The organism is Pseudomonas sp. IT-P258 (assembly GCF_949767825.1).
GTDB lineage: Bacteria > Pseudomonadota > Gammaproteobacteria > Pseudomonadales > Pseudomonadaceae > Aquipseudomonas > Aquipseudomonas monachiensis.
Window position 1 is genome coordinate 284,787 of sequence record NZ_CATKPU010000076.1, and the last position, 54,897, is coordinate 339,683.

Sequence of the window (54,897 nt, forward strand, 5' to 3'; positions counted from 1 at the left end):
GATCTGAATCCTCCACAACCTCTGCTGGACAAGGCGCGCGAGCTCAATTGCCCGTTTTTCCTGCGGGGGCGCGATTTTGACCTCGGTGTGACCGATCACAACTGGCAGTGGCGCGGTGTCGATGGGCAAGGGCGCGCGGTTGAACTGCGCGACCTGCCACTGCTCGATCTGCCGATGGAAAACGCTGCGCTGGCGTTGCAGGCGTACCTGCTGCTCGGCTTGCCTTGGGTGGATGCGCAGATTATCGAGGCGCTGCGGGCAACGAAGGTGGTCGGTCGTCTGGATCGCCGTGAGTTCGAGTGGCAAGGCAAGCGCTTGAATCTATTGCTGGATGTGGGGCATAACCCCCATGCGGCGGAGTATCTGGCTCGTCGCCTGGCCAGTCGCCCGCCGGTCGGCAAGCGTCTGGCGGTATTCGGGCTGCTGGCGGACAAAGACCTGGGTGGTGTTGTCGGCGAATTGAGTGCTAGTGTCCAGCACTGGGCCGTTGCACCGCTGGATTCGCCTCGGGCGCGTCCGGTTGCGGATCTGCACGCCGCGCTGCAAGGTCTTGGTGCCTCGGTCACGTCATACGGCAGCGTCGCGGCCGCCCTGGAAGGGCAGTGCGCGCAGGCCACGAACGACGACGAAATCCTGTTGTTCGGATCATTTTATTGTGTCGCCGAGGCCCTTGAATGGCTGGCCCGGCGCTCCACGGAGGAAGCGGCAAATGGCATTGCTGGATAAGGCATACAAACAGCGCATGGTTGGCGCCCTGGTGTTGGTCGCGCTGGCGGTGATTTTTCTGCCGATGCTGTTTTCCCGCCAGGACGAACAACGCCAGGTGACGGTCGAAGCGCCTGCGGCTCCGCAGGCGCCGGCGATGCCCCAGGTGCAGGTCGAGCCCGTGGTGGTGCCTGAGCCGCAATCTTTACCTCAGGAGCCCGTGCCGAGCGATGACGAAATCGCCCAGCAGGAATCGGCGGTGCCAGCTGTTCCGGTCGCTCCAGCGCCTGCAGCGCCAGCAGCCAAGCCGGTTGTGCCCGCGCCGGTCCCGGCATTGGCGGCCAAGCCTGCAACAGCGCCGGCCCAGCCGATCACCGCGGCACCGGGCAAGCCGGACACCACGCAAAGCCGTATCGATGCCAATGGCTTGCCCGTCAGTTGGTCGGTGCAACTGGCCAGCCTGTCGAACCGTGAAAGCGCAGAGAAACTTCAGAAAACCCTGCGCAGCCAGGGCTACAACGCCTACATCCGTACCGCCGACGGAAAAAACCGGGTGTTTGTCGGGCCGTTGATCGAACGCGCTGAAGCCGATCGGCTGCGTGACTTGCTGAACCGCCAGCAGAACCTCAAGGGGTTTGTGGTGCGCTTTCAGCCGGAACGTGGCTAAAACTATCGCCTCGATATGAAATGCACTGACAATCGCAGCTTACCGATAAGCATGGGCTCTGCTAAAATGCGCCGCCTTATCCGTCTGTAGGCTGCACTGTGCCATTTACCTGGGTTGACTGGGCGATCGTAGCAATCGTCGCCATCTCCGCATTGATCAGTCTGAGCCGCGGCTTCGTCAAAGAAGCTCTGTCGCTGCTGACCTGGATCATCGCAGGAGTCGTAGCCTGGATGTTCGGTGGCTCACTGTCCGAGTACCTCGGCGGGTACATTCAAACGCCATCGGCACGTATAATCACGGGCTGTGCCATCATGTTTGTCGCCACTTTAATCGTAGGCGCAATGATCAATTATCTTATCGGCGAACTGGTTCGCGTCACCGGGCTCTCCGGGACCGACCGATTCCTCGGCATGGCCTTCGGCGCCGCGCGTGGCGGGTTGCTGGTGGTCATCGCCGTCGGGCTGTTGAGCCTGGGGCCGGTACAGCAGGACGGGTGGTGGAAAGAGTCACAACTCGTGCCAAAATTTCTATTGGTTGCAGACTGGTCCAAAAACCTGATCCTCGGGTGGAGCAGTCAGTGGCTTGCCAGCGGAATCAGCGTACCCGCTGATATTCCGTTCAAGGAGCAACTCTTGCCGACGGCCAAAACGCCTCAGTGAGTAGTGCTCAGTTCAGATCCATTAAGTAGGGGTTGCGTCGCATGTGTGGCATCGTCGGTATCGTCGGTAAGTCGAACGTCAATCAGGCGCTGTATGACGCGCTAACCGTCCTCCAGCACCGCGGCCAGGACGCTGCCGGTATCGTGACCAGCCATGATGGCCGGTTATTCCTGCGCAAGGACAACGGCCTGGTGCGTGACGTGTTCCAGCAACGTCACATGCAGCGCCTGGTCGGTCACATGGGCATTGGCCATGTGCGTTATCCAACCGCGGGCAGCTCGACTTCGGCTGAAGCTCAACCGTTTTACGTCAACTCGCCTTACGGCATCACCCTGGCGCACAACGGTAACCTGACCAACGTTGAACAACTGGCCAAGGAGATTTACGAATCTGACCTGCGCCACGTCAACACCAGTTCCGATTCGGAAGTGCTGCTCAACGTGTTCGCGCACGAACTGGCCCAGCGCGGCAAGTTGCAGCCGACCGAAGAAGACGTATTCGCCGCCGTCACCGACGTGCACAACCGTTGCGTCGGTGGTTATGCCGTTGTAGCGATGATCACCGGCTACGGCATCGTCGGCTTCCGCGACCCGCACGGCATCCGCCCGATCGTGTTCGGCCAGCGTCACACCGACGAAGGCGTCGAGTACATGATCGCCTCGGAAAGCGTTTCCCTGGACGTGCTGGGCTTCACCCTGATTCGCGACCTGGCACCGGGCGAAGCGGTCTACATCACTGAAGAGGGCAAGCTGTACACCCGTCAGTGCGCGACCAACCCGTCCCTGACGCCGTGCATCTTCGAGCACGTCTACCTGGCACGTCCGGACTCGATCATCGACGGCGTATCGGTCTACAAGGCCCGCCTGCGCATGGGTGAGAAACTGGCCGAGAAGATCCAGCGCGAGCGTCCGGATCACGACATCGACGTGGTCATCCCGATTCCGGACACCAGCCGCACCGCCGCGCTGGAGCTGGCGAACCACCTGGGCGTGAAGTTCCGCGAAGGCTTTGTGAAGAACCGCTACATCGGCCGGACCTTCATCATGCCGGGCCAGGCCGCACGGAAAAAATCCGTACGCCAGAAGCTCAACGCCATCGAGCTGGAATTCCGCGGCAAGAACGTGATGCTGGTGGATGACTCCATCGTTCGCGGCACCACGTGCAAGCAGATCATCCAGATGGCCCGCGAAGCTGGCGCCAAGAACGTCTACTTCTGCTCCGCGGCACCAGCGGTTCGCTACCCGAACGTCTACGGCATCGACATGCCGAGCGCTCACGAGCTGATCGCCCACAACCGTACGACCCAGGACGTGGCTGACCTGATTGGCGCTGATTGGCTGATCTATCAGGACCTGCCTGACTTGATCGAAGCGGTCGGTGGCGGCAAGATCAAGATCGACAAGTTCGATTGCGCGGTGTTCGACGGCCAGTACGTCACCGGCGACGTCGACGAGGCTTACCTGAACAAGATCGAGCAGGCACGCAACGATGCCTCCAAGGTCAAGACGCAGGCAGTCAGTGCGATCATCGATCTGTACAACAACTGAGTTTCTACCGGCCCTGAGGGGCCGGTTTTGTATCTGGCAAAAAATACTTTCATCTATCAAGAGCAGGGCAAGGAGTGACAGCATGAGTCAGGAATGGGATGCCGGTCGGCTGGACAGCGACCTCGAAGGTGTAGCGTTCGATACCCTGGCCGTACGCGCCGGTCAGCACCGCACGCCGGAAGGCGAACACGGTGATCCGATGTTCTTCACTTCCAGCTACGTGTTCCGTACCGCTGCCGACGCCGCTGCGCGTTTCGCTGGCGAAGTGCCGGGCAACGTTTATTCGCGTTATACCAACCCGACCGTACGCGCCTTCGAAGAGCGCATTGCCGCGCTGGAAAGCGCCGAGCAGGCCGTGGCCACCGCCACCGGTATGGCCGCGATCATGGCCGTGGTGATGAGCCTGTGCAGCGCTGGTGATCATGTACTGGTGTCGCGCAGCGTATTCGGCTCGACCATCAGCCTGTTCGAGAAGTACTTCAAGCGTTTCGGTATCGAAGTCGATTACGTGGCCCTGGCGGACTTGTCCGGTTGGGATGCGGCGATCAAGGCCAATACCAAATTACTGTTCGTCGAGTCGCCGTCCAATCCGCTGGCCGAATTGGTCGACATCGCCGAGCTGTCGAAAATCGCCCACGCCAAAGGCGCGATGCTGGTAGTCGACAACTGCTTCTGTACTCCGGCGTTGCAGCAGCCGCTGAAAATGGGCGCGGACATCGTCGTGCACTCGGCCACCAAGTTCATCGATGGCCAAGGCCGTTGCATGGGGGGCGTGGTCGCTGGCCGCGGCGAGCAGATGAAAGAGGTGGTCGGCTTCCTGCGTACCGCCGGGCCGACCCTGAGCCCGTTCAACGCCTGGATCTTCCTCAAGGGCCTGGAAACCCTGAACCTGCGAATGAAGGCGCATTGCGCCAACGCCCAGCAACTGGCCGAATGGCTGGAGCAGCAGGAAGGCATCGAGAAAGTCCATTACGCCGGCCTCAAGAGCCATCCGCAGCACGAACTGGCGCTGCGCCAGCAGAAGGGCTTCGGTGCGGTCGTCAGTTTTGAAGTGAAGGGCGGCAAAGAGGGCGCCTGGCGCTTTATCGATGCCACGCGCCTGATTTCGATCACCGCCAACCTGGGTGACAGCAAAACCACCATCACCCATCCGAGCACCACTTCCCATGGTCGCCTGGCGCCTCAGGAGCGTGAAGCGGCGGGCATTCGTGACAGCCTGATCCGCGTTGCGGTCGGTCTGGAAGACGTGGCGGACCTGCAAGCCGATCTGGCGCGCGGCCTGGCTGCGTTGTGATCCAGTTGTCTACGCCGACCACTGGCTCAAATGGCCGCGTAGCGCTGGTGACCGGTGCTGCGCGGGGCATTGGCCTGGGGATCTCGGCCTGGCTGATCAGCGAAGGCTGGCAAGTCGTGCTGACCGATCTGGACCGGGAGCGCGGTTCGAAAGTGGCGAAAGTGCTGGGCGACAACGCCTGGTTCATTGCCATGGATGTCTCGAATGAAGGGCAGGTCGCGCTGGGCGTGGCCGAGGTGCTCGGCCAGTTCGGGCGACTGGATGCGCTGGTATGCAACGCGGCGGTTGCCGATCCGCACAACATCACCCTGGAAAGCCTCGATCTGTCTCACTGGAATCGGGTGTTGGCGGTGAACCTCAGTGGGCCGATGTTGCTGGCCAAGCACTGTGCGCCGTACCTGCGCGCTCACAACGGCGCCATCGTCAATCTGGCTTCGACCCGCGCCGGGCAGTCGGAACCCGACACAGAGGCCTATGCGGCGAGCAAGGGCGGTCTGTTGGCCCTGACGCATGCGTTGGCCATCAGCCTTGGTCCGGAGATCCGGGTCAATGCGGTCAGCCCTGGCTGGATCGACGCGCGCGATCCTTCGGTACGGCGTGCCGAACCGTTGAGCGAAGCCGATCATGCCCAGCATCCGGCGGGCAGGGTGGGCACGGTTGAGGATGTGGCGGCGATGGTGGCCTGGTTGTTGTCGAGAAACGCCGGGTTTGTCACCGGCCAGGAATTCGTGGTCGATGGCGGCATGACCAAGAAGATGATTTACAGCGAGTGATACTGGCGTTGATGTATCGCCCTCATCGCGAGCAGGCTCCGGGCGGCGTTCCGACGATAGCGGACTGATGGTTGCCGACATTGGCCGGAATGAAATGATTTTGTCTTTTTCAGAAAAACTTCAATCCTGCTATTGACTTAGGTTCGCTACCTGCGTAAATTTCGCGGCCTCGGAGATGCAAACGGGTGATTAGCTCAGCTGGGAGAGCGTCTGCCTTACAAGCAGAATGTCGGCGGTTCGATCCCGTCATCACCCACCACTTCCGAGATACTTGCGAAAGCAAGAGGTAGGCTGAAATGCCTCCACCGACGCGCAGCGGTAGTTCAGTCGGTTAGAATACCGGCCTGTCACGCCGGGGGTCGCGGGTTCGAGTCCCGTCCGCTGCGCCATATTTTCCGAGTCAGGCATGTTCTGATTCGAGATTGAAAAGCTACTGAGTTTTCAATCAGACCGAGTTACTTGGGCGCAAGTCCAAAGCGATACGCAGCGGTAGTTCAGTCGGTTAGAATACCGGCCTGTCACGCCGGGGGTCGCGGGTTCGAGTCCCGTCCGCTGCGCCATATCTGCCCCGAGGCCCACTGAACGCCTTGGAGCTACGAAGAAACCATTGGTTACTTCGAGTCGATAGCAAAGACCCTGGTCGAAAGACCGGGGTTTTTTGTTTCTGCGATTTGGCTTTTTCTCCTTCCTCACGACCCTCACGGTTTCGCATCCGCCGACCACGCGCGGATGGCCAGTGAATTCCGTTGTCTCTTGAAAACTCCCCTCAATAATCCACAGCCTCGATAAACCGGCGCCGCGCGGCCGATATCTCGGCCTGTCATCAAATTATTCAAGTATTTACCGGGTGCGATTTGCACAAAGGACTTGGTTTGAGTTATCAACACTAATTAGAATGAGTCGCATTTATAATATTTCTTCGCGCAGGGTTCCTTTAGATGAGTGATGCAGCGTTGCCGCCGGAGCAAACCTTCCACGACCTGTACCGCGATCACCGGAGCTGGCTCGAAGGATGGTTGAGACGACGCATGGGCAACGGCAGCGACGCTGCGGATCTGAGCCAGGACACCTTCGTTCGTTTGCTCGCCAGCTCTCAGCGCATCGCCGACCTGCAAGAGCCTCGCGCCTACCTGGCGACAGTCGGCAAGCGGCTGCTGGCCAACTTCTACAAGCGCCGCAGCCTGGAGCAAGCCTATCTCGATGCATTGGCGTTGCTGCCCGAGGACTGCGTGCCGTCCCCCGAGCAACGCTGGATCCTGCTGGAAACCCTGCAGGCCCTGGACGAATTGCTCGATGGATTGCCGGGCCCGGTACGCCGAGCGTTTCTCTTGAGTCAGCTGGAAGGCCTGGGCTATCAAGAGATTGCCGAGCGCCTGCAAGTATCGGAACGCACGATCAAGCGCTACATGGCTCAAGCCTACGAACATTGCCTGCTGGTGGACATGTGAACGGTTCGGCACCTTCGGCCCAGGCCCGGCAAGTCGTGCGGGCCGCCGCGCAGTGGCTGGCCCTCATGGAATCCGGCTGCGCCAATGAGCAGGATCGGGCGCAGTTGCAGAGCTGGCGCGATAGCCATTCCAGTCACGAGCAGGCCTGGCAGAAAGCGCAACTCTTGCGCCAACGCTTTGCCGACCTGCCACCGGCCCTTGCCATGGCCAGTCTGGGCCGGCCACAAGCCAGTCGACGTACGGTGCTCAAGCGCGCTGTCGGGGCGGTGGCTTTGCTGCCGACTGCCTGGCTGATCAGTCGACAGTTGCCTCTGGATGCCTGGAGTGCCGACCTGCGGACCGCCACCGGGGAAAGCAAAAAGGTCCGGTTGGCCGACGGCAGCTCTGTGCAACTGAACACTGCCAGTGCCGTCGATATCGACCTCAAGCACAGGCGCCTGACCCTCGTGGAAGGTGAAATGGCACTGAATGTGCCCGGGATCTCGCCGCTGACGATTCTCACGCACTTCGGGCAAGTGGTCGTCAGTCAGGGCGAGGTGTGTGTTCGTCAGGGGCAGACGGGCTGCAAGGTGCAAGTGCTCAAAGGCACGGTGCAGTTGCAGCCTCTGCACGGACCGGTCTTTTCGTTGCGCGGTGGCCAGCAAGTCAGCCTTCAAGCGGCGGGTGTCGGTGCCGTGGAGCCATTTGACGTGCTGGCCCCGGGCTGGCGTGAGGGTGTGCTGATGGCGCAGAACCAGCCCTTGGGGGATTTTCTGCGCGAACTCGGCACCTATCGTCTGGGCGTGTTGCGTTGGGAGCCCGAGCTGGAATCGCTGCGCATCACCGGCAGTTTTCGCCTTGAAGACACCGATCGCATTCTGGCTCTGCTCGCGGCCAGCCTGCCGCTGGAAGTGCATTCGCGTACGCGTTACTGGGTAACGCTGGTGCAGCGCAAAAATAGTGTTTAAAGCGTGTCCCCTTTTTTCGCCTCGCTTGTCATTCAAGGTAAGCGAAACGAAATCAGAGAGATTCACAATGCCCGCAGTGATGTCTTGCAGTATGCGTCCGGCTCCATCCAGGTTGCGCCCGTTGTTGCACTTGAGTCTGTTGTTGAGCCTGAGTGCCTGTCCGTTGTTCATCTCTGCCGGTTGGGCCGAAGACGCGCCGCGCCGCAGCTATCAGGTGCCAGCCGGTAGTCTCGACGCTGCGCTGACCCGTTTCGCCGGGCTGGCCGGGGTCAATCTGTCAGTGGACCCGGCACTGGTGAGCGGGCGAACCAGCCCCGGTCTTTCCGGTGACTTCGCGGTGGAGGAGGGCTTCGCCCAACTGCTGCAGGGTTCCGGTCTGCAACTGCTTCCAGTGGGCGAACAGGCGTACATGCTGACCCCGGTGCCAACAGGAAGCAGCCTGCAATTGGGCGCTACTTCTATTTACGCGACGGCAGACACGGCGCACGGTGATCCATATGCCGGCGGGCAGGTCGCACGCCGTGGGTCGCAAGGCTTGCTGGGCTCGAAAGATTTCATGGAGACGCCGTTCAGCGAGACCACCTACACCAGTGAGTTGGTGAAAAACCTTCAGGCGCGTACCTTGGGCGACCTCGTGGCCAGCGATCCCTCGGTTCGCGCCACCAACCCGGCGGGTGGGCGGTATGAGCAGTTCACCATTCGTGGAATGAGCCTGTTCAACAGTGATGTCTCCTACAACGGTCTCTACGGCATCCTGCCGACTTACTCCATTGACATGGAGATGGCTGACCGCGTCGACATCCTCAAAGGCCCGAGCCAGCTGATCAATGGTATCTCGCCGCGGGGCAGCGTGGGTGGCGGGATCAACGTGGTGCCCAAGCGCGCCACCGACGTGCCCATTACGTCGTTTACCGGCAACTATGCTTCCGGCAGCCAGGTCGGCGGGGCCGTGGACATCGGTCGGCGCTTTGGTGAGGGGGACATGTTCGGTGTTCGTTTCAACGGCGTGAAGCAGTCCGGCGACACCGAATGGGATCACCAGAGCGTTGACCGCGAGATGGCTGTGCTGGGCCTGGATTTTCGCGGTGAACGCCTGCGGCTCTCGACGGACATTGGACATAACGAGCGTGACACCGACGCCCCGCAGGAACGCGTGCAGGTGGGTGCCAACGCGCAGGTTCCGCACGCCAGCGATGTTCGCCACAACTATGCGCAGCCGTGGAGCAAGGCGCGTACCAAGGACACCTTCGGGACGGTGACCGGCGAGTACGATGTCAGCGATTCCGTCATGGTGTACGCCGGTGCGGGCGCGCGTAAAAGTAATCATGACTTCCTTCGGCACGCCGTAGCGGTCACCAACGACGCGGGCAACTTCAGTGTTCTGCCACGTGACTTCACCCGTGACGAAAATGTCCGGACGGCCAACGCCGGGGTGCGCAACTGGTTCCATACCGGTTCGGTGAGCCATGAGGTCAACCTGGCTGCCAGCTATTTCTACATGGACTTCGAAAACGGCGGCGCCCGTTATGCCGCCGCCCCGAGCAACATCTACAACCCGGTGCAAACACCGACGCCCATCACTCCCACGCGACTCGATTCTGAGGTGTATACCGAGAACCGTTCCAGCAGCGTGGCGTTGTCCGACACATTGGGGTTCTTCGATGATCGGGTACTGCTGACCCTCGGTGCCCGCTGGCAGCGAGTGCAGGTTGACGACTGGACGGATAATGTCAAAGGCGACACGGGCTACGATGAAGAAAAGGTTTCGCCCTCGGGCGGCATCCTGTTCAAGGCTACCGATAAGCTCTCGTTGTATGCCAACTACATGGAAGGCCTGAGCCAGGGCAAGATCGCGCCGTCAACCTCGGTGAACGAAGACGAGATCTTCCCGCCGTTCATCAGTCGGCAGGTCGAGGTCGGTGCCAAATATGATGCGGGTGCGTTCGCCATTACCACCGCGGTATTCCGGATCAAGCAGCCAGCTTATGAAACCAACGCCACGACGCGGGTTTTCGGCCCGAACGGCAAACGCGAAAACACCGGTGTGGAAGTCAGTGTGTTCGGTGAGCCGCTCAACGGTTTCCGCCTGCTCGGCGGCGTGATGTACATCGACAGCGAGTTGACCAACACCACCAATGGTACCTTTGACGGCAATCGCGCTCCTGCCACGCCGGAGTACAACGTCAACCTGGGGGCCGAGTGGGACGTGCCAAGTGTACAAGGCCTGACCCTGACCAGCCGCGGCATGTATTCCAGCTCTCAGTATCTGGACCAGTCCAATAACAAGGAAATCGACGCCTGGACGCGTTTCGACGTGGGCGCTCGCTACGCCTTCAAGGTCGAGGAAAAGAACATCACCCTGCGGGCCAATGTCGAGAACGTGGCTGACAAGCGCTACTGGAGTTCCGCCGGGGCCTCGGATGACAGCGAGCCAGGATTGACGCTCGCGACGCCACGAACCTACCTCCTTTCGGCAACCGTCGACTTCTGAATCGATTCAACCGTGCGTTGCGCCACAGGGAAGGGCGCCGCCGAGTTGTGTCATGCATCGATTGCAGAGGACCAGAGCATGCCCAGTCTCACTAACCCACTCAAGAACGAACAGGTCAAAACGCCCTCCAGGCGCACGCTGCTGCGCCTGTCCCTGGGCGTGCTTGCACTGAGGTTTACCCCATCGGCGTGGGCTCTGGCCGACGCCGCGCCGCTGCGGGTGATCACCCTGTTTCAGGGCGCCACCGACAGCGCCGTGGCGTTGGGCATCACACCCTGCGGCATCGTCGATTCCTGGAGTGAAAAGCCCACCTATCGCTATCTGCGCTCGGCGCTGGAGCCGGTGCCCCATGTCGGCCTGGAAACCCAGCCGAGCCTTGAGGACATCGCGCTGCTCAAGCCGGACGTGATCATCGCCTCGCGCTTTCGCCATGAGCGCATCGCACCCTTGCTCAAGCAGATCGCCCCGGTGGTGATGCTGGAGGAGGTGTTCGAATTCAAGAAGACCTTGGCACTGATGGGCCTGGCCTTGCATCGCCAGCAGCGGGCCGACGAAGTGTTGGCCCGCTGGCAGCTGCGCACGGCACAACTGCGCCAGCAACTGCAGCACAAGTTTGCCGGGCGCTGGCCGCCGACGGTGTCGATTCTGGATGTCCGCGAAGACCATATCCGCAGTTATTTGCCGGCCAGTTTTCCAGGTTCGGTAGTCACTGAGCTGGGGTTGGGGTGGAGTCAGGCCAGTCGGGCGGCGAGCGGGGTATCGATCAAACTCACCAGCAAGGAAAGTCTGGCGGTGGTCAATGCCGACATTTTCTTTGTCTTCTTGCGCGCGGAGAAACCGGCAGTGCAGCGAAACTATGACAGCCTGGTGCAGCATCCGCTGTGGCAGCAAATGCGTGCGCCGCAGCAGGGGCAGGTGTGGCGGGTCGACGGCGTGGCCTGGAGCCTGTCGGGCGGAATGCTCGGGGCGAACCTGATGCTCGATGATGTGGCGCGGCTGGTCACGGCGGATGCGGCCTGATGAGCAATGGTTTGAAACTGTGCTGTGCCGGGGTCGTGTTGCTCCTCAGCAGTGTGCTGAGCCTGGCAGTCGGAGCGACCTGGATTCCGCTTTCGCAAATTGCCGCTGCCTTCGTGCATCCCGACCCGCTCAGCGTCAGCCATGTACTGGTGACCACCACACGCCTGTCGCGCACCTTGATGGCGATGGCCGTGGGCGCGAGCCTGGCAGTGGCGGGGGCCTTGATGCAGGCGCTGACGCGCAATCCGCTGGCGTCCCCCGGCTTGTTCGGGATCAATGCCGGCGCGACTTTTTTTATCATCCTGTGTTCCTCGCTGTTTTCCCTGTCATCCCCGGATGCCTGGCTGTGGTGCGCGTTCATCGGCGCGGCCGTGGCCGGCAGCCTGGTGTGGCTGATCGGCAACATGGGGCAGGGCAGTCTCAGTCCGTTGCGCATCGTGCTGGCGGGGGCGGCGATGGCCGCGTTGTTCTCCGCATTCAGCCAGGCGTTGCTGGTGGCCAATCAGGATGGCCTGGACACGGTGCTGTTCTGGCTGGCGGGCTCGTTGACCGAGCGTAGCCTGTCGGTCGCCGCGCCAATGCTGATCTGTGGCGTACTCGGGCTGTTCGGCGCGATGTTGTTGGCGGGGCAGGTTAACGTACTTAACGCAGGCGAGGAGATCGCCACCGGCCTGGGTCAGCGAACCGGATTGATCCGGCTGCTGATTAGCGTGCTGGTGATCTGTCTGGCGGGCAGTGCCGTGGCATTGGCCGGCAGCATCGGGTTTATCGGCTTGCTGGTGCCGCACATGGTGCGCAAGGGCTTGTCCATCGATCACCGCTGGTTGCTGCCGGGGAGTGCGCTACTCGGCGCGATTGTGCTGCTGCTGGCCGATACCTTGTCGCGGGTGTTGATCCTGCCGCAGGAGGTGCCGGTGGGCGTGATGATGGCGTTGTTCGGCGCACCGTTCTTCATTCTGTTGGCCCGGCGCGGAGGTCGTTATGGATAAGGTCCTGACTTGGCGCCGCAGCGGGTTTTCCCGGCGGATCAATGTCGCCACGATGTGGCGATTGATGGCGGCGTTGATGGTCACGACGCTGATCATGCTCGGCTCGCTGTCGCTGGGCAAAGTCATGCTGTCGCCGCTGCAGGTGCTGCGCATTTTGCTGTCGAGCCAGGACCCCAGCCTGACGTTCATCGTCGAGCAACTGCGCTTTCCGCGCATGCTGCTGGCGGCGCTGGTGGGGGCGGCGTTGTCGGTGTCCGGGCTGATTCTGCAAAGCATCATCCGCAACCCGCTGGCGTCACCTGACCTGCTGGGTATCACCAGCGGCGCCAGTGCGGCGGCGGTGCTGTATCTGTCGTTTTTCTCCGTCGCACTGGGTCAACAGTATCTGCCGCTGGCGGCGATGTCCGGCGCGGGGCTGGCGGCATTGGCGATCTATCTGCTGGCCTGGAAGCAGGGAGCTTCACCGCTGCGCCTGGTGTTGATCGGGGTCGGTATCAGCGCGATGTTGACCGCCGCGACCACCTTCATTCTGGTCTTCAGTCCGCTGACTACGACCCTGTCGGCTTATGTCTGGCTGACCGGCAGCGTGTACGGCGCCAGTTGGCCGGAACCGCTGGCGCTGAGTCGCTGGTTGTTGGGTATTTGCCCGCTGCTGGTGCTGCTGGCCCGGCAGGTGATGGTGCAACAACTGGATGACCAACTGGCCCAAGGCATTGGCGTTCGCGTGCAGTGGTTGCGCGCCGGTTTGTTGCTGGTGAGCGTGGCATTGGCCGGTGCGGCGATTGCCTGGGGCGGGGCGATAGCCTTTGTCGGGCTGATTGCGCCGCACATTGCCAAGCGTCTGGTGGCCCCGGGTTTCGCTGGTCAGGCGCTGATGGCGGCGCTGGTCGGGGCGAACCTCGTGGTGCTGGCCGACCTCGCCGGGCGTGTGTTGTTTTTGCCGCTGGATCTGCCGGCCGGGATTTTTGTCGCCGTGCTGGGCACACCCTTTTTTCTCTATTTGTTGATCAAACAGCGTCATTGAGGAATTCAACGTATGACGTCGATTGCAAGTCGCGGCCTGACCCTGAGTTATCAGCGCCAGGTGATTATTGATGCGCTGGACATGCAACTGCCCCAGGGCAAGATTTCGGTACTGATTGGCAGCAACGGCTGCGGCAAAAGCACTTTGCTCAAATCCTTCGCCCGACTGCTCAAGCCGCAGCAGGGCTCGGTGATTCTCAACGGTGTGGATATCCAGCAAAAGTCCACGGCCACCGTGGCCCGGGAGTTGGCCATTTTGCCCCAGACCCCCAGCGCGCCGGAGGGCATCACCGTCAGGCAGTTGGTGGCGCTGGGGCGTTATCCATATCAGAGCTGGATGCAACAGTGGTCGGCGCAAGACGAAGCCATGGTCAACCGCGCGCTGGCGCAAACCAGTCTGCAGGCCCTGGCGGACCGGCCGGTGGACGCGTTGTCCGGTGGCCAGCGCCAGCGTGCGTGGATTGCCATGACCCTGGCCCAGGACACCGGCATCGTGCTGCTTGACGAACCCACTACCTTTCTTGATCTGGCGCACCAGATCGAAGTGCTGGACCTGTTGCGCGACCTCAACCGGCTCGAAAACAAGACCATCATCATGGTGCTGCACGACCTCAATCTGGCCTGTCGTTACGCCGACCATATGGTTGCGGTGCACAACCGGACGGCCTTTGCCCAAGGGCGGCCCGACGAGGTGTTGACCGAGACCCTGGTCAAGACTGTGTTCGACCTCAATTGCCGGATCATTCCCGATCCGTTCTTCGGGACGCCGTTGTGCATTCCGTTTGGCCGGGAATTGCCACAATGAGTCTGGCACGTCATTTCGCGGCGTCGGAGTGGGCGCTGTTGTCCGGCGGCTTGCGGCTCAAGGACAGCGACGAGCGCGACCCGTTGCGTTCGCTGATGGCCCGAGACTTGTTGCAGGAAGACGTGTGCAAGCAACTGCTGGATGCGCTGGGCCCGGTGATCGGCTCGCCAACCCGGGCGATCACGGCCTCGCTGCTGGGCAAGCGCTTGTCGTTTCTGGCGACTGGCGCCTGTTTGTATGCAATGTCGGTGTATGACAAAGGCCTTTTACTGACACCTGACAACACGGTGATCGAATACGGTCACGATGAGGGGCTGTGGACGTCTTCAATGCCGGTGCATCACGGTCAGCCACTGACCTATGGCCTCAATGAGCGCGAGGCCTGGCGGGAAGCCTTGGTGCGGGGACTGTTCGCCGGACTGCTGAAACCGCTGTGGCAAACCTTCAATCGTGTCACCGGTGTTTCCCGGCGCATCCTCTGGGAAAACACCGCCGTGCGAGTTTATTCGCTGTATGAAAAACGCATGGTGAAAACCGAGGACCCGTCAATTCGCGAGCGCTGTGAAGCGGATTTCAATTGGCTGCTGACACAAGCCGAGCCTGCGTTGTTCGGTCTGGATTACAACCCGCTGAGCCATTTCCGCCGACCGCCGACGCTGGTGGACGACGGGCAGCGCAGCATTCGCTTTCGCCGAACCTGTTGCTTTTATTACCTGGCCACCGAACCCGCAGACTACTGTTCGACCTGTCCGTTGCTACGTCCGGGGAAATGCCGATGAGTGACCGGATCGACCCTCGCCAGCAAAGGAATAGCCGCTGTTCAACGATCGACGCGATCAAGATGCTGTCGGAAACTGCATTGCGCGACTATCTTGAAATGGGCTTGGTGATGGCGCTGGATGTCTAGATGAAGCCCTTCGGGTTGTTGTTGCGCAAGGGCGAGCACATCAACCGGGAGTTGGGGTTGTTCATCGATCTGCTGCGTCGAAAAGTCGCGGTTTTTTGATTCCTTGGTCAGTTTTTGGTTTTCCGCGAAGGCATAAGCCTATAAACTTAACCTTTCGGTCAGCTTTGCACTGTAAACAACAGCCCTTTGCATCGTCGAAAAGGGCTTCTGCAAGACTCGAGATTTCCAGAACATAACCAGAAGGGCGGACCCCATAACCGCCCAGAGGATGATCCATGTCCAACCGTGATATATCCCGGCGCTCGTTCCTTCAGGGCGGGCTGGTAGCGGGTGTGAGCGTGACGCTCACACCATTGAGCAGCCAGGCGCTGGCCGCCTTGATGGAGAGCAGCGTGACCGTGCCGTCCGAGCAGTGGCTCGGCAACAATGGCAAGGCGCGCGCCCGTAACGATGCCTTGTCCAAGGTCTGCGGCAGCAAGGTCTTTGCCCGCGACATCCGCGCCAAGGACATGCCGGGCTGGCCGCAGCAGCAAGGCCACGCCATGTTGCTCAAAACCATCAAGGCCGACCACATCTTCGCAGGCATCAACCTGTCGTGGCTCGGTACCGAGTTGCAACCGGACCGCATCGTCACCGCCGAAGACCTGGTCAAGGACGGAATCGTGTTCCCTGAGGAGCACGCCCCGGATCCGCTGTTGCCGGCCGGCAAGGTGCCGATGTTTATCGGGCACCCGGTGGCGATCCTGATCTGGAACGATTTCGAGCGCTTCCGTCAGGCCAAGAACCAACTCAAGTTCAATGACAAGGCAATCCGCTACGGCGAGAAAGCGCCGTTCTACGAAGGCGATCCTTACGGCAGCTTCCGCTACGTGCGCGTCGGCGGTGCGACCTCGGCGGACGAAGACGAGTTCGCCAGCCTCAAGGATTCGATCCTGTTCCCGATGCTGAAAAACCGTCGTCCGGTGTGGAACTCCCAGCCGAACCTGCACGGCAACCTGACCGAGCGCGGGTTGTTCTACGCCGACCGCATGAAGCAGCAGATCGATACGCCGCCGGACAACTGGCTGGTATTCGACGAGCGCTACAAGACCCCGTCGATCGAACCGGCCGCCCTGGAGCCGGACAACGGCAACGGCTGGTACGACCCGGCGACCAAGACCCTGCATTTCGTGGTGGCGACACAGTGCCCGCTGGAAACCGCGACCGAGACCGCGAAGATGATCGCGCCGTCGCGTTTCGGCCTGGCCAACCTGAACATGCACCCGGGTTACACCGTCGGTTATGGCTCCAAAGACCACAACATTTTCGTCTACTACGCAGCGCTGGCGGCGTTGTACGGCGCCGGTGTGCCGGTACGCCTGGCCAACGACCGCTACGAGCAGTTCCAGAGCGGCATCAAGCGTCACCCGTTCGACATCCGCTACCAATTGGCGGTGGACAAGAACGACCACAGCTTCAAGATTTTTCGCTCCGAGATGAGCGTCGACGGTGGCGGGCGGATCAACTACAGCCCGTCGGTGGCGGCGGTGGGCGCCACGGCGGCACAGTCGATCTACTACATGCCGCAGAACGATCTGCAGGTCACGGCCTATCACTCCCGCGCCGTTGAAGCCGGGTCGATGCGTGGCTACGGCACCCTGCAGAGCATGGCGGCGACCGAGATGATGGTCGACGAAATCGCCGGTCGCCTCGGTGTCGATGCCATCGAGTTGCGCCGCAAGAACGCACTGCGCTCGGGTATGAAGAACACCCAGGGCGCGATCCCGGCCGGTGCCTTGCGCCTGCACGAGATTCTCGACAAGGCGGCGGTCCACGACACCTGGAAAAACCGCGACGCGATCAAGAAGCAACGCGAAGCCGCCGATCCGGACAACTGGTACGGGGTGGGTTTCGCCATCTGCCAGAAGGACTTCGGTACCGGTTCCGAAGCGCCGATGGCCAGCATTGAATTCACTGCCGAAGGTCGCATCAGCCTGCGCCACATCGGTATCGAAATCGGTACTGGCATGTCCACCTCCCAGGCCATGGTCGTGGCCGATTTCCTCGGTATTGCGGCGCACGAAGTGAAGACCGGCGAAACCGAATGGAAAGAGTTGCAGCTGGTCAGTGGCGGCAACCCGTACATCATGAGCCAGGCCGAGCAGGACAATTTCCTGCGCAACCCACGTTGGGTCGGCAAGGTGGCTTCGGCTTCGTCGGCGACCAACTCGGCGTACTACTTCAGTCACGCCACCCGTGAAGCGGCGCGCGTGCTGTTCAACCACGGCTTGTGGCCAGCGGCGATGGAGATCTGGCGCCAAGGCCCTTACGGCGGCCAGGCCAACCCTTACGTGGTGCGCCGCGAAGACGCCCATTGGGTCGACGGCAAGCTCACGGCCAACGGCATGGCGCCACTGCCATTCGCCATGCTCGCCAAGCGCGTTCACGAACGTGGCCTGGTGAGCGGCGCCACCGTGCACGGTTTCAACCGCTGGAGCTGGGCCGAGGCCGAGTTCAGCATCGACGGCGTGCGTGAACGCTTGCCGCTCGACGGCCTGGCTGTGAAGTACGGCGACGGTGCACCGAAGGCGAAGAAGGCGCAGATGAACAGCGCCGGTTTCCATCTGCTGGATCGGCAGGGTATCGCCTACCCGGCAACCCAGTTGAACAACGCGGCGGTGACTTACTACAGCCCGGTCGCGACGTTGGTGGAAGTGAAGGTCAACAAGGGTTCGAACGAAGTGTCGGTACTCAACCATCACTCGTGGGTCGAGTGCGGTCGGGTGTTGGTCGAAGAACTGGTCAGGGGCCAGCTCGAAGGCGGGATCGCCATGGGCATCGGCCACGCGCTGATGGAAGAGATGCCGTTGTACGAAGGCGGGCCGGGGGAGGGGGACTGGAACTTCAACCGTTACCGCCTGCCAATGGCGCGTCACGTCGCGGTGTGGAAACAGACGGCGGAAATCCTGCCGCCACTGTCGCCGAGCGACCCGTCCAAGGGCATCGCCGAGGTGGTGATGATCCCGGTGGTCGGCGCCATCGGTAACGCCGTGGCCCATGCCATCGGTAAACGTGTCCGCGACCTGCCTATCACTTCTGCACGCATCAAGGAGGCCCTCAATGGCTAACCGTCCGCTTCAACTGACCCTCAACGGTCAATCCGTCGGCCCGGTGGACATCCCTGATGACCTGCCGATGATCGACTACCTGCACGAATACAAGAACCTCACCGGTTCGCGCCTGGGCTGCGGCCAGGGCATCTGCCACGCCTGTGTGGTGATCGTCGACAACCCGGACGGCACCAGCGAAGAAGTGCGCACCTGCATCACCGGCGCACACTATTTCGAAGGCAAGAAAGTGCGGACCATCGAAGGCCATGCGACCCGCGACGAGCAGGGCAAGGTCACCGAGCTGAACCCGATCCAGCAGCGCTTCGTCGATGAATTCGCCTTCCAGTGCAGCTACTGCGCGCCGGGCTTCGTCAATGCCGCGACCGTGCTGGTGGAAAAGCTGCAGCGTCAGCCGATCGTCAAAAGCCAGCTGGAAAAAGTCATCGAGGACAGCCTCGGTCATCACATCTGCCGTTGCACCGGGTACGTGCGCTACTACAGCGCCACCCGCAACGTGCTGACCGATCTCGGCCTGGTCAAGGAGGGTTAAGCATGAAGCTTCTACTTAGCCGCCTGGCGTTGGCGGTTGGCCTGGCTGCGCCTGTGGTGGCAGCTCACGCCGATGATGCGCAGGTCAAGCAAGGCGAGTACCTCGCCCGCGCCGCCGACTGCATGGCGTGCCACACCGCGCCGGGTGGCGCGCCCTATGCGGGCGGCCTGCCGATCGTGTCGCCGTTCGGCACGATCTACGGCACCAACATCACCCCGAGCAAAGAGCACGGCATCGGCCTGTACAACGATGACGAGTTCTTCGTCGCGTTGACCGAAGGCAAGCGCCGCGACGGGGCGAACCTGTATCCGGCGATGCCCTACACCTCGTATCACCTGATCCCGCGTGCGGATTCCGATGCGATTCATGCCTACCTGAAAACCGTCGAGCCGATCGAGCGTGCCGCGCCAGTCACCAGCCTGAGCTTCCCGTTCAACGTGCGCCCGGGCCTGATGGGATGGAACATGATGTACGGCAAGGACGTGAAGCTGGAGCCTGCCGAAGGCAAGAGCGAAGCCTGGAAGCGCGGCCAGTACATGGTCGACGTGCTGGGTCACTGTGGCGAGTGCCATACCCCACGCGGCCTGCCCGGCGCGATGCAGATGGACAAACGCATGACCGGCGGCATTCTCAATGGTTATCTGGCGCCGAGCCTGCTGGCCACTGACCTGGCGGCCCGTGGCTGGAATCATCAGGACCTGAGCTCGTTCCTCAAGCACGGCATGAGCGCCCAGGGCACGATGTTCAACGAGATGTTCCCGGTGTTCCACAACAGCACCCAGGGTCTCAGCGATCCGGACCTGGCGGCGATGGCGACCTTCCTGCTCGGCGATCAGCCACCGGCGGCGAAGGTGCTCACCGAAGTGCCGTTGGACAAGCTGAGCCCAAGTGCCCAGCGCGGCCGTCAGGAATATTTGAATGTCTGCGCCGGTTGCCATGCACCGGGCGGTGAGGGCAAGCCGCACATCGCCGTGGCCATGCGCGGCAACACCACGCTGCGCCTGGAAGATCCGCGTAATCTGGTACGGGTGATCGACGACGGTATTGGTGAGCAGAAGTTCTCCGGTTTCGAACACATGCAACCGATGCCGGGGTTCGCCGCGAAATTGAGCGACGAACAGCTCACGGACCTGCTGAACTACCTGCGCCAAGGCTGGGGCGGTCAGCCGAATGACCTGGCTGTAAACGACGTGCAGAAGTTGCGGGCCGATGCGCCGCCGCTCGAGCACAAGGCCCACTGATATGCAGCATCTGGATCTGCAAGTGGTGCGCCGGGCGCTGGAGTGGTCGGCGGCCGGTCAGCGCATCTGGCTGTGTACGGTGCTGGCCACTTACGGCTCGGCACCGCGCGCACCGGGTTCGCTGCTGGCGGTGAACACGCAGGGGCACTGGATTGGCTCGCTGTCCGGTGGCTGTGTCGAGGAAGACTTTCTCGAGCGAGTCGCCGAGGGCGCGTTTCTGGAGCCGGTCAGCGTTGTTCGTTATGGCGAAGGCGACGACCCACGCTCGCGCGTCAGCCTGCCCTGTGGCGGGGTGCTGGATGTGCTGGTCGAGAAGCTTGAGGCCGATTGCGAGGTGCAAGCGCATCTGCGGGAGCTGGAGTCGGCGCTGTTGGGTCGGCGTCGGTTGATCCGCGAAGTCGATCTGCAAAGCGGTGCGCGCAGTCTGTTCGATGATCGTGAACAGGGTGTGCGTATCGAGCGTGAAATCGACCGGGTGCGCGTGCGCGTCGGCGCGGCCCAGCGCTTGCTGCTGGCGGGGTATTCCAGTGTCGCCCAGGCCTGTGCGGAGTTTGCCGTGGGGCTTGGGTTCGAGGTGATTCTATGTGACCCGCGGGACGAAGTGCTCGAAGGCGTCGTGCTGGAAAACGTGGAGATTCGTCGCCAACTGCCTTCGATGTTCATTGCCGACGGCGGGTGCCACAGCGACACGGCGGTGGTGGCGTTGACCCACGATCCACGTATCGATGACCTGGCGATGATGGAGGCCGTTCACACCGAGGCGTTTTACATCGGTGTGATGGGCTCCATGCAGACTTCGCAAAAGCGCTTCGAGCGGTTGCGGCGTATTGGTGGACTGGGGGATGTCGAGTTGGGGCGGATTCATGCGCCAATCGGCTTGAACCTGGGCAGCAAGACGCCAGCCGAGATTGCCCTGGCGGTACTGGCGGACATCCTGCGGATTCGCAGCGGTATCCCACGGGACCGGCTTTAAGATCAGAAGATCGCAGCCTGCGGCAGCTCCTACGCAGAACGCATTCCCATGTAGGAGCTGCCGCAGGCTGCGATCTTTCGATGTTGATCTAAACAAAAGGCCCGCATCGCAGCGGGCCTTTTGTTTTAGCAGTCAGTACCCGAATCTATCCCGCAATCCGTAATACCACGCACCCAATGCCGCAAACGGTGTGCGCAGCAACTGGCCGCCCGGGAACGGGTAATGGGGCAGGTCGGCAAACGCATCAAAACGTTCTGCCTGGCCGCGTAATGCTTCGGCCAGCACCTTGCCCGCCAAATGCGTGTAGGTCACGCCATGACCGCTGCAACCCTGGGAATAGTAAATGTTGTCGCCCAGCCGTCCGACCTGAGGCAGGCGCGACAACGTCAGCAGGAAATTGCCCGTCCACGCGTAATCGATCTTCACGTCCTTGAGTTGCGGGAAGGCCTTGAGCATCTTCGGCCGGATGATCGCTTCGATGTTCGCCGGATCCCGCGCGCCGTACACCACGCCACCACCAAAAATCAGACGCTTGTCGCCACTGAGGCGGTAGTAGTCGAGCAAGTAATTGCAATCTTCGACACAGTAATCCTGAGGCAGCAGGCTCTTCGCCAGTTCTTCACCCAGGGGCTCGGTGGTAATCACCTGCGTGCCGCAAGGCATCGACTTGGCGGCCAGTTCCGGCACCAGGTTGCCCAGATAAGCGTTACCGGCGACGATGATGAATTTTGCCCGGACCTTACCCTGCGGCGTGTGCACCACCGGATTCGCGCCGCGCTCGATGCGCACGGCCGGCGACTGCTCATAGATCGTCCCGCCCAGGGACTCGACCGCCGCCGCTTCACCCAGCGCCAGGTTAAGCGGATGGATGTGGCCGCCACTCATGTCGAGCATCCCGCCGACGTACTGATCACAGGCGACCACCTCGCGGATGCGACGTTGATCCATCAACTCGAGCTGGGTGTGCCCGAAACGCTCCCACAGGCGCTTCTGGGATTCGAGATGACCCATTTGCTTGGAGGTCATCGCGGCGAACACGCCACCGTCCTTCAAGTCGCACTGAATGTCGTACCTGGCGACCCGTTCACGAATGATTCGCCCACCCTCGAACGCCATCTGGCCCAGCAACTGGGCCTGCCTGGGACCGACCGTGCGTTCGATGACATCGATATCGCGGCTATAGCTGTTAACGATCTGGCCGCCATTACGCCCGGACGCCCCGAAACCTACCCTGGCGGCTTCGAGCACCGTGACCTTGAAACCGTTCTCCAGCAGAAACAAGGCAGAGGATAGCCCTGTGTAACCGGCGCCAATCACACAGACATCGGTCTCCACGTCATCCTGCAACGCCGGGCGCGGCGGAACCGCATTGGCCGATGCGGCGTAGTAGGACTCGGGGTAGGGAGTGTTAGCCATCCGGCAGCCTCTGTTTAATATATTTTACGAGTGCGTTGATCCTACCCGAGTTGAAAATCCCCCGCCAGCCACCCGGAAAATCTTCTTTGTAGCGGCAAAATTAAATATTTTGCATATTCATAGGGTTAGCGCGAAAAAAGGTGTTGACACCCCTCCGGAATTCCGTAGAATGCCGCCTCACAGCAGGCACGTAGCTCAGTTGGTTAGAGCACCACCTTGACATGGTGGGGGTCGTTGGTTCGAGTCCAATCGCGCCTACCAAACAAAATCCGCTCTGCTGGGCGGTCTGGAAGGGCTCACCGAAAGGTGGGCCCTTTTTTGTTGTCCAAAGAATCGTTACCGATCTTTGGGGAAGCGGACTGTGGAGTTATGTCTAGTTCATGGATTTTCAATCCACAAGTCATTGCGTGTTTTTGCTGAACATTGCATTCGGCTGGCAATCACTTCGCGGTATTTGAAAGATGAGATGCCCGGATCAGAAAAGTAGTGCCGGGCCATCAAGGCGCGACGATTGCTGAGCGGATGCCGGATGATTGCCGGGTAAACCGTTCAGATCGTCGCCAGCCTCAGTAGGTGTCAGAGGGCAAAGGTAGCTGCAAGGCCATGGTGGCCTTCCTGGGCTCCCGCGATCAGGTGCAGTGGGATGTTCTGTTGTACTTCAATGGACGGTACTTCGAAGCTCCCTACGATCTGGAGGTGGCGCTCGCTCAGTTCGGTCGACTTTCCTGCTTGTTCCTTGGCCATTCTCGCGTGGTTCATTGCGATTTCGTTGAGCGTTGACACGTTACATCTCCCGGTGACTGACCAAGCGTATCGCTGGCGTCCTTAAGCATTGATTGAATGGCTGCGGCGTCAGAATCCTGTCATTGCGGCGCTGCTACGGGCGATCTTAGCAAGCCTCAAGCCACGGATAGGGGCGAATTCCTCGTTGTGTTCTGGCAGGCGACGAATGGCAGGTGACTGTGAATGATGGTCCGGATTTTTTGTCATTCAGGCGTAAACTGGCAATGCGACCTTATCAAAAGGAGCCGCCTATGAACGCCGATCAAATGAGCAAGCAGGCACCTGTGGACACGGCTGTCTGGGATCGATATTTCTGCGCTGCATTGATTGCCGAAAGCAATCTGACTGCCCCGATTGTGGGCGAGGCTACTCATGAGGACAGGCAGAACCTGTTGATCGAGAGGGCCAGGGTCCTCGCGGATAAAATGATGCAAAACCGAAGATAATCAGAGCCCAGCCGTCGCGCTGGGCTCTTTGCATGCGGGCTTATGCACCGATGCTGACGCTGTGCGCGTTGCGGTTCAGGCGATCAACTCTACCTTGCCGCTCGCCAGGCGATAGATGCCGCCCACGATCTTCAGCGCGCCTTTGCTCTGCGCATCAGTCAGCAATGGCGAGGCCTGTTTCAGGCTGTTGACCGAATTCTTGACGTTTTGCGCGGTGGCGTTTTCCATCAGGTTCCCGGGCTGCTTGAGTACTGCCTCGACTGCTGACTTGAGTGCGTCAGTCAGTTTCGGGATATGGCCGGGGAAAATCGTCTGGTCCTTGACCGCCTTGATACCGGCCTCGATGGCGCCGCAGCTCTCATGCCCGAGTACGAGAATCAGCGGGGCGCCCAGTACGGCAACGCCGTATTCAAGACTGGCCAGGCCTTCCGGCGTAACGAAGTTGCCCGCGACGCGGATGGAGAAAAGATCGCCGCGCGCAGTGTCGAACGCATATTCCGGGGCGATCCTCGAGTCGGAGCAGCTCAGCACGGCCACGAATGGATTCTGGCCGGACACCAGGGCCTCTCGCTCTGCCTTGAAGTCGTGGGTTGTGGAAGTGCCGCCTACATATCGTGCATTGCCCTCCATCAGTCTTTTCAACGCCATGTCGGGACTGATTACGTTTTGCGGTTTGGGTGGGGCTGTCGCTTTTTCGGCTGCCAGGATGATCTTGCCGGGCAGTGTGCCGGTCAGCAGCAGGGCGCCTGCGCTCAATCCGGCAAATTGAAGAAAACGACGACGGCCTGTTGTGTTTGAAGCAGAGCTTGAATCACATGATTCACACATGATTTTGTTTACTCAGTTCAACGCGGTGGGAGTGAGTTGCTGTTGGGGCGGGTACCGTCGCGGACGCTCAATACCAGCGCAGTGGAGTCTAGTTGGTCTGTCGTATTGTGTTCCGGGCATTGTCCCTGGATGCCGTGCACGCAGCCATTTCATGGGCTACTACTGACAGGCTCATACAACTTCGACCTGGCAGGGGTTTCTCTATGCTGACTCACTGGTTTCTGGCGGCGGTTCATCTTCTGGCATTTGCCTTGGGATTCTGGGCGGTGCTGGTTCGAGGCACGGCTTTTCGGCGCTTGGCCGATGGGGCTGCGGAGGTGCGCAGTGTTCTGATGGCGGACAATATCTGGGGTATTTCAGCTGTCGTTTTATTGATCAGTGGCGGGATGCGAGCGTTTGGCGGGTACGAGAAGGGCACGGACTATTACCTGCATCAGCCGTTGTTTCATCTGAAGATGTCGCTGTTCGTCCTGATCTTGCTACTGGAAATCGCGCCTATGGTGACACTGATCAAGTGGCGGATAACGCTTGCCCGTAAAGTGTCGATCGATACCGGCCGTGCGAAGCTGTTTGCACGGATCAGTCATATAGAGGCGCTGCTGGTGCTGCTGATGGTGGTAGCGGCGACGGGCATGGCGCGAGGCGTGATGCTTGGTTGACCGCGCAGTGAACGCATCCTTCCCTGGGGCAAACCAGAAAAGTCTGACAGCAATAGAGTAAAACTTGCCGCTAGTATCGACCCCTGGGGTTTGAGTGGGGCGAATGAGCAGGGCGATGGGGTGCTGAATCTTTAGCCAGCCGTGATTCCGGACTGAACGGGCTGGCTACTGACTGCAACAGGATTCAGGATTGCGGCTTTTCCGGGGCGGTCAGGCCGGCCTGAATGCGCTGGTAAATTTCTTCACGATGCACTGCAACGTCCTTCGGAGCGTTGATGCCGATCCTGACTTGCTGGCCGCTTACGCCGAGGATGGTGATCGTAATGTCATCACCTATGTTTATGCTTTCACCGACTTTGCGGGTGAGTATCAGCATGGTCTTCTCCTTGATTGCTTTGTGGGGCACCTGATTCGGACAGTGCAGAGGTCGGTGTTATGTATAGATTAGTGCGAAGTCTCGCGGTTTGGGTGCCTCTTTCTGACGCGCAGATGCGGCATTAATTCCCAAGGCGTAACTATACAGAGGCCGCAACCATCATTCTCGTTGTTTTAAGCCCATTTTGCGGCACTCGCGAAGTATTCATGGGTGTTAAAATCACCGCTTTATGCATTTGGAGGGAAGCGTCGTGCGCAAAATGGTTTTGGTCATCGCGATATTGGCATTGGCGGGATGTGGCGAGGGCAGCACTGTGGATGCGCCGAAGCCCAAGCCGGTCATGGCGGCCGTACCCGCGCCGGTATCCGGCCCCCAATGGGATCTTGAGGTGCGAGGTGAAACCCCTCAGGCGGTCAGCGATTTGAGTGGCTGGCTGATCGAGCACAGTTTCATGTCCAGCGTCGTCAAGGAGAATGGCAATACCCGAGTCCTGATGGGGCCGTTCAATTCGAAAGCCGAGGCCGAAACCAAGCAGGATGAAGTCCGCGCGGCGCTCACTCGCGCGAAGAAGCAGAACATCGAATTGCTGGTGCTTGAGCGTCCGGTCGCTCAATAGCGTTCTGTAGCGCAGGCGTTGAAGAAACAAAAAAGGCCTTGGGTGTTTAACCTCGAGGCCTTTGTCGTTTCAGGTGTCCCGTTCCGGATTCAACCGCAGGCCTTCATGTCTACCGGGCCGACGAACTCGTTGCCGCGCCCCATGACGCACCCCACGCTTTGGTTGCGTTGGCGTTCCCAGGCCTGTACCGGATAGGTCTTGTCCCAGGCTTCGTACAGTTGCCGATCCTGTTTCGACAGGCGCACGCCGTACTGCTTGCTCATGTAGAAGTAGGTCCGGGCGATCATGCCGCGAATGGAAGGGCGGGGCATGACTTTCTTGGCCTTGAAGTCGACCTGGGTCAGGCATGAACCATATTGCCCCGACTGCTCGGGCAGCCAGCCAAAGCTGAAGTTGCTGCGATCGCCATTGACCTCGCCAATGCTGGGCACCAGGTTGTGCAAGTCAGCCTCGGCCTTCTGGTAAACCGGGTCGTAGCGGGTGCAGTTCTTGCGACCGCCCGCTTGCCAGCACTGGCGTTGATGACCGATTTGCCAGGCCGGAACAATATGCTCCCACTCGATGCGGGATGCGCGTTTGGCATTTTTACGCGGCACGTAACCGCAGGCGGCAAGGTTCACCCGGTTACCGGTGTACTTGCAGCCACAGTAAAACTCGGTGGACTGGGGCGCGTAGAGCTTCCAGGCGACCTTTTTCGCTTCGGTGAAGGTGCGCGGCGCGTCGGCTTGCGCACCCATGACAACAAACAGAAACAGCAAGGTAAACCAGCGGACACTCATCGACTCAATCTTCCTTCGGCACAACCCAGAAGATCTGCACGCCGCCATCGTCGCGATAGGCGAGGGTGACGTTGTCGTTCTCGTCGATTTCTTCCAGCAAGCGTTCCCATTCATCCACCGGTTCGTCAGGCAGGCGGAAGATCAATGCTGCCCTGGCCTTTTGTGCGGTGGGAGAGTTGATGATTTTCTGAACGCGCAAGCCCATGCGTACATAGGTGTCAGGAGAGGTAGAGGTGGTGTCCACGGAATTATCCTTATTAAGCTGTACGTGCATACAGTATTTAACTGTAGGCCATTTCGCAACTGCTTAAAAACCAAGAAAATCCTCTGACAGCGATTTGTTCCGTTTGGCGTAAGGCGAAGGGAGTTTTTTTGTAAGATCCAGCGGCAGCCACTCGCCAAAACTGGCGAATGGCGCACGGGGTGCCCGACCGGATCCGGTCGGGCGAGGGCAAATCAGTATTCCCAGAACATCCGTTGCAGTTCTTTGCTGTCGTTGGTCTTGGTCAGTGCGACCATCGCCAGGATCCGGGCCTTCTGCGGGTTCAGGTCGTGGGCAACGACCCAGTCGTATTTATCGTCAGGCTGTTCGGCGTTGCGCAATACAAAGCCACCGGCGTTGACATGGGAGGAGCGAATGATCTGCACGCCGTCCTTGCGCAGGGCTTGCAAGGTAGGGACTACCCGCGAGGATACCGAGCCATTGCCGGTGCCAGCGTGGATGATGGCTTTGGCGCCCGATTGAGCCAGGGCCTTGTAGGCGGTATCGCTGACGTTGCCGTAGGAATAGGCGATCTCGACGTCAGGCAGGCTCTTGATGTTCTTGATGTCGAACTCGGAATCCATGGTGTGGCGCTTGGCTGGCAAGCGGAACCAGTAGGATTTGCCTTCGACCACCATGCCCAGCGGACCCCAGGCGCTTTTAAACGCTTCGGTCTTGATGTTGATCATTTTGCTGACGTCGCGACCCGACTGGATTTCATCGTTCATGGTCACTAGCACGCCTTTGCCCCGCGCGTCTTTGCTGCTGGCCACGGCCACCGCGTTGTACAGGTTCAGCATGCCATCGGCGGACATCGCGGTACCTGGGCGCATGGAGCCCACGACGATGATCGGCTTCTCGGTTTTTTCCACCAGGTTCAGGAAGTACGCCGTTTCTTCAAGGGTGTCGGTGCCGTGTGTAATCACGATGCCATCGACGTCTTTGCTGTCGGCCAGTTCGGCTACGCGGCGACCCAGTTGCAGCAGGTTTTCGTTGGTGATGCTTTCGGAGGCGATTTGCATGACCTGTTCGCCGCGAACGTTAGCCAGTTGGCTCAGTTCCGGGACGCCGGCGATCAGCTGTTCAATGCCGACTTTCGCCGCTTGATAGGTCGCGCTGTTGGCGGCGCTGGCGCCCGCACCGGCAATGGTGCCGCCCGTGGCCAGGATTACCACGTTGGCCAGTTTCTGTTGGGTTTCGGCTTCTTTGGCCTGAAGGGCAGTGGGCAGAAGCAGCAGGAGGGCCAAGGCGCCCGGAACAAAGGTCTTAAGTGCAGATGTCATTATTTTTCTCTTCTAGTTGTGAGACGGTGCAGATGCAAGTTCATCTAGATACGCCCCAGACGAACCTGAACGCTGGGGGTGTGAGGGAAAAGCAGGATCTGTACCAGTAATACTCAGAATCGAAAAAACACGCTTAAGTTAATGATTTGTAATGGTATTGCTGTTTGTGTCAGGTGTGATTTTGAGTCTGGATGTTCGGATTGCCGAACATATGCAGATTTTGCGTTCGGCTCTCCGAAACGGATTGCAGTTCTGTTTAAGATTTCAACGCGTCAAATCATCAGTGACCATTAAAGAAACAGCCGCGTCGGTCGATGCTCCTTCAAGGGATCTTTTTCTTCAGGAGTTCACATGTCGTTATCTGTTGGCATTCCCAATGCCGCCGGCATCACCATCGGTGGCAAATCGGCCACTACCCTTCGTGCCTTGAGCGACGCGACAGCTGATGCGGCTGCTCAAGCGCCGGGTGCAAAAAAAAGCGACGGCAATCAGGTCAAGACGGGCCCGGTTGGTCCGGGGGAGAGTGCTGGCGCACAGGCCGAATCGCAAACCAGCGATAACACCAGCGTGGCGGTGAAGGTCTTGCTCAAACGCCTCAAGGAATTGCAGCAGCAATTGCGTGAGCAACAACAGCAGCTGGCGCAAGCCCAGGCGGCGTCCTATCCGAGTCCGGAAGCCAAGACCACCGCGGTAGCGGCCATTCAGGGGCAGGTTGCCGACACCAACGGCGCCATCCTGCAAGTGAGTGCGAGCCTGATCAAGGAGCTGGCCAAGGGTTCCGGCACGGGATCGGTGGTCAACACCACGGCATGAGTTGAATGCCGTTTTTTCGCCACGCATCTCTGAAAGCATTTTTCAGGTCGTTGACAAAATCCGGCAGGGTTCGCATAGTTTGGTTCACGCAAACGTTTGCGCGGCTCCGGCGATGGCTTTATCGCTGTGGGCCGTGAAGCTTACGCCAGCGCAAGCGTTGCTCACAATAATCATAAGATCGGAGTGAACCCATGAAGCTGCCATTCGCTGGACGTCTTCTCGCTGTCGCTATGCTGGCTGCCGCATCCGCTGCATTGCCTGTCTCTTCGGCTTTTGCTGAAACCGCTGAAAAGCCGAAAGTCGCACTGGTCATGAAATCCCTGGCCAACGAATTCTTCCTGACAATGGAAGATGGCGCCAAGGCGTACCAGAAAGATCACTCCGGCGAATTCGAGCTCATCTCCAACGGCATCAAGGATGAAACCGACACCGCAGGCCAGACGCGTATCGTCGAGCAGATGATCCTGGCCAGGGTCAATGCACTGGTGATTGCACCGGCAGACTCCAAGGCCATGGTCCCGGTGATCAAGAAAGCCATCGATGCCGGTATCACGGTGATCAACATCGACAACCAACTGGACCCCGCCGTCGTCAAAAGCAAAAACATCAATGTTCCGTTCGTAGGCCCGGACAACCGCAAGGGCGCACGGCTGGTGGGGGATTACCTGGCCAAACAGCTCAAGGCCGGTGACGAAGTCGGCATCATCGAAGGTGTGTCCACGACCACCAATGCCCAGCAGCGGACCGCGGGTTTCAAAGATGCGATGGAGGCGGCGCAGATCAAGGTCGTGTCCCTGCAATCCGGTGACTGGGAGATCGACAAGGGCAACAAGGTCGCCGCGTCGATTCTCAGCGAATACCCGCAAACCAAGGCCCTGTTGGCCGGCAACGACAGCATGGCGGTCGGCGCGGTATCCGCCGTGCGCGCCGCGGGCAAGGCCGGCAAGGTGCAAGTGGTCGGCTACGACAACATCAATGCCATCCAGCCAATGCTCAAGGACGGTCGCGTGCTGGCCACCGCGGACCAGTTCGCGGCCAGACAGGCGGTGTTCGGCATCGAGACTGCATTGAAGATTCTCAAGGGCGAGAAGGTCGAAGGCGGCGCCAATGGCGTGATCGAAACGCCGGTAGAGCTGGTCACCAAGTAACCTTCTGGCAACGCAACGGCGCTCGTCCAGCCGGACGGGCGCATGGAGAGTTTTTATGTCAGTTTGCGCTCCGGACGCTGTCCTCTCGGTCAGCGGTATCGGCAAGACCTACGCCCAGCCGGTTCTTACCGGCATCGACCTGACGCTCATGCGCGGGGAAGTACTGGCGTTGACCGGCGAGAACGGTGCAGGCAAAAGCACGCTTTCGAAGATTATTGGCGGGCTGGTCACGCCGACCACCGGCCAGATGCGGTTTCAGGGGCAGGACTATCGTCCGGGTAGCCGGGCTCAGGCTGAAGCGCTGGGTATCCGCATGGTCATGCAGGAGCTCAATCTGCTGCCGACCTTGTCGGTGGCGGAAAACCTGTTTCTCGACAACCTGCCCAGCAAAGGCGGCTGGATCAGTCGCAAGCAGTTGCGCAAGGCTGCCATCGAGGCCATGGCTCATGTCGGGCTCGACGCCATTGACCCGGACACCCTGGTCGACGAACTGGGCATCGGCCATCAGCAAATGGTCGAGATCGCCCGCAACCTGATTGGCGATTGTCATGTGCTGATTCTCGATGAGCCGACGGCAATGCTCACTGCCCGCGAAGTCGAAATGCTATTCGAGCAGATCACCCGCCTGCAGGCGCGCGGCGTATCGATCATCTATATCTCCCATCGCCTTGAAGAACTGGCGCGGGTCGCGCAGCGCATTGCCGTGCTGCGCGACGGCAACCTGGTCTGTGTCGAGCCGATGGCCAACTACAACAGCGAGCAACTGGTTACCTTGATGGTTGGTCGCGAGCTCGGCGAACACATCGATATGGGGGCGCGCAAGATCGGCGCTCCGATGTTGACGGTCAAGGGCCTGAGCCGTGCCGACAAGGTTCGCGGCGTGTCGTTCGAAGTCCGTGCCGGAGAGATTTTCGGGATATCCGGTTTGATTGGCGCAGGGCGCACCGAGTTGCTGCGTCTGATCTTTGGTGCTGATATCGCCGACAGCGGCACGGTTGCCCTGGGGGCGCCGGCGCAGGTCATCAATGTGCGTTCGCCAGTGGATGCGGTCGGGCATGGCATCGCGTTGATCACCGAAGATCGCAAGGGCGAAGGCCTTTTGTTGACGCAATCGATCGGCGCCAATATCGCCTTGGGCAACATGCCCGGCATCTCCTGCGCGGGCGTTGTCGACAACGATGGCGAGAACGCCCTGGCCCAGCGTCAGATCGACGCCATGCGCATTCGCAGTTCCGGTCCGGCACAGTTGGTGTCCGAGTTGTCCGGCGGCAATCAGCAGAAGGTCGTCATCGGCCGTTGGCTGGAGCGCGATTGCTCGGTGCTGCTGTTCGACGAGCCGACCCGCGGCATCGACGTCGGCGCCAAGTTCGATATCTATAACCTGCTCGGCGAGTTGACTCGCCAAGGCAAGGCGCTGGTGGTGGTTTCCAGCGACTTGCGCGAGCTGATGCTGATCTGCGACCGGATCGGCGTGTTGTCGGCCGGGCGCCTGATCGATACCTTCGATCGCGACAGCTGGACCCAGGATGAATTGCTCGCCGCTGCTTTCGCCGGCTACCAAAAACGTGATGCGCAGCTCGTTGAAGCCGCGCCTAGGGATCTTCCATGAATACCGTTTCTTCCGCCGGCAAACGCAGTGGCAACTTCTACGGACTGGGCACCTATCTGGGCCTGGCGGGTGCCTTGTTGGCGATGATCGTGCTGTTCTCGGTGCTGAGCAGTCATTTTCTGTCCTACGATACTTTCAGCACCCTGGCCAACCAGATTCCGGACCTGATGGTGCTGGCGGTCGGCATGACCTTTGTGTTGATCATCGGTGGCATCGACCTGTCGGTAGGCTCGGTGCTGGCGCTGGCGGCCTCGACCGTGAGCGTGGCGATTCTCGGCTGGGGCTGGGGCGTACTGCCGGCGGCGCTGCTGGGCATGGCCGTCGCGGCGCTCGCCGGTACCGTCACCGGCTCGATCACGGTGGCGTGGCGGATTCCGTCGTTCATCGTGTCCCTGGGCGTGCTGGAAATGGCTCGCGGGGTGGCGTACCAGATGACCGGTTCGCGTACGGCCTACATCGGCGATGCGTTCGCCTGGTTGTCCAATCCGATCGCCTTCGGCATTTCGCCGTCGTTCATCATTGCGTTGCTGATCATTTTCGTCGCCCAGGCCGTATTGACCCGCACGGTGTTCGGTCGTTACCTGATCGGGATCGGTACCAACGAAGAGGCCGTACGGCTGGCGGGGATCAACCCCAAGCCATACAAGATCCTGGTCTTCAGCCTGATGGGGTTGCTGGCCGGTATTGCCGCGTTGTTCCAGATTTCTCGCCTGGAAGCCGCCGACCCGAATGCCGGTTCCGGTCTTGAGTTGCAGGTGATCGCGGCCGTCGTGATCGGTGGGACCAGCCTGATGGGCGGGCGCGGTTCGGTGATCAGCACGTTTTTTGGCGTCCTGATCATTTCCGTGCTGGCCGCGGGGCTGGCGCAGATCGGCGCAACCGAGCCGACCAAGCGCATCATTACCGGTGCGGTGATCGTGGTGGCGGTGGTGCTGGATACTTATCGCAGTCAACGCGCAAGCCGGCGGACCTGAGTCATGGCGACTATCAAAGATGTGGCAGCCCTTGCCGGCATTTCCTACACCACGGTTTCCCATGTGGTGAACAAGACCCGCCCGGTCAGTGAAGAAGTCCGGATCAAGGTCGAGGCGGCAATCCAGACCCTCGACTACGTCCCCAGCGCCGTGGCCCGTTCGCTCAAGGCCAAGACCACGGCGACCATCGGCCTGTTGGTGCCCAACAGCCTGAACCCGTATTTCGCCGAACTGGCCCGGGGTATCGAGGATTACTGCGAGCGAAACGGTTACTGCGTCATCCTGTGCAACTCCGACGACAATCCGGACAAGCAGCGCAGCTACCTGCGCGTGCTGCTGGAAAAACGCATCGACGGCCTGATTGTCGCCTCGGCCGGTGGCGACAGTGGCCTGGTACAAGGCCTGAAAGGCGTCCGCACGCCCATGGTGATCGTCGACCGCGGACTGGACGGTGTCGATGCGGACCTGGTGCGTATCGATCATGAATACGGCGCCTATCTGGCGACCCGACATCTGCTGGAGTTGGGGCACCGGGATATCGCCACCATCAGCGGGCCGGAAAACACCAGCGTGGCGCAGATGCGACTGGCGGGTTATCGCCGGGCCTTGAAGGAGGCGGGCATCGAAGTCTCGTCCGGGCGCATGCTGGAAAGCGATTTCACCAGCACCGGCGGCTACAGCGCCGCCGCGATTCTGCTGGAAAGCAATCCGCCTAGCGCCATTTTTGCCGCCAACGACATGATCGGCATCGGCGTGCTGCGGGCCGCCGCCGAGCGCAATATTCGCGTGCCGAGCGAGTTGTCGGTGATCGGCTTCGACGATATCCAGATGAGTCGCTATGTCTACCCGTCGTTGACCACGGTCGGGCAATCGATCCTGCAGCTCGGCGAAATGGCTGCCGAAGTGCTTTTACGGCGGATCGCCACGCCGGGCCTGGCGACCGATCAGCGGATCGTGACGCCGAGTATCGTCATACGTGAATCGACGGCGCCGCTGGCTGGCGTGTTTGCCCAGTGCCGTTGAAAACAGAAAGCCGTTGAAACAAAAAGCCATTGAAAACAGAAAGCCGCTGAACCCACAGCGCCGCCGAAACAGAATCGATGAGTAGCAATGTATGCCAGCAAAAGTAGTGGTGATAGGCAGTTTGAACATGGACCTGGTGACCCGGGCGCCACGCTTGCCCAAGGGCGGTGAAACGCTGATTGGGCAGTCGTTTACCACCGTCTCCGGCGGCAAGGGCGCCAATCAGGCCGTGGCTGCGGCGCGGCTGGGGGCCCAGGTGTCGATGATCGGCAGCGTGGGCAATGACGCTTATGGTGAGGTGCTGCGCGGGGCGCTGTTGGCCGAGCAGATCGATTGCCAGGCGGTGAGCATCGTTGATGGTTCCAGTGGGGTGGCGTTGATTGTGGTCGACGACAGCAGTCAGAACACCATCGTGATCGTCCCCGGCGCCAACGGGGCATTGACCTCTGAAGCCATCGACCGTTTTGATTCGGTGATACAGGCGGCGGACGTGCTCATCTGTCAGCTGGAAGTGCCCGATGCTTCCGTTGGCCATGCGCTCAAGCGCGGTCGCGAACTGGGCAAGACCGTCATCCTCAACCCGGCACCGGTCAGCCGCCCGCTGCCGTCGGACTGGTACGCGTCCATCGATTACCTGATTCCAAACGAAAGCGAAGCGTCGGCACTGAGCGGTGTGTCGGTGGACTCCCTCGAAACTGCGCAAGCCGCGGCGACCCGCCTGATTGCCCTGGGCGCCGGCAAAGTGATCATCACCCTCGGTGCGCAAGGTTCGCTGTTTGCCGATGGCCATCGCTTCGAACATTTCCCCGCGCCCATAGTAAAGGCTGTCGATACCACGGCGGCCGGCGACACGTTTGTCGGCGGTTTCGCTGCGGCACTGGCCGCGGGTCAAGATGAGGCGCAGGCGATCCGCTTCGGACAGGTGGCCGCGGCGCTGTCGGTCACCCGTGCTGGCGCGCAACCTTCGATTCCCGTCTTGAGCGATGTACAGGCGTTTAAAACCCCATGAAAAAGACACCTCTGCTCAACATTGCGCTATCGCGGCTGATCGCTTCATTGGGGCATGGCGACCTGGTCGTCATCGGTGATGCCGGGCTGCCGGTTCCACCGGGCGTTGAATTGATCGACCTGGCCCTGACCCATGGCATTCCGGATTTTGTCAGCACCTTGAAGGTGGTGCTCAGTGAGATGCAGGTCGAAAGCCATGTGCTGGCTGAGGAAATCCTGGATAAAAAGCCGTCGGCCCTGGTCGCGCTGCAAGAGCTGGACGGCGAAGGTGCGTTGGGGCGGCGCGAGTTGCTCACTCATGAACAATTCAAGGTCCTGAGCCGACAAGCCAGGGCGATTGTTCGTACAGGCGAATGCCAGCCGTACTGCAACATTGTGCTGGTCGCCGGGGTTACGTTTTGACGGGCTGTCCGCGTTTTGATGTCCCTGGCACAAGGCGTGCGCCCCGTATCGCTATGCTCAGAAACTGCACCCACTGCTCCGGAGCCTGCTGCTTTTGACCTTGAAGACCGCAACCAACGCCCACGCGGCCCCAAAGATCGACCTGATCATCGACACCGATCCGGGGGCTGACGACGTCGTTGCCCTGTTGTTCGCCCTGGCATCGCCGCAAGAGCTGAATGTCCGGGCATTGACCACCGTTGCCGGCAACGTTCGCCTGGACAAGACCTCGCGCAATGCTCGACTGGCCCGCGAGTGGGCGGGGCGCGAAGAGGTTCCGGTCTATGCGGGGGCGCCGAAACCCCTGGTGCGCACACCCATCTATGCCGAGGATATTCATGGCCAGGAAGGGTTGTCGGGCATTGCCGTGTATGAGCCCGGCAAAGGCCTGGCCAAGGGCAGTGCCATCCCTTATCTGATCGATACCCTTAAATCTGCCGAGCCTCACAGCATTACCATCGCCATGCTTGGCCCGCAGACCAACCTGGCCCTGGCGTTGATCCAGGAGCCGGGTATCGTTCAGGGCATCAAGGAAGTGGTGGTCATGGGCGGCGCGCACTTCAACGGCGGCAACATCACGCCGGTGGCCGAGTTCAACCTGTTCGCCGATCCGCAAGCGGCCGAAGTGGTGCTCAACAGTGGTGTGAAGCTGACCTACCTGCCGCTGGATGTGACCCACAAGATCCTTACCAGCGAAGCGCGCCTGAATCAGATTGCCGCGCTGAACAACAACGCCAGTCGTCTGGTGGGCAGTATTCTCAATGAGTACATCAAGGGCGACATGGAGCACTATGGCCTTCCGGGCGGCCCGGTGCATGACGCCACGGTTGTCGCTTACCTGCTCAAGCCGCAATTGTTCAGCGGTCGTTCGGTCAACGTGGTGGTCGACAGCCGCGAAGGACCGACCTTTGGACAAACCATCGTCGACTGGTATGACGGCTTGAAAGCGCCAAAGAATGCCTTCTGGGTAGAAAGCGGCGATGCCCAGGGCTTCTTCGATCTGCTGACCGAGCGCCTGGCCCGCCTGAAGTAAGCATCATCTGCCGCAGGCGCTTGCCTGCGGGTTTCACTCCCTCGCGCTAACCGCTCAGGTCTTTTGGTCCGACAGGTGTTTCTCGAAAATCTGCTCGATGAACGATTGGGCGGCTTCGGTTCCAAGGTCCCTGACCAGAAGGTCGATACCGATAATGGCGAGCTCTTCCGTGCTGCTTGGGCTGTAGGAGCTGTGGCCGTCTTGCCACTTGGCCTTGATGTCAGCGTCGATGCTTACGGTGGTCATGATGGCGCTCGTGAAGTCGGGGAAGTCTGAGTGCCGAGTTAACCATTTTGCGGGGCTTTTGACACGCCGACTTAGGTATGAAAGGAGGGCTATGCGACACTTGGCCTTTGTCGAATATTCAAGGAGCACGTTGTGCAGATCGATTTGAACTCCCCGGATGGCCTGACCCTCGAGGCGGTGCGTCAGTTGCTGGCCGGCGCCAGTGACGATGGGCACACCCAGTTGCGGGTCACCAAGGGAGGCATCGCCTACATCTCCTCGGGTGTCGTGGGCGGTACCGATATCGACGGCTTGTTGTTCCGGCTCGAAACCTGGGCCAAGGGCTCAGGTTATGTCGGGCGGGTCGCGGCCAGCGATGAAGTCTGGGTCATGCAAATCTTCAATGCCTTGAAAGAGAACTGGCCCAATCCTCCTTACGACTACATCGACGTCTATTGAGCGTCGTTCATATTCAGTCACGATTCAGTGGTTAAGGGCAGGGCGACGCTCAGGCAGAATCGCGGCTCGTCCGGATCATGGGCAGGGTGCTCCCTGTGAAACCAAACGCCAGTCTGGTTGTCGCACGATCTCAGCTTAATCATTGAATAAGGAGGCTTCATGCCTTGGAAGCTCGCGTCATTGGGTACTTTGTTGGCCGTTGCCACACTGGCCGGTTGCAGCACTCCCTCTACGGAGTCGGCAACAACGGATGTTGCGACAACTGACACGGGTCACAGTCGCTGTGAGGCAAAGGCTGCCGAGTTCACTGTCGGTAAACAGGCATCGCCGCAGTTGCTTGAGCAGGCGCGTACCCGCGCAGGGGCGCAAAGTGCACGGTTCCTGCTGCCAACCGATATGGTGACGCTGGAGTACCGTTCCGATCGCCTGAACCTGAACACCGATGCCAGCCGGGTAGTGACGCGCGTCAACTGCGGCTGATCGTTCGGCTTTTGTTTCAGCCATAAAAAACCCCGTCACATGGACGGGGTTTTTTTAGTGCGCCTGGAAATTACTCTGGGCGAACTTGAGCAGCTTGCATACCCTTTTGGCCTTTCTCAGCCACGAAGGAAACAGTCTGGCCTTCTTTCAGGCTTTTGAAACCGTCGCTTTCGATAGCTTTGAAGTGTACGAACAGGTCGTCACCGCCACCTTGAGGAGTGATGAAGCCGAAGCCTTTTTCATCGTTGAACCATTTAACGGTGCCGGTTTGGCGATTAGACATGGTGTATCTCCAAGAAACATATATTTTCAGTAGTACTGTGCTGCTCAGGCCAACTGGGCACACCCGGGTATCATAGTCGAAATGTTCGCTTTGGGAGCCCCCCGGGCGAGCTGTTTGCCTTGCTGTCGAGCGGTCTTTGGTGCTTCCTATCGCTGGAGGCCCCGTTTTAAAAGGCTTTCAGCCGAAAGAAAAGACGAAAAAAAAGCTGTAAAACCTTCAAAAAATCTCAGTCAAAGTGACATTCGGTCTGTTTTTTCGGTCAGTGCAGGTGAAAAAATCAATGCCAGACGCTTATTTCTTCGCCCCGGTATCGACCCTGCAAGTGGCGATTTTCTGCATCGCCTGATTTGCCAGTTCTTGACTTGCCTTGCCGTCCATCAATGCCTGAAGGTCTTTGGCAGGATAGGATTTGAGCTGGTCGGCGCCGCAACCACAGACGGCTTTTGCCTTCGCATCACCGATCTTTTGTGCCGCTGCAGGGACGCATTGCGCCATGTATTTTTCGCGCTCACCCTTTGGCCAATCGGCGTGGGCGGCCAATGGCAGCAGCAGAACGATGGGGGCAACTACGGCGAACAAACGGTTCAGACGCATGCTGGGATGCTCCTTGTGGGTCAATGACGTGTTATCTGAGGGGCGAAGCGGTGTTCAAGTTCAGCACTCTGGCATAAAAATGCCCGATTTGCCCCCGTACAAAGTCTGTGTGCATCGACGACCGTTCATCTGTGCTAGCATGCCTCGTTCGGGCGTTTGCAGGCTCCGGCGGACCTTCAGTCCCGGTAGCGGCAGATGCACGATTAACCCTGATTTGAATCCCAGTCACTCTGGTTCGGTTTTCCGGTTGGCCGCAAGGCTCCTGCCGCTGTAAGGCAGGCGTTCGTCATTGAATGGCCTGGACCGGATCTTGTACTGGCTCATCCCAACCCACGTGACCTTTGGTAGGGGTCACCACTAGGAGAGGAGGCGCCATGCCAACTATTACTCTTCCCGACGGCAGTCAACGTTCATTCGATCACCCGGTTTCCGTAGCCGAGGTCGCCGCATCCATTGGTGCAGGCCTGGCCAAGGCCACCGTTGCCGGCAAGGTCGATGGCAAGCTGGTCGACGCCAGCGACATCATCGACAGCGATGCGTCGCTGCAAATCATCACGCCAAAGGATGAAGAGGGGCTGGAGATCATTCGCCACTCTTGCGCCCACCTGGTTGGCCACGCGGTCAAGCAGTTGTACCCGAGCGCCAGGATGGTCATCGGTCCGGTCATCGATGAAGGTTTCTATTACGACATCGCCTTCGAGCGTCCTTTCACTCCGGACGACCTGGCGGCCATCGAACAGCGCATGCAGCAGCTGATCGAGAAAGATTACGACGTGATCAAGAAAGTCACTCCGCGCGCCGAAGTGATCGAAGTGTTCAAGGCCCGTGGCGAAGACTACAAGTTGCGCCTGGTCGAAGACATGCCGAACGAGCAGGCCATGGGCCTGTACTATCACGAAGAATACGTCGACATGTGCCGCGGTCCGCACGTGCCGAACACCCGCTTCCTTAAATCCTTCAAGCTGACCAAGCTGTCCGGCGCCTACTGGCGCGGCGATGCCAAGAACGAGCAATTGCAGCGCGTCTACGGCACCGCATGGGCGGACAAGAAGCAACTGGCGGCTTACATCCAGCGCATTGAAGAAGCCGAAAAGCGCGATCACCGCAAGATCGGCAAGCGCCTGGGCCTGTTCCACACCCAGGAAGAGTCGCCGGGCATGGTGTTCTGGCACCCGAACGGCTGGACTTTGTACCAGGTGCTAGAGCAGTACATGCGCAAGGTTCAGCGCGATAACGGCTACCTCGAAATCAAGACGCCGCAAGTCGTTGACCGCAGCCTGTGGGAGAAATCCGGGCACTGGGCCAACTACGCCGACAACATGTTTACCACCCAGTCGGAAAACCGCGACTACGCGATCAAGCCAATGAACTGCCCTTGCCACGTGCAGGTGTTCAACCAGGGCCTGAAGAGCTACCGCGAGTTGCCGATGCGCCTGGCCGAATTTGGTGCATGCCATCGCAACGAGCCGTCGGGTGCCTTGCACGGCATCATGCGCGTGCGCGCGTTCACTCAGGACGACGCCCACATCTTCTGCACCGAAGAGCAGATGCAGGCCGAGTCCGCTGCGTTTATCAAGCTGACCATGGACGTCTACGCCGATTTCGGCTTTAAAGATGTCGAAATGAAGCTGTCCACTCGTCCGGAAAAACGCGTCGGTTCCGACGAACTTTGGGATCGCGCCGAAGCTGCACTGGCCGCAGCCCTTGATAGCGCGGGCCTGCCGTACGATCTGCAGCCGGGCGAGGGTGCGTTCTACGGTCCGAAGATCGAGTTCTCGCTGAAAGATTGCCTCGGTCGCGTCTGGCAATGTGGTACCCTGCAGCTCGATTTTAACCTGCCTGTCCGTCTGGGAGCCGAATACGTCTCCGAAGACAACAGCCGCAAGCACCCGGTCATGTTGCACCGGGCGATCCTGGGGTCCTTCGAACGCTTCGTCGGAATCCTGATCGAGCACTACGAGGGTGCATTCCCTGCGTGGCTGGCGCCGACCCAGGCAGTGGTGATGAATATCACTGATAAACAGGCCGATTTTGCCGCTGAAGTTGAAAAAACCCTCAACGAAAGCGGATTTCGTGCCAAGTCTGACTTGAGAAATGAAAAGATCGGCTTTAAAATCCGCGAGCATACTTTGCTCAAGGTTCCTTATCTCTTGGTTATCGGAGATCGGGAAGTCGAGATGCAGACTGTCGCTGTGCGTACTCGTGAAGGTGCTGACCTGGGCTCGATGCCCGTCGCCCAGTTCGCTGAGTTTCTCGCGCAAGCGGTTTCCCGGCGTGGTCGCCCAGATTCGGAGTAATTATTATTAAGCGTGAAATGAGACAAGATAAACGAGCTGCACCGAAAGCCCCGATCAACGAGAATATCTCGGCACGCGAGGTTCGGTTAATTGGGGCTGAAGGTGAACAGCTTGGGATTGTGTCAATTGAAGACGCGCTTCTTAAGGCTGAAGAGGCCAAGCTGGATCTGGTGGAAATTTCCGCCGATGCAGTACCCCCTGTTTGCAAACTGATGGACTACGGCAAGTCGATCTTCGAAAAGAAGAAGCAGATTGCTGCGGCCAAGAAAAACCAGAAGCAGATTCAGGTTAAAGAAATCAAGTTTCGTCCAGGGACGGAGGAAGGGGATTACCAGGTAAAACTGCGCAACCTGGTACGTTTCCTGAGTGATGGGGACAGGGCCAAGGTATCCTTGCGATTCCGCGGCCGTGAGATGGCCCACCAGGAGCTGGGGATGGAACTCCTCAAGCGAGTTGAAGGTGACTTGCTCGAGTACGGTTCGGTCGAACAGCATCCTAAGATGGAAGGACGCCAGCTGATCATGGTCATCGCCCCGAAAAAGAAGAAGTAATCAACAGGGCACGGCAGGCCTTCTGATTATGTTTATCAACTGAATGCGGAGTATCCGAACATGCCAAAAATGAAGACCAAAAGTGGTGCTGCTAAGCGGTTTCTGAAAACTGCTAACGGTATCAAGCACAAGCACGCTTTCAAGAGCCACATCCTGACCAAAATGTCGACCAAGCGTAAGCGTCAACTGCGCGGTAGCAGCTTGCTGCATCCGTCTGACGTGGCAAAAGTCGAGCGCATGCTGCGCCTTCGTTAATTTTAGTCAAGAATAGAGGAAGTAACTCATGGCTCGTGTAAAGCGTGGCGTCATTGCCCGTAAGCGTCACAAAAAAATTCTGAAACTTGCTAAAGGCTACTACGGCGCACGCTCCCGCGTATTCCGTGTTGCCAAGCAAGCGGTAATCAAGGCAGGCCAATACGCCTACCGTGACCGTCGTCAGAAAAAACGTCAGTTCCGCGCTCTGTGGATCGCTCGTATCAACGCTGGTGCTCGTATCAACGGTCTGTCCTACAGCCGTTTCATCGCCGGCCTGAAAAAAGCGTCCATCGAGATCGACCGTAAGGTTCTGGCTGATCTGGCAGTGAACGAAAAAGCGGCGTTTGCTGCGATTGTCGAGAAAGCTAAAGCCACCTTGGCTTAAGTACCCCCGACAGTCACCCGGCCTCGCATCTGTGGGGCCAGGTGTTAAACGTCATAAATAGGGGAAGAGCCTTCAAGCTCTTCCCCTATTTTGTATCTGGAGTCTGTACATGGAAAACCTGGATGCGCTCGTCTCTCAAGCTCTAGAGGCTGTGCAAAGCGCTGAAGATATCAATGCCCTGGAGCAAATCCGGGTTCACTACCTTGGCAAGAAGGGTGAATTGACTCAGGTGATGAAGACCCTGGGGAATTTGCCGGCAGAAGAGCGCCCGCAGGTCGGTGCGCTGATCAACGTTGCCAAGGAGCGTGTCACAGAGGTCCTTAATGCGCGCAAGGCATTGTTTGAAGAAGCCGATCTGGCTGCCAAACTCTCTGCCGAGTCCATTGACGTGACCCTGCCTGGCCGTGGTCAGACCTCCGGTGGTCTGCATCCGGTTACCCGCACTCTGGAACGCGTCGAACAGTTCTTCACCCGTATTGGCTACGGCATCGCCGAAGGCCCTGAGGTCGAAGACGACTATCACAACTTCGAAGCGCTCAACATCCCAGGCCACCACCCGGCCCGGTCGATGCATGACACCTTCTATTTCAATGCGAACATGTTGTTGCGCACCCATACCTCGCCGGTACAGGTCCGCACCATGGAGTCGAAACAGCCGCCGATCCGCATCGTCTGCCCAGGCCGTGTATACCGCAGCGACTCCGATATCACCCACTCGCCGATGTTCCACCAGGTCGAAGGCCTGCTGATCGATCGCGACATCAATTTCGCCGACCTCAAAGGCACCATCGAAGAGTTCCTGCGGGTGTTCTTCGAAAAGGAACTGGCGGTACGTTTCCGTCCTTCGTACTTCCCGTTCACCGAGCCATCCGCTGAAGTCGACATGGAATGCGTGATGTGCAGCGGTAAAGGCTGCCGCGTCTGCAAGCAGACCGGCTGGCTGGAAGTGATGGGCTGCGGCATGGTTCACCCGAACGTGCTGCGCATGTCCGGGATCGACCCGGAAGAGTTCTCGGGCTTTGCCTTCGGCATGGGCGTTGAGCGTCTGGCCATGCTGCGTTACGGCGTGAACGACTTGCGTCTGTTCTTCGACAACGACTTGCGGTTCCTCGCGCAATTTCGCTAGTCGTAACGAATTCTTAGGAGAGCAGGATGAAATTCAGTGAACAATGGCTGCGTGGCTGGGTTAGCCCGCAGGTAAGTCGCGACGAGCTGGTTGCTCGTCTGTCGATGGCCGGTCTTGAGGTCGATAGCGTTACGCCGGCCGCCGGTGTTTTCAGTGGCGTGGTCGTTGGCGAGGTGCTGAGCACCGAGCAGCACCCGGACGCCGACAAGCTGCGTGTGTGCCAGGTCAGCAACGGTTCGGAAACCTTCCAGGTTGTTTGCGGTGCGCCAAATGTGCGCCCGGGCCTGAAGATTCCTTTCGCCATGATCGGCGCCGAGCTACCGGGCGACTTCAAGATCAAGAAGGCCAAGCTGCGTGGCGTTGAGTCCAACGGCATGCTGTGCTCGCAATCCGAGCTGCAGGTCGGTGAAGGCAATGACGGCTTGATGGAGCTGCCGGCCGATGCGCCGGTGGGCGAGGATTTCCGCGTTTATCTGGACCTGGAAGACGCCAGCATCGAGGTCGACCTGACCCCGAACCGTGGCGACTGCCTGTCCCTGGCCGGTCTGGCCCGTGAAGTGGGCGCACTGTACGCCGCTGCGGTGGTTCGTCCGGTGGTGGCTTCGGTTCCGGCCGCCCACGATGAAGTGCGTTCGGTAGAAGTGCTGGCGCCCGCCGCGTGCCCGCGCTACCTCGGTCGTGTGATTCGTAATGTCGACCTGTCCAGGCCTACGCCGCTGTGGATGGTTGAGCGCCTGCGTCGTGCAGATGTGCGCAGCATCGACGCTGCCGTCGACATTACCAACTACGTGATGCTGGAACTGGGTCAGCCGCTGCACGCTTTCGATCTCGCCGAAATCAACGGTGGCATCCGTGTGCGCATGGCCGAAGAGGGCGAGAAGCTGGTACTGCTCGACGGTCAGGAAGTCAGCCTGCGTAGCGATACGCTGGTGATTGCCGACCACTCCCGCGCACTGGCAATCGCCGGTGTCATGGGTGGCGAGCACAGCGGTGTCTCCGCGACCACCCGCGATGTGTTCCTGGAAAGCGCTTTCTTCGACCAGATCGCCGTAGCAGGCAAGGCCCGTTCCTATGGCCTGCACACTGACGCATCCCATCGCTATGAGCGCGGCGTTGACTGGCAGCTGGCCCGCGAAGCCATGGAGCGCGCGACCGGCTTGCTGCTCGATATCACCGGTGGTGAAGCGGGTCCGATCATCGAGACCGTCAGCGAACAGCACCTGCCGAAAATTGCTCCGATCACCCTGCGTGCCCAGCGCATTGCCCAGATGCTGGGTATGGAAATGGACTCGGCTGAAGTGGAGCGTCTGCTCAATGCCTTGGGCCTGACCATTACTGCCGACGGGGCAGGGCAGTGGCGTGTAGAAGTGCCAAGCCATCGCTTCGATATCAGCCTGGAAGTCGACCTGATTGAAGAACTGGCACGCCTGTACGGCTACAACCGTTTGCCGGTTCGTTACCCGCAAGCGCGTCTGGCGCCGCAAGCCAAGGCAGAAGCCCGTAGCGACCTGCCTGAACTGCGCCGACTGCTGGTTGCCCGTGGGTATCAGGAAGCAATTACCTACAGCTTCATCGATCCGAAACAGTTCGAACTGTTTAATCCGGGTGTGGAGCCGTTGCTGCTGGCGAACCCGATCTCCAATGACATGGCCGCCATGCGTTCGTCGCTGTGGCCGGGTCTGGTCAAGGCGCTTCAGCACAACCTGAACCGTCAGCAGGATCGCGTGCGTCTGTTCGAAAGCGGCTTGCGTTTCGTTGGTCAGCTTGAAGGTTTGAAGCAAGAGCCGATGTTGGCAGGCGTTGTTTGCGGTAGTCGTCTGCCGGAAGGCTGGGCGCAAGGTCGCGATACCGTCGACTTCTTCGACGTCAAGGCTGACGTGGAAGCGGTGCTGGGCTTCGCCGGTGCCCTGGATGCGTTCACTTTCGTACCGGGCAAGCACCCGGCGCTGCACCCGGGTCAAACCGCGCGCATCGAGCGTGACGGTCGTCTGGTCGGCTTCATTGGCGCGATCCACCCTGAATTGTCGAAAACCCTCGGTCTCGACCGTCCAGTCTTCGTCTTCGAGCTGGTTCTGGCGGAAGTGGCGTCGGGCAAAATGCCTAAATTCCACGAGTTATCGCGCTTTCCTGAAGTGCGTCGTGACCTTGCACTGATTGCGCACAAAGACGTTGCAGCCACGGCTGTACTGGACGTAATCCGTGAAAATGCAGGCGAATGGCTGACAGACCTCAGGCTATTTGACGTGTATCAGGGTAAAGGCATTGATCCTGATAGAAAAAGCCTTGCAGTCGGCTTGACCTGGCAGCATCCATCGCGCACTCTTAATGACGATGAGGTGAATACCGCAACGCAAAACATCCTCACCTCGCTCGAACAAAGGTTGAACGCCACGTTAAGGAAGTGACGTATGGGGGCTCTGACGAAAGCTGAGATGGCGGAACGTCTGTATGAAGAGCTGGGCCTGAACAAACGGGAGGCCAAGGAATTGGTCGAACTGTTTTTTGAAGAAATCAGGCACGCTCTTGAAGACAACGAACAAGTCAAATTGTCCGGTTTCGGCAATTTCGACCTTCGGGACAAACGCCAGCGGCCTGGCCGCAATCCGAAAACGGGGGAAGAAATCCCGATCACGGCTCGCCGTGTGGTCACCTTTCGTCCAGGGCAGAAGTTGAAGGCCCGAGTTGAGGCTTATGCTGGAACCAAGTCATAACGACGAGCTCCCCGTCATCCCGGGCAAACGCTACTTCACCATTGGTGAAGTCAGCGAGCTGTGTGCGGTCAAACCGCACGTGCTGCGCTACTGGGAGCAGGAGTTTCCTCAACTCAACCCTGTCAAACGCCGCGGAAACCGCCGGTATTATCAGCGCCAGGACGTGCTGATGATCCGGCAGATCCGCGCGCTTCTTTACGATCAGGGGTTCACCATCGGCGGAGCGCGCTTGCGTTTGTCCGGTGATGAAGCCAAAGACGACACCACCCAATACAAGCAAATGATCCGCCAGATGATCGCCGAGCTCGAAGATGTTCTGGTGGTGCTCAAGAAATAAATTCTCGCTTTTAAATACTTCCAGTTTTCAAAAGCTTGCGATATATTCTTGAGCGTTCCTCGAGGAGAGGGACGAGTTTCACGCCTAGTCGGGGCGTAGCGCAGTCCGGTAGCGCACTAGCATGGGGTGCTAGGGGTCGAGTGTTCGAATCACTCCGTCCCGACCATATAATTCAATGACTTAGCCCAATCTGAAAAGGTTGGGCTTTTTCATGCCTGCAAAATTACCCCCCACATTTACTCCCACGGTTATCCTGGATCTAGCCTTGAATCGACGCCCGCCGTTCCGACGGACGCCCAATCGGGCTATAGAAATCGGCGAGGTAATGGCCAGCGTTGATGCTCGCGCCGAATTGACCCACGAGCTGAAGCAAGACTGACCCCCTCTAAACCGGCACAAATTCCGCATAGGCAATGGTTCGAGAGAGCACATGCGCCTGGCAATCGAATTTTTCGAACGTACCTGTGGCAAACGTCCCGTGGGCTGGTATTGCCGATATGGCGCTAGCGACCCCGCATGATGTCGATCGGGCTGCATCCACGCATGGTGGGCCGTCCCGGGAAAGTAAGGGCGATCAAGCAATTCATCGAGTATGCCAGGCAGTACAGCGATGTCTGGTTTGCTACGCGCGAAGAAATCGCCCGTGCCTGGCTTGAACGAACTTGATTGCGTGGTGATCACGCCGGATCAAAAAAATGATGCGCTGCTCGACAGAAGTCGCCATTCAATCCCGAGCAATCTTGTCATTTGCCAAGGCTTAGGGCAGGGTCGATACCACTGAGATCTCTGCCAAAGGAGTCACCCTATGTCAAAGCTATATCCCAGTATCGATCCCGAGGGGCTGGTCGAGTACTCAGTGGTCTACACCGACCGCTCGCTCAACCACATGTCGCAGTCATTTCAAGGCGTGATGAAGAACATTTCCAGGACCCTGAAACAGGTCTACAACGCCCAGGCTGTCGCGGTGGTCCCGGGCAGTGGCACATTCGGCATGGAAGCGGTGGCGCGACAGTTTGCCACCGACCAGCAGTGTCTGGTGATACGCAACGGCTGGTTCAGTTATCGCTGGAGCCAGATCCTTGAGATGGGCAACATCCCGGCGGCTACTACGGTGCTGAAAGCCCGACCGGTCGACACCGGTCGCCAGGCGGCCTACGCCCCACCCCCTCTGGACGAAGTGCTGGCAGCCATTGCGGCTTCGAGGCCGCAGATTGTCTTCGCCCCCCACGTTGAAACCTCATCAGGGATTATCCTGCCCGACGACTACCTGCGGGCCGTCGGCGACGCCGTGCATGCGGTGGGTGGCCTGTTCGTGCTGGACTGCATCGCTTCCGGCACGCTTTGGGTTGATATGCGCAAATGCGCAGTCGACCTGCTGATCAGCGCGCCGCAGAAAGGCTGGAGCGCCTCCCCTTGCTGCGCCCTGGTGATGCTCGGTTCTTTGGCCCTTGAGCGCATCGAGCAGACGCAAAGCAGCAGCTTCGCCTGCGACCTGAAAAAGTGGCTTCAGATCATGCAGGCCTACGAACAGGGCGGGCATGCCTACCATGCGACCATGCCCAGCGATTCCCTCGCGCGGTTTAACGAGGTGATGAAAGAGACGCAAGCCTACGGTTTCGAAAAGGTCCGCGGCGAACAACAGGTCCTGGGTGATCGGGTGCGCGCAATGTTGAGCGGCAGAGGCATCAAAAGCGTGGCCGCAGCCGGCTTTCAGGCCCCTGGCGTAGTGGTGAGCTACACCGATGATGCCGACATCAAGAGCGGCAAGAAATTTGCCGAGCACGGCCTCCAGATCGCCGCCGGAGTGCCGTTGCAATGCGACGAGCCGGCCGACTTCCAGACCTTCCGCATCGGTCTGTTCGGACTCGAAAAGCTGCACAATATCGAGCGCACGGTCAGCACCCTCGCGCAGGCACTGGACGAGGTGATGATTAACTGAACCGGTATTCGACACCGTTACCACAGTGGTCTGGGACATGTTGAAAACCACGGGCGCCAACAACGATCTGGCCATGGCCTGTGCGGCAGTCGATGTGTGGATGCCGGGCATCGAACTGTACAGGTGGCGCCTCTTACATACCGTCGTACTGATACACGGTCGCACTCCAATACTGGCTGTCGTTACGTTTTTGCCGAGCCCAACCGTCAGCGACCAGTTGATTGGCGATCATTCGATTCATAAAACCATGACCGAGCAGCAGAACCGGTCCATCACCGGCAAGGGACTGTAATCGTTTGGCTGCCGTGCTGGCGCGGATCCTCGCAGTGCTGGCGGATTCGACGTTGCGTGAGTAACCGCACAGCCATAAGACTCGAAGGATAAATGCCCAGGTAAACGGCGATAACCGTGGCAGCTTCCAATGACCACAAGGTAGTTGTGCTTCGCAGAAAAGTGCGTCGACCAGTGCAGGCTTCAGGCCGAGCGCCTGGAGAGAGGTCAGCGCACGAGGCGCGCTGCTTGAAACAATCACCGTGGCGGTTGCGGCGAGTTGCATACTGGCAGGCGGGATCGGGTGGTGGGTAATTTCGGATCGGTTGTATTGCTCGATCCATTCTTTCATCTCGATCGCTGAGATTTTGTCGGTAGCGGCCAGTTTTGGCTGGCCGTGACGCATCAGGATTATTTCCCTGTTCACAAATTTACGTCCTTGTTCTGGTGCGTGGTAAATGACCAGTAAGTGCGGTCTCGGGAACTCAAGGTACGCCTCGTGTGCCAGCACCGTGGTTTTCAAACCAGTCGTGATCACGGTACCACGCCACGGTGTCAGTGATTGTCAGCTCTAGCGCCCGGAAACTCAGGCCAAGCTCCTGTTCACTCTTGCGATGGTTGAAGCAGGTGCGGTCCTTCTCTCGTACCAACAGGCGCAACGTGGCCATGCTCAGCAGAATGGGCTTGCCGGTAAGGCGTGCATAGATCTCCTGCACAGCCGCCAGGGTGTATAGAAACGGCAGCGGTAGTTGTCGAACGGGCGTCTTGACGCCCGCTATACGTCCTAGAACCGGGACCAGCTGACCCATCGTCATATGTCGGCCCGCCGCGAGATAGCGCTCACCTCGTCGGCCATGTTCGGCTGCGGCAATCAGCGCCGATGCCACATCACGGGCATCGACAACGGAGAAGCTGCCAGGGATCAGCCCGGGCAACTTGCCGTTCACGACATCGTTGACCAACTGTCCCGAAGAGGTCGGGCCAATGTCGGCAGGGCCCCACATCCAACCGGGCAGGACCATGCAGGCATGCATCTCGGGATGTGCTTGCAGGAACGACAAGACGACACGGTCGGCGAGGATCTTGCTGCGGTAGTAGTCATCCGCGTCGGCGTCGGCCCGCAGACATGTCTCATCGATGGACGCGCCAGGTGCGCCGTCGAGCACGGCAATGGAAGACGTATGGACGAACCGTCGTATACCGGCGCGGTAGGCCTGGTGAATCAGGTCCCGCGTACCGGCGACATTGATTTTTTCGAGTTCCTTCCAGTGCCTGCCACCCTTGTAGTTATCGCGAAAGAACGCCGCGGTGTGAAACACCGTATCGCAGCCTTGCAGCGATGCGGCGAATGCGTCGACATCGGCCATGTCACCCACGACCAGCTCCACACCCGGCAGATTGTTGAACTGCTGTTCACCTTTGGCTCTTGAGCGGACCAGGCCTTTGACCCTGTAGCCACGAGCGACCAATTCACGCACCAGGTTGTTGCCCAGCAAGCCGGTTGCTCCAGTAACAAATGCGCTGCGCATGGCTCAACCCTCACCCTGTCCGGCTAACGGCATCAACACCGCACTGTCGAAGAAGACCTCTTCACGGATGGCCAGTCCGTCTTTGAAGGTGAAGTGTGCGGCGTAGTGCACGGTAATATGGCGTCCATGGGGTGCAATCACCCGGCCTGGCAGCACCAGGGGGGCGGCGAAGGTGCCGGTCAGCAGGGCAGTCAGCGCCAAACGATCGTCAGCGACCATGAATGGGGTGAAGGTCACCTGGGCATCGGGGAATGCGTAGAACAGCGCAGTCTCTCTTTTGCGCATGGATTCGCGACCGGCTTGAACCCCCATGCCATCGACGTAGATGAAGTCTTCGCAAACCAACGCAAGCATCGCCTCCACATCACGGCAATTGAAGGCTCTTGAGGCGCGTTCCGCATAGTCGTTGGGGCCAGTAGTCATACAATCCATTCCATTCGTTTCGAGGGCCTGTAGATATACCCTTGAGGCCTCCCTCGAAAAACAGCGACTACTGCATAATGGATTTGCACATATGCAGACCAGGGAGGACAGGACGCATGGCGTTGCAAGCAAATTGGGACGATCTTCGTCTGCTGTTGGCAGTTTCGCGGCGTGGCAGCTTTCTTCAAGCTGGCCAGTTGCTGGGTATCGCGGCGTCTACGGTGTCCCGCCGCCTGACCCAACTTGAGGTCGCACTGGGCGAGCCACTCGTCGAGCGGGGCGTTGAAGGATGCTGGTTGACCTCACGGGGCCAATCCCTCGTGGAAGTTGCCCTGGCCGCGGAAACTGGCTTGAGGCGTCAAACCGCTGCTGGCCTATCCGGGGTACACACAGAGTTATCTGGCAGTGTCCTGGTCAGCGCAGGAGAGGGGTTCTCGTCTTGTGTGCTGGAGGCCGCGAGTCGCTTCACTTCTCTGCACCCGCGTTGCTCGGTGGAGCTGATGGTAACAGCCGACTTTCACAAGATCGTCCGCGGCGTGGCAGACATTGCTGTACGTACAGCTCATCTGGGTGAGCCGTCGCTGATTTATCGACCAATAGGCCGGCTCGCCTACGGTGTTTTCGCTGATGCAGGTTATCTGAAGCGGTTTCCAGGGGTGACCCCGGCCACTGCGGTCAATATTGCCTTGCTTCCCCCGCTGGACATGTTGCCGCAAATGCGTGCGGCAAAGGCCGGTGGTCTGGACCGCGCGCAGATCAGTGTGAACGCGTTCGCAGTTCAGCTCGAATCGGTGAGACGAGGAATGGGTGTGGCCGTACTGCCCCGTATTCTGGCAAAGGACTTGATCGAGTTGTTCCCGGATCTCCAACTTCCAGATATGGAAGTCTATCTGGTGACCCGGCCTCAGGCATTGAAACAGGCTCACATCAAATGTTTTTTTGCCATCCTGGAGCAGGTGCTGCTCGAAGCCCTCTCCATGGAAAATGTCGAAGGTTGCCTCTCTGGGGGGGACCATGAGTATCGGAAGAATAACGATGCTATGAGGACGCAGGACTAAAGATGCCGACTGAGGACGGAGGGTATGGCGGCGGAAAAATTACGCTTTTTTTACGATGGCTTTTGTTACTCGCAACGATACTGGCCGGGAAAATTGACATTGCCTTTATGCCTCGCAACTCTCGGCTTCTTCGTCTTTACCCTCAAGATTTCCTTAGGCTGTTCAATGTTGCTTGCGGGGGAGTAGAAGGTGGTGCGGGTCTGTCGCAGGCCCTTCAGAACGAGTGGTCACTTGGCTGTGCAAGGACGACGGTCTTTACGACTCATCTGAATTTGATGGCAGTTTCACTGAAGTCCACCGGCCTTGAATTCTCACGGAATGCGTTTTCGGCCCTCAATACTCGAGACGTAGAAAGTGAGCGAAACATCGCCCCATGCCATTGAAAAACCCCATCGCAAATCTTCAGCGGCGGGACTGCTTATCGCTGCTGTCGGAGTGGTGTATGGAGATATCGGCACCAGCCCCCTGTACACGCTAAAGGAAGTGTTTGCCGGTCACTACGGTGTCCAGGCCAACCACGATGGCGTGCTGGGCATTCTATCGTTGATCTTCTGGTCGTTGATCTGGGTGGTCTCGATCAAATACGTGTTGTTTATCCTGCGGGCCAACAATCAGGGCGAAGGCGGCATCATGGCGTTGACGGCGTTAGCCCGCCGCGCGGCCTTACCTTATCCGCGCATGAGCAAGGCACTGGTGCTGCTCGGTCTGTTTGGTGCGGCACTTTTTTACGGGGACAGCATGATTACCCCGGCTATTTCGGTGCTCTCTGCGGTTGAAGGACTACAGCTGGCGTTTGATGGAATAGAGCACTGGGTGGTGCCTTTGTCATTGATCGTGCTGGTGGCGCTGTTCTTGATACAAAAACACGGCACGGCTCGCATCGGTATCCTGTTCGGCCCGGTGATGGTGCTGTGGTTTGTGGTGTTGGGTGCACTGGGGATCTATGGCATTTTCCAGCGACCGGAAGTACTGCAAGCGCTCAATCCGTACTGGGGAGCGCATTTTTTTATCGCTCATCCGGGAATCGGTGTGGCCATCCTTGGGGCAGTGGTACTCGCGCTCACGGGCGCCGAAGCACTGTATGCCGACATGGGGCACTTCGGTCGCAAGCCCATTGCCCGCGCTTGGTTCATTTTGGTACTGCCAGGACTTCTACTCAATTATTTTGGTCAAGGTGCCTTGATCCTGGAAAACCCTGAGGCGGTGCGCAATCCATTTTATTTGCTTGCGCCGGGCTGGGCATTGCTGCCAATGGTCGCACTCTCCACACTGGCGACCATCATCGCTTCTCAAGCCGTGATCTCAGGCGCATTTTCCCTGACCCACCAGGCCATCCAGCTTGGGTATGTCCCTCGCATGTTTATCCAGCACACCTCCAGCCAGGAGCAGGGGCAAATCTACATCGGCACGGTCAACTGGGCGTTGATGGTCGGTGTTGTGCTGCTGGTGCTTGGTTTCGAGTCTTCCAGTGCTTTGGCCGCCGCTTATGGGGTCGCTGTGACGGGCACCATGCTGATCACCACCATCCTGTCCTCGGCCGTCGTCCTGCTGCTATGGAAAACCCCGCGCTGGTTGGCCATTCCGATGCTGCTCGGTTTTCTGCTGGTAGACAGTCTGTACTTCGCGGCCAATGCACCGAAGATCTTCCAGGGCGGTGCGTTCCCGGTGATTGCCGGCATTGGCCTGTTCATTTTGATGACGACCTGGAAACGGGGCCGCAAGATCATTGTTGAACGGCTGGACGAAACCGCGCTGCCTCTACCACTGTTCATCAGTAGCATCCGCACGCAGCCTCCTCATCGGGTACAAGGTACGGCGGTGTTTCTGACGGCCAGGTCCGATGCCGTTCCGCATGCGCTGCTGCACAACCTGCTGCATAACCAGGTTTTGCATGAGCAAGTGGTGTTGCTCACCGTGGTGTCTGAAGACAGCCCTCGTGTGAGCGCTGATCGACGGTTTGAGGTTGAAGCCTATGGCGAAGGATTCTTCCGGGTCAGCCTGCACTTCGGCTTTATCGAGGAGCCCGACGTCCCCTTGGCGTTGAGTCTCTGCCACTTGGCCGAGCTGGACTTCAGCCCGATGCGCACCACCTATTTCCTGAGCCGTGAAACGGTGATCCCGACCAAGCGCATCGGCATGGCCCGTTGGCGAGAAAGCCTGTTCGCGTTTTTGCTGAAGAATGCCAACAGCAATCTGAAGTACTTCAAATTGCCGTTGAATCGGGTGATCGAGTTGGGCACGCAGGTAGAGATGTAAAGAGTCATTGAGGACCATCAGCCCTCCGTGTTGAGGGTTGAACCAGCGCCTTCGAGCGACCCTGCGGTTGCTCGAAGGCGCTCTGGTCACTTCAGGTTGCCGCTGAGGAACTGCCGCAGACGCTCACTCTTGGGGTTACCCAATACGTCCTCGGGCGCACCCTGTTCTTCGACCTGCCCCTGATGCAGGAACAGCACCTGATTCGACACTTTGCGCGCAAAGCTCATTTCGTGAGTCACCATGATCATGGTGCGGCCTTCTTCGGCCAGCCCCTGGATCACTTTGAGTACTTCTCCCACCAGTTCAGGGTCCAGGGCTGAAGTCGGCTCGTCGAACAGCATGATCTCCGGTTCCATGCTCAGGGCACGGGCAATGGCGACGCGTTGCTGCTGACCACCCGAGAGAAACGCCGGGTATTGATCGGCCACCCGTGCCGGTAAACCGACCTTGTCCAGGTAGCGCCGGGCGCGATCCTCTGCGTCCTTCTTGCTGACGCCCAGCACCCGGCGTGGGGCCATGGTGATGTTCTCAAGCACGGTCATGTGGCTCCACAGGTTGAAGTGCTGGAACACCATCGCCAGGCGAGTGCGGATGCGTTGCAGTTCATTGGCGTCGGCCACGCGCATGCCGTGGCGGTCATGGACCATTTGAATCGGCTGGTTGTCCAGGCTCATGGCGCCGTCGTTGGGCGTTTCCAGGAAGTTGATGCAACGCAGAAAGGTGCTCTTGCCCGAACCACTGGCGCCAATCAGGCTGATCACATCGCCGGTCCTGGCGTTTAGCGAAACGCCCTTGAGGACTTCATGGTTGCCATAACTTTTGTGCAGGTTTTCAACGGTCAGTTTGTACATGAACAAGCATCCTGAATTAGTGAGCCGGGCCGAGGAAAGACAACCAACGGCGTTCAGCCAGGCGGAACAGGCCGACCAGCGCAAAAGTGACTGCCAGGTAGATCAACGCGGCGATGCCGAACGACTGGAAGGTCAGGAAGGTCGCCGAGTTGGCGTCTCGCGCGACTTTCAGAATGTCCGGAATGGTCGCGGTGAAGGCCACGGTGGTCGAGTGCAGCATCAGAATCACTTCGTTGCTGTAGT

General features: G+C 59.4%; 57 protein-coding genes, 5 tRNA genes and 1 pseudogene (2 of these 63 running past the window's edge). 48 read left to right on the forward strand and 15 right to left on the reverse strand.

Annotated features, from left to right (window positions below):
• The 22 genes and pseudogenes from folC to ACM6G4_RS23965 form a co-directional block, all read left to right on the forward strand.
• Positions 1-726, forward strand: the 3' portion of a protein-coding gene (gene folC, locus ACM6G4_RS23860) for a bifunctional tetrahydrofolate synthase/dihydrofolate synthase (RefSeq protein WP_414914745.1). Its footprint begins 582 nt before the window's first position; only the last 726 of its 1,308 coding nucleotides appear in the window; its start codon lies beyond the left edge, outside the window; it ends in the stop codon at positions 724-726.
• On the forward strand, positions 710-1,372 hold the full coding sequence (locus ACM6G4_RS23865; protein WP_414914746.1) for an SPOR domain-containing protein: 663 nt from the start codon (positions 710-712) through the stop codon (positions 1,370-1,372). Before folC ends, ACM6G4_RS23865 begins: the two co-directional genes overlap by 17 nt.
• 98 nt (positions 1,373-1,470) lie before the next feature.
• The gene (locus tag ACM6G4_RS23870) at positions 1,471-2,031 is read left to right on the forward strand and encodes a CvpA family protein (protein ID WP_056722189.1); all 561 of its coding nucleotides are present in this window, start codon (positions 1,471-1,473) and stop codon (positions 2,029-2,031) included.
• Between the two features lie 41 nt (positions 2,032-2,072).
• Positions 2,073-3,578 carry an amidophosphoribosyltransferase gene (gene purF, locus ACM6G4_RS23875; protein WP_056722191.1) on the forward strand — a complete coding sequence of 502 codons (1,506 nt, stop codon included), beginning with the start codon at positions 2,073-2,075 and terminating at the stop codon, positions 3,576-3,578.
• A gap of 82 nt (positions 3,579-3,660) precedes the next feature.
• Positions 3,661-4,872, forward strand: coding sequence for an O-succinylhomoserine sulfhydrylase (locus ACM6G4_RS23880; protein WP_414914747.1), 1,212 nt, complete (start codon positions 3,661-3,663; stop codon positions 4,870-4,872).
• The gene (locus tag ACM6G4_RS23885; RefSeq protein ID WP_414914748.1) at positions 4,869-5,645 is read left to right on the forward strand and encodes an SDR family oxidoreductase; all 777 of its coding nucleotides are present in this window, start codon (positions 4,869-4,871) and stop codon (positions 5,643-5,645) included. Before ACM6G4_RS23880 ends, ACM6G4_RS23885 begins: the two co-directional genes overlap by 4 nt.
• Before the next feature lie 183 nt (positions 5,646-5,828).
• A tRNA-Val gene (locus ACM6G4_RS23890) sits at positions 5,829-5,904 on the forward strand.
• 53 nt (positions 5,905-5,957) lie between these two features.
• Positions 5,958-6,034 (forward strand) — tRNA-Asp (locus ACM6G4_RS23895).
• Between the two features lie 94 nt (positions 6,035-6,128).
• Positions 6,129-6,205 (forward strand) — tRNA-Asp (locus tag ACM6G4_RS23900).
• 378 nt (positions 6,206-6,583) lie between these two features.
• Positions 6,584-7,093 carry a sigma-70 family RNA polymerase sigma factor gene (locus ACM6G4_RS23905; RefSeq protein ID WP_056722197.1) on the forward strand — a complete coding sequence of 170 codons (510 nt, stop codon included), beginning with the start codon at positions 6,584-6,586 and terminating at the stop codon, positions 7,091-7,093.
• A complete protein-coding gene (locus ACM6G4_RS23910; RefSeq protein ID WP_056722199.1) occupies positions 7,090-8,040 on the forward strand; it encodes a FecR domain-containing protein in 951 nt (316 codons plus the stop codon). Before ACM6G4_RS23905 ends, ACM6G4_RS23910 begins: the two co-directional genes overlap by 4 nt.
• Before the next feature lie 67 nt (positions 8,041-8,107).
• On the forward strand, positions 8,108-10,531 hold the full coding sequence (locus tag ACM6G4_RS23915) for a TonB-dependent receptor (RefSeq protein ID WP_414914749.1): 2,424 nt from the start codon (positions 8,108-8,110) through the stop codon (positions 10,529-10,531).
• Positions 10,532-10,609: 78 nt separating this feature from the next.
• Positions 10,610-11,551, forward strand: a complete 942-nt coding sequence (locus tag ACM6G4_RS23920) for an ABC transporter substrate-binding protein (protein WP_056722202.1) — start codon at positions 10,610-10,612, stop codon at positions 11,549-11,551.
• A complete protein-coding gene (locus tag ACM6G4_RS23925; protein ID WP_414914750.1) occupies positions 11,551-12,540 on the forward strand; it encodes a FecCD family ABC transporter permease in 990 nt (329 codons plus the stop codon). Before ACM6G4_RS23920 ends, ACM6G4_RS23925 begins: the two co-directional genes overlap by 1 nt.
• Entirely contained in the window at positions 12,533-13,564 is a 1,032-nt protein-coding gene (locus ACM6G4_RS23930) for a FecCD family ABC transporter permease (protein ID WP_414914751.1), read from the forward strand. The genes ACM6G4_RS23925 and ACM6G4_RS23930 overlap by 8 nt, the downstream gene beginning before the upstream one ends.
• A 12-nt stretch (positions 13,565-13,576) precedes the next feature.
• Positions 13,577-14,368 (forward strand): ABC transporter ATP-binding protein, encoded by a 792-nt coding sequence (locus tag ACM6G4_RS23935; protein WP_414914752.1) that lies wholly within the window; start codon positions 13,577-13,579, stop codon positions 14,366-14,368.
• Positions 14,365-15,147: an IucA/IucC family C-terminal-domain containing protein gene (locus ACM6G4_RS23940; protein ID WP_414914753.1), complete on the forward strand. Its 783-nt coding sequence runs from the start codon at positions 14,365-14,367 to the stop codon at positions 15,145-15,147. The genes ACM6G4_RS23935 and ACM6G4_RS23940 overlap by 4 nt, the downstream gene beginning before the upstream one ends.
• 50 nt (positions 15,148-15,197) lie before the next feature.
• A pseudogene (locus tag ACM6G4_RS23945) lies at positions 15,198-15,374 on the forward strand (LysR family transcriptional regulator); the annotation flags it as partial.
• A gap of 176 nt (positions 15,375-15,550) precedes the next feature.
• The gene (locus tag ACM6G4_RS23950) at positions 15,551-18,382 is read left to right on the forward strand and encodes a xanthine dehydrogenase family protein molybdopterin-binding subunit (RefSeq protein ID WP_414914754.1); all 2,832 of its coding nucleotides are present in this window, start codon (positions 15,551-15,553) and stop codon (positions 18,380-18,382) included.
• Positions 18,375-18,914 (forward strand): (2Fe-2S)-binding protein, encoded by a 540-nt coding sequence (locus ACM6G4_RS23955; RefSeq protein ID WP_007982256.1) that lies wholly within the window; start codon positions 18,375-18,377, stop codon positions 18,912-18,914. The genes ACM6G4_RS23950 and ACM6G4_RS23955 overlap by 8 nt, the downstream gene beginning before the upstream one ends.
• 2 nt (positions 18,915-18,916) lie before the next feature.
• Entirely contained in the window at positions 18,917-20,155 is a 1,239-nt protein-coding gene (locus tag ACM6G4_RS23960; RefSeq protein ID WP_414914755.1) for a c-type cytochrome, read from the forward strand.
• A 1-nt stretch (position 20,156) separates the two neighbouring features.
• Positions 20,157-21,128 carry an XdhC family protein gene (locus ACM6G4_RS23965; RefSeq protein ID WP_414914756.1) on the forward strand — a complete coding sequence of 324 codons (972 nt, stop codon included), beginning with the start codon at positions 20,157-20,159 and terminating at the stop codon, positions 21,126-21,128.
• 132 nt (positions 21,129-21,260) lie between these two features.
• Here ACM6G4_RS23965 and ACM6G4_RS23970 read toward each other — a convergent pair whose 3' ends face one another.
• A complete protein-coding gene (locus ACM6G4_RS23970; RefSeq protein ID WP_414914757.1) occupies positions 21,261-22,544 on the reverse strand; it encodes an NAD(P)/FAD-dependent oxidoreductase in 1,284 nt (427 codons plus the stop codon).
• A gap of 184 nt (positions 22,545-22,728) precedes the next feature.
• Between ACM6G4_RS23970 and ACM6G4_RS23975 the strand changes: the two genes are divergently transcribed.
• A tRNA-Val gene (locus tag ACM6G4_RS23975) sits at positions 22,729-22,805 on the forward strand.
• A gap of 315 nt (positions 22,806-23,120) precedes the next feature.
• On the opposite strand, the gene ACM6G4_RS23980 is transcribed toward ACM6G4_RS23975, so the two are convergent.
• Positions 23,121-23,327: a hypothetical protein gene (locus tag ACM6G4_RS23980; RefSeq protein ID WP_056722220.1), complete on the reverse strand. Its 207-nt coding sequence runs from the start codon at positions 23,325-23,327 to the stop codon at positions 23,121-23,123.
• 251 nt (positions 23,328-23,578) lie between these two features.
• On the opposite strand from ACM6G4_RS23980, the gene ACM6G4_RS23985 reads away from it, so the two are divergent.
• Positions 23,579-23,773: a hypothetical protein gene (locus ACM6G4_RS23985; protein ID WP_056722222.1), complete on the forward strand. Its 195-nt coding sequence runs from the start codon at positions 23,579-23,581 to the stop codon at positions 23,771-23,773.
• A 75-nt stretch (positions 23,774-23,848) separates the two neighbouring features.
• Here the strand turns inward: ACM6G4_RS23985 and ACM6G4_RS23990 are convergent, their stop codons facing one another.
• The gene (locus ACM6G4_RS23990) at positions 23,849-24,601 is read right to left on the reverse strand and encodes a carbonic anhydrase (RefSeq protein ID WP_056722224.1); all 753 of its coding nucleotides are present in this window, start codon (positions 24,599-24,601) and stop codon (positions 23,849-23,851) included.
• Positions 24,602-24,804: 203 nt separating this feature from the next.
• On the opposite strand from ACM6G4_RS23990, the gene ACM6G4_RS23995 reads away from it, so the two are divergent.
• Positions 24,805-25,260, forward strand: coding sequence for a DUF2214 family protein (locus ACM6G4_RS23995; RefSeq protein WP_414914758.1), 456 nt, complete (start codon positions 24,805-24,807; stop codon positions 25,258-25,260).
• A gap of 184 nt (positions 25,261-25,444) precedes the next feature.
• Here ACM6G4_RS23995 and csrA read toward each other — a convergent pair whose 3' ends face one another.
• Positions 25,445-25,636: a carbon storage regulator CsrA gene (csrA, locus tag ACM6G4_RS24000; protein WP_007975691.1), complete on the reverse strand. Its 192-nt coding sequence runs from the start codon at positions 25,634-25,636 to the stop codon at positions 25,445-25,447.
• Positions 25,637-25,886: 250 nt separating this feature from the next.
• On the opposite strand from csrA, the gene ACM6G4_RS24005 reads away from it, so the two are divergent.
• The gene (locus tag ACM6G4_RS24005) at positions 25,887-26,252 is read left to right on the forward strand and encodes an SPOR domain-containing protein (RefSeq protein ID WP_414914759.1); all 366 of its coding nucleotides are present in this window, start codon (positions 25,887-25,889) and stop codon (positions 26,250-26,252) included.
• An 89-nt stretch (positions 26,253-26,341) separates the two neighbouring features.
• Here ACM6G4_RS24005 and ACM6G4_RS24010 read toward each other — a convergent pair whose 3' ends face one another.
• The 3 genes from ACM6G4_RS24010 to ACM6G4_RS24020 all read right to left on the reverse strand — a co-directional run bounded on the left by ACM6G4_RS24010 (position 26,342) and on the right by ACM6G4_RS24020 (position 28,576).
• On the reverse strand, positions 26,342-27,031 hold the full coding sequence (locus tag ACM6G4_RS24010) for an endonuclease (protein ID WP_414914760.1): 690 nt from the start codon (positions 27,029-27,031) through the stop codon (positions 26,342-26,344).
• Between the two features lie 4 nt (positions 27,032-27,035).
• Positions 27,036-27,305 (reverse strand): DUF1654 domain-containing protein, encoded by a 270-nt coding sequence (locus tag ACM6G4_RS24015; RefSeq protein WP_043302188.1) that lies wholly within the window; start codon positions 27,303-27,305, stop codon positions 27,036-27,038.
• Positions 27,306-27,487: 182 nt separating this feature from the next.
• Positions 27,488-28,576 carry an asparaginase gene (locus tag ACM6G4_RS24020; protein ID WP_056722233.1) on the reverse strand — a complete coding sequence of 363 codons (1,089 nt, stop codon included), beginning with the start codon at positions 28,574-28,576 and terminating at the stop codon, positions 27,488-27,490.
• Positions 28,577-28,927: 351 nt separating this feature from the next.
• Here ACM6G4_RS24020 and ACM6G4_RS24025 point away from each other — a divergent pair, with 351 nt between their 5' ends.
• The 8 genes from ACM6G4_RS24025 to ACM6G4_RS24060 all read left to right on the forward strand — a co-directional run bounded on the left by ACM6G4_RS24025 (position 28,928) and on the right by ACM6G4_RS24060 (position 36,625).
• Positions 28,928-29,389: a hypothetical protein gene (locus ACM6G4_RS24025; protein ID WP_414914761.1), complete on the forward strand. Its 462-nt coding sequence runs from the start codon at positions 28,928-28,930 to the stop codon at positions 29,387-29,389.
• A gap of 191 nt (positions 29,390-29,580) precedes the next feature.
• A complete protein-coding gene (locus ACM6G4_RS24030; protein WP_056722237.1) occupies positions 29,581-30,537 on the forward strand; it encodes a sugar ABC transporter substrate-binding protein in 957 nt (318 codons plus the stop codon).
• A 55-nt stretch (positions 30,538-30,592) separates the two neighbouring features.
• Positions 30,593-32,146, forward strand: coding sequence for a sugar ABC transporter ATP-binding protein (locus ACM6G4_RS24035; protein WP_223540998.1), 1,554 nt, complete (start codon positions 30,593-30,595; stop codon positions 32,144-32,146).
• Positions 32,143-33,120 (forward strand): ABC transporter permease, encoded by a 978-nt coding sequence (locus ACM6G4_RS24040; RefSeq protein ID WP_056722241.1) that lies wholly within the window; start codon positions 32,143-32,145, stop codon positions 33,118-33,120. Before ACM6G4_RS24035 ends, ACM6G4_RS24040 begins: the two co-directional genes overlap by 4 nt.
• Positions 33,121-33,123: 3 nt before the next feature.
• Positions 33,124-34,143, forward strand: coding sequence for a LacI family DNA-binding transcriptional regulator (locus tag ACM6G4_RS24045; RefSeq protein ID WP_056722243.1), 1,020 nt, complete (start codon positions 33,124-33,126; stop codon positions 34,141-34,143).
• A gap of 91 nt (positions 34,144-34,234) precedes the next feature.
• Positions 34,235-35,152: a ribokinase gene (rbsK, locus tag ACM6G4_RS24050; protein WP_414914762.1), complete on the forward strand. Its 918-nt coding sequence runs from the start codon at positions 34,235-34,237 to the stop codon at positions 35,150-35,152.
• Positions 35,149-35,553 carry a D-ribose pyranase gene (gene rbsD / locus ACM6G4_RS24055; RefSeq protein WP_056722246.1) on the forward strand — a complete coding sequence of 135 codons (405 nt, stop codon included), beginning with the start codon at positions 35,149-35,151 and terminating at the stop codon, positions 35,551-35,553. The genes rbsK and rbsD overlap by 4 nt, the downstream gene beginning before the upstream one ends.
• A gap of 94 nt (positions 35,554-35,647) precedes the next feature.
• The gene (locus tag ACM6G4_RS24060) at positions 35,648-36,625 is read left to right on the forward strand and encodes a nucleoside hydrolase (RefSeq protein WP_414914763.1); all 978 of its coding nucleotides are present in this window, start codon (positions 35,648-35,650) and stop codon (positions 36,623-36,625) included.
• A gap of 54 nt (positions 36,626-36,679) precedes the next feature.
• Here the strand turns inward: ACM6G4_RS24060 and ACM6G4_RS24065 are convergent, their stop codons facing one another.
• On the reverse strand, positions 36,680-36,871 hold the full coding sequence (locus tag ACM6G4_RS24065) for a hypothetical protein (protein ID WP_046041585.1): 192 nt from the start codon (positions 36,869-36,871) through the stop codon (positions 36,680-36,682).
• A 132-nt stretch (positions 36,872-37,003) separates the two neighbouring features.
• Here ACM6G4_RS24065 and ACM6G4_RS24070 point away from each other — a divergent pair, with 132 nt between their 5' ends.
• Both ACM6G4_RS24070 and ACM6G4_RS24075 read left to right on the forward strand, forming a co-directional pair.
• On the forward strand, positions 37,004-37,309 hold the full coding sequence (locus ACM6G4_RS24070; protein ID WP_414914764.1) for a hypothetical protein: 306 nt from the start codon (positions 37,004-37,006) through the stop codon (positions 37,307-37,309).
• A 159-nt stretch (positions 37,310-37,468) separates the two neighbouring features.
• Positions 37,469-37,789 (forward strand): I78 family peptidase inhibitor, encoded by a 321-nt coding sequence (locus ACM6G4_RS24075; RefSeq protein WP_414914765.1) that lies wholly within the window; start codon positions 37,469-37,471, stop codon positions 37,787-37,789.
• Between the two features lie 70 nt (positions 37,790-37,859).
• On the opposite strand, the gene ACM6G4_RS24080 is transcribed toward ACM6G4_RS24075, so the two are convergent.
• Complete coding sequence (locus ACM6G4_RS24080) at positions 37,860-38,072, reverse strand: cold-shock protein (RefSeq protein ID WP_003179963.1); 213 nt, start codon at positions 38,070-38,072, stop codon at positions 37,860-37,862.
• Between the two features lie 291 nt (positions 38,073-38,363).
• Positions 38,364-38,666, reverse strand: a complete 303-nt coding sequence (locus tag ACM6G4_RS24085) for a hypothetical protein (RefSeq protein WP_056722250.1) — start codon at positions 38,664-38,666, stop codon at positions 38,364-38,366.
• 374 nt (positions 38,667-39,040) lie between these two features.
• Between ACM6G4_RS24085 and thrS the strand changes: the two genes are divergently transcribed.
• The 10 genes from thrS (at position 39,041) to ACM6G4_RS24135 (ending at position 48,267) form a co-directional block, all read left to right on the forward strand.
• On the forward strand, positions 39,041-40,963 hold the full coding sequence (gene thrS / locus ACM6G4_RS24090; RefSeq protein WP_056722251.1) for a threonine--tRNA ligase: 1,923 nt from the start codon (positions 39,041-39,043) through the stop codon (positions 40,961-40,963).
• Entirely contained in the window at positions 40,963-41,514 is a 552-nt protein-coding gene (gene infC, locus ACM6G4_RS24095; RefSeq protein WP_172435341.1) for a translation initiation factor IF-3, read from the forward strand. Before thrS ends, infC begins: the two co-directional genes overlap by 1 nt.
• Before the next feature lie 60 nt (positions 41,515-41,574).
• Positions 41,575-41,769 carry a 50S ribosomal protein L35 gene (gene rpmI, locus ACM6G4_RS24100; protein ID WP_002553160.1) on the forward strand — a complete coding sequence of 65 codons (195 nt, stop codon included), beginning with the start codon at positions 41,575-41,577 and terminating at the stop codon, positions 41,767-41,769.
• A 28-nt stretch (positions 41,770-41,797) separates the two neighbouring features.
• Positions 41,798-42,154, forward strand: coding sequence for a 50S ribosomal protein L20 (rplT, locus tag ACM6G4_RS24105; RefSeq protein ID WP_007905879.1), 357 nt, complete (start codon positions 41,798-41,800; stop codon positions 42,152-42,154).
• A gap of 109 nt (positions 42,155-42,263) precedes the next feature.
• Positions 42,264-43,280 carry a phenylalanine--tRNA ligase subunit alpha gene (pheS, locus tag ACM6G4_RS24110; RefSeq protein ID WP_007975711.1) on the forward strand — a complete coding sequence of 339 codons (1,017 nt, stop codon included), beginning with the start codon at positions 42,264-42,266 and terminating at the stop codon, positions 43,278-43,280.
• A 26-nt stretch (positions 43,281-43,306) separates the two neighbouring features.
• On the forward strand, positions 43,307-45,685 hold the full coding sequence (pheT, locus tag ACM6G4_RS24115; RefSeq protein WP_414914766.1) for a phenylalanine--tRNA ligase subunit beta: 2,379 nt from the start codon (positions 43,307-43,309) through the stop codon (positions 45,683-45,685).
• 3 nt (positions 45,686-45,688) lie between these two features.
• The gene (gene ihfA / locus ACM6G4_RS24120; RefSeq protein ID WP_002553164.1) at positions 45,689-45,991 is read left to right on the forward strand and encodes an integration host factor subunit alpha; all 303 of its coding nucleotides are present in this window, start codon (positions 45,689-45,691) and stop codon (positions 45,989-45,991) included.
• Positions 45,972-46,328 carry a MerR family transcriptional regulator gene (locus ACM6G4_RS24125; protein WP_003179985.1) on the forward strand — a complete coding sequence of 119 codons (357 nt, stop codon included), beginning with the start codon at positions 45,972-45,974 and terminating at the stop codon, positions 46,326-46,328. Before ihfA ends, ACM6G4_RS24125 begins: the two co-directional genes overlap by 20 nt.
• Before the next feature lie 89 nt (positions 46,329-46,417).
• A tRNA-Pro gene (locus tag ACM6G4_RS24130) sits at positions 46,418-46,494 on the forward strand.
• Between the two features lie 639 nt (positions 46,495-47,133).
• Entirely contained in the window at positions 47,134-48,267 is a 1,134-nt protein-coding gene (locus ACM6G4_RS24135) for an aminotransferase class V-fold PLP-dependent enzyme (protein WP_056723211.1), read from the forward strand.
• Positions 48,268-48,400: 133 nt separating this feature from the next.
• Here the strand turns inward: ACM6G4_RS24135 and ACM6G4_RS24140 are convergent, their stop codons facing one another.
• The 3 genes from ACM6G4_RS24140 to ACM6G4_RS24150 all read right to left on the reverse strand — a co-directional run bounded on the left by ACM6G4_RS24140 (position 48,401) and on the right by ACM6G4_RS24150 (position 50,489).
• Positions 48,401-48,943: a histidine phosphatase family protein gene (locus ACM6G4_RS24140; RefSeq protein ID WP_414914781.1), complete on the reverse strand. Its 543-nt coding sequence runs from the start codon at positions 48,941-48,943 to the stop codon at positions 48,401-48,403.
• Positions 48,944-49,022: 79 nt separating this feature from the next.
• Positions 49,023-50,066, reverse strand: a complete 1,044-nt coding sequence (locus tag ACM6G4_RS24145; protein ID WP_414914767.1) for an SDR family oxidoreductase — start codon at positions 50,064-50,066, stop codon at positions 49,023-49,025.
• 3 nt (positions 50,067-50,069) lie between these two features.
• A complete protein-coding gene (locus ACM6G4_RS24150) occupies positions 50,070-50,489 on the reverse strand; it encodes an ester cyclase (RefSeq protein ID WP_414914768.1) in 420 nt (139 codons plus the stop codon).
• Positions 50,490-50,605: 116 nt separating this feature from the next.
• On the opposite strand from ACM6G4_RS24150, the gene ACM6G4_RS24155 reads away from it, so the two are divergent.
• Positions 50,606-51,547, forward strand: coding sequence for a LysR family transcriptional regulator (locus ACM6G4_RS24155; RefSeq protein WP_414914769.1), 942 nt, complete (start codon positions 50,606-50,608; stop codon positions 51,545-51,547).
• Positions 51,548-51,901: 354 nt separating this feature from the next.
• The gene (locus tag ACM6G4_RS24160) at positions 51,902-53,803 is read left to right on the forward strand and encodes a potassium transporter Kup (RefSeq protein WP_414914770.1); all 1,902 of its coding nucleotides are present in this window, start codon (positions 51,902-51,904) and stop codon (positions 53,801-53,803) included.
• An 86-nt stretch (positions 53,804-53,889) separates the two neighbouring features.
• Here the strand turns inward: ACM6G4_RS24160 and ACM6G4_RS24165 are convergent, their stop codons facing one another.
• Entirely contained in the window at positions 53,890-54,654 is a 765-nt protein-coding gene (locus ACM6G4_RS24165; RefSeq protein ID WP_056723200.1) for an ABC transporter ATP-binding protein, read from the reverse strand.
• A 16-nt stretch (positions 54,655-54,670) separates the two neighbouring features.
• Positions 54,671-54,897, reverse strand: partial view of an ABC transporter permease gene (locus ACM6G4_RS24170; protein ID WP_056723198.1) — the final stretch only. The gene runs 484 nt beyond the window's last position; only the last 227 of its 711 coding nucleotides appear in the window; its start codon lies off the right edge, out of view; its stop codon occupies positions 54,671-54,673.

Excerpts from the sequence above, each read along its gene's own strand:
- ACM6G4_RS24165 (WP_056723200.1), bottom strand. The coding sequence starts at position 54,654 with ATGTACAAACTGACCGTTGAAAACCTGCACAAAAGTTATGGCAACCAT.
- thrS (WP_056722251.1), top strand. The coding sequence starts at position 39,041 with ATGCCAACTATTACTCTTCCCGACGGCAGTCAACGTTCATTCGATCAC.
- ACM6G4_RS23955 (WP_007982256.1), top strand. The coding sequence starts at position 18,375 with ATGGCTAACCGTCCGCTTCAACTGACCCTCAACGGTCAATCCGTCGGC.
- ACM6G4_RS23960 (WP_414914755.1), top strand. The coding sequence starts at position 18,917 with ATGAAGCTTCTACTTAGCCGCCTGGCGTTGGCGGTTGGCCTGGCTGCG.
- ACM6G4_RS24020 (WP_056722233.1), bottom strand. The coding sequence starts at position 28,576 with ATGACATCTGCACTTAAGACCTTTGTTCCGGGCGCCTTGGCCCTCCTG.
- rpmI (WP_002553160.1), top strand. The coding sequence starts at position 41,575 with ATGCCAAAAATGAAGACCAAAAGTGGTGCTGCTAAGCGGTTTCTGAAA.
- ACM6G4_RS23940 (WP_414914753.1), top strand. The coding sequence starts at position 14,365 with ATGAGTCTGGCACGTCATTTCGCGGCGTCGGAGTGGGCGCTGTTGTCC.
- ACM6G4_RS23925 (WP_414914750.1), top strand. The coding sequence starts at position 11,551 with ATGAGCAATGGTTTGAAACTGTGCTGTGCCGGGGTCGTGTTGCTCCTC.
- ACM6G4_RS23950 (WP_414914754.1), top strand. The coding sequence starts at position 15,551 with ATGTCCAACCGTGATATATCCCGGCGCTCGTTCCTTCAGGGCGGGCTG.
- ACM6G4_RS23935 (WP_414914752.1), top strand. The coding sequence starts at position 13,577 with ATGACGTCGATTGCAAGTCGCGGCCTGACCCTGAGTTATCAGCGCCAG.
- ACM6G4_RS23865 (WP_414914746.1), top strand. The coding sequence starts at position 710 with ATGGCATTGCTGGATAAGGCATACAAACAGCGCATGGTTGGCGCCCTG.
- ACM6G4_RS23970 (WP_414914757.1), bottom strand. The coding sequence starts at position 22,544 with ATGGCTAACACTCCCTACCCCGAGTCCTACTACGCCGCATCGGCCAAT.
- ACM6G4_RS23965 (WP_414914756.1), top strand. The coding sequence starts at position 20,157 with ATGCAGCATCTGGATCTGCAAGTGGTGCGCCGGGCGCTGGAGTGGTCG.
- ACM6G4_RS24035 (WP_223540998.1), top strand. The coding sequence starts at position 30,593 with ATGTCAGTTTGCGCTCCGGACGCTGTCCTCTCGGTCAGCGGTATCGGC.
- pheT (WP_414914766.1), top strand. The coding sequence starts at position 43,307 with ATGAAATTCAGTGAACAATGGCTGCGTGGCTGGGTTAGCCCGCAGGTA.
- csrA (WP_007975691.1), bottom strand. The coding sequence starts at position 25,636 with ATGCTGATACTCACCCGCAAAGTCGGTGAAAGCATAAACATAGGTGAT.
- ACM6G4_RS24040 (WP_056722241.1), top strand. The coding sequence starts at position 32,143 with ATGAATACCGTTTCTTCCGCCGGCAAACGCAGTGGCAACTTCTACGGA.
- ACM6G4_RS23985 (WP_056722222.1), top strand. The coding sequence starts at position 23,579 with ATGAACGCCGATCAAATGAGCAAGCAGGCACCTGTGGACACGGCTGTC.
- ACM6G4_RS24135 (WP_056723211.1), top strand. The coding sequence starts at position 47,134 with ATGTCAAAGCTATATCCCAGTATCGATCCCGAGGGGCTGGTCGAGTAC.
- ACM6G4_RS23930 (WP_414914751.1), top strand. The coding sequence starts at position 12,533 with ATGGATAAGGTCCTGACTTGGCGCCGCAGCGGGTTTTCCCGGCGGATC.
- rplT (WP_007905879.1), top strand. The coding sequence starts at position 41,798 with ATGGCTCGTGTAAAGCGTGGCGTCATTGCCCGTAAGCGTCACAAAAAA.
- ACM6G4_RS24080 (WP_003179963.1), bottom strand. The coding sequence starts at position 38,072 with ATGTCTAATCGCCAAACCGGCACCGTTAAATGGTTCAACGATGAAAAA.
- ACM6G4_RS24125 (WP_003179985.1), top strand. The coding sequence starts at position 45,972 with ATGCTGGAACCAAGTCATAACGACGAGCTCCCCGTCATCCCGGGCAAA.
- rbsK (WP_414914762.1), top strand. The coding sequence starts at position 34,235 with ATGCCAGCAAAAGTAGTGGTGATAGGCAGTTTGAACATGGACCTGGTG.
- ACM6G4_RS24140 (WP_414914781.1), bottom strand. The coding sequence starts at position 48,943 with ATGCGTCACGGCCAGCCAAAACTGGCCGCTACCGACAAAATCTCAGCG.
- ACM6G4_RS24010 (WP_414914760.1), bottom strand. The coding sequence starts at position 27,031 with ATGAGTGTCCGCTGGTTTACCTTGCTGTTTCTGTTTGTTGTCATGGGT.
- purF (WP_056722191.1), top strand. The coding sequence starts at position 2,073 with ATGTGTGGCATCGTCGGTATCGTCGGTAAGTCGAACGTCAATCAGGCG.
- ACM6G4_RS24045 (WP_056722243.1), top strand. The coding sequence starts at position 33,124 with ATGGCGACTATCAAAGATGTGGCAGCCCTTGCCGGCATTTCCTACACC.
- ACM6G4_RS24145 (WP_414914767.1), bottom strand. The coding sequence starts at position 50,066 with ATGCGCAGCGCATTTGTTACTGGAGCAACCGGCTTGCTGGGCAACAAC.
- ACM6G4_RS24025 (WP_414914761.1), top strand. The coding sequence starts at position 28,928 with ATGTCGTTATCTGTTGGCATTCCCAATGCCGCCGGCATCACCATCGGT.
- ACM6G4_RS23915 (WP_414914749.1), top strand. The coding sequence starts at position 8,108 with ATGCCCGCAGTGATGTCTTGCAGTATGCGTCCGGCTCCATCCAGGTTG.
- ACM6G4_RS24150 (WP_414914768.1), bottom strand. The coding sequence starts at position 50,489 with ATGACTACTGGCCCCAACGACTATGCGGAACGCGCCTCAAGAGCCTTC.
- ACM6G4_RS24155 (WP_414914769.1), top strand. The coding sequence starts at position 50,606 with ATGGCGTTGCAAGCAAATTGGGACGATCTTCGTCTGCTGTTGGCAGTT.
- ACM6G4_RS24015 (WP_043302188.1), bottom strand. The coding sequence starts at position 27,305 with ATGCACGTACAGCTTAATAAGGATAATTCCGTGGACACCACCTCTACC.
- ACM6G4_RS23995 (WP_414914758.1), top strand. The coding sequence starts at position 24,805 with ATGCTGACTCACTGGTTTCTGGCGGCGGTTCATCTTCTGGCATTTGCC.
- ACM6G4_RS23990 (WP_056722224.1), bottom strand. The coding sequence starts at position 24,601 with ATGTGTGAATCATGTGATTCAAGCTCTGCTTCAAACACAACAGGCCGT.
- ACM6G4_RS23880 (WP_414914747.1), top strand. The coding sequence starts at position 3,661 with ATGAGTCAGGAATGGGATGCCGGTCGGCTGGACAGCGACCTCGAAGGT.
- ACM6G4_RS23920 (WP_056722202.1), top strand. The coding sequence starts at position 10,610 with ATGCCCAGTCTCACTAACCCACTCAAGAACGAACAGGTCAAAACGCCC.
- ACM6G4_RS24085 (WP_056722250.1), bottom strand. The coding sequence starts at position 38,666 with ATGCGTCTGAACCGTTTGTTCGCCGTAGTTGCCCCCATCGTTCTGCTG.
- rbsD (WP_056722246.1), top strand. The coding sequence starts at position 35,149 with ATGAAAAAGACACCTCTGCTCAACATTGCGCTATCGCGGCTGATCGCT.
- ACM6G4_RS24075 (WP_414914765.1), top strand. The coding sequence starts at position 37,469 with ATGCCTTGGAAGCTCGCGTCATTGGGTACTTTGTTGGCCGTTGCCACA.
- ACM6G4_RS24030 (WP_056722237.1), top strand. The coding sequence starts at position 29,581 with ATGAAGCTGCCATTCGCTGGACGTCTTCTCGCTGTCGCTATGCTGGCT.
- ihfA (WP_002553164.1), top strand. The coding sequence starts at position 45,689 with ATGGGGGCTCTGACGAAAGCTGAGATGGCGGAACGTCTGTATGAAGAG.
- ACM6G4_RS23905 (WP_056722197.1), top strand. The coding sequence starts at position 6,584 with ATGAGTGATGCAGCGTTGCCGCCGGAGCAAACCTTCCACGACCTGTAC.
- pheS (WP_007975711.1), top strand. The coding sequence starts at position 42,264 with ATGGAAAACCTGGATGCGCTCGTCTCTCAAGCTCTAGAGGCTGTGCAA.
- ACM6G4_RS24065 (WP_046041585.1), bottom strand. The coding sequence starts at position 36,871 with ATGACCACCGTAAGCATCGACGCTGACATCAAGGCCAAGTGGCAAGAC.